55 protein-coding genes (1 of these 55 running past the window's edge) are annotated in these 56,462 nt (G+C 61.6%); 22 read left to right on the forward strand and 33 right to left on the reverse strand.

All coding sequences use genetic code 11. The annotated features are described in order from the left end of the window. Window positions 1-243 precede the first annotated feature (243 nt). The 8 genes from EJD88_RS12460 to EJD88_RS12495 all read right to left on the reverse strand — a co-directional run bounded on the left by EJD88_RS12460 (window position 244) and on the right by EJD88_RS12495 (window position 7,890). Window positions 244-1,419: a PotD/PotF family extracellular solute-binding protein gene (locus EJD88_RS12460; protein WP_112193637.1), complete on the reverse strand. Its 1,176-nt coding sequence runs from the start codon at window positions 1,417-1,419 to the stop codon at window positions 244-246. After that, window positions 1,416-2,390 carry a GTP-binding protein gene (locus EJD88_RS12465; protein WP_158878093.1) on the reverse strand — a complete coding sequence of 325 codons (975 nt, stop codon included), beginning with the start codon at window positions 2,388-2,390 and terminating at the stop codon, window positions 1,416-1,418. The genes EJD88_RS12460 and EJD88_RS12465 overlap by 4 nt, the downstream gene beginning before the upstream one ends. Further along, on the reverse strand, window positions 2,387-2,686 hold the full coding sequence (locus tag EJD88_RS12470) for a hypothetical protein (protein ID WP_099585019.1): 300 nt from the start codon (window positions 2,684-2,686) through the stop codon (window positions 2,387-2,389). Before EJD88_RS12470 ends, EJD88_RS12465 begins: the two co-directional genes overlap by 4 nt. 13 nt (window positions 2,687-2,699) lie before the next feature. Beyond that, window positions 2,700-3,449: an SDR family NAD(P)-dependent oxidoreductase gene (locus tag EJD88_RS12475; RefSeq protein WP_158878094.1), complete on the reverse strand. Its 750-nt coding sequence runs from the start codon at window positions 3,447-3,449 to the stop codon at window positions 2,700-2,702. A gap of 77 nt (window positions 3,450-3,526) precedes the next feature. Beyond that, window positions 3,527-4,288 (reverse strand): SDR family NAD(P)-dependent oxidoreductase, encoded by a 762-nt coding sequence (locus EJD88_RS12480; RefSeq protein ID WP_099585017.1) that lies wholly within the window; start codon window positions 4,286-4,288, stop codon window positions 3,527-3,529. Between the two features lie 10 nt (window positions 4,289-4,298). Beyond that, window positions 4,299-5,639 (reverse strand): MFS transporter, encoded by a 1,341-nt coding sequence (locus EJD88_RS12485; RefSeq protein ID WP_099585016.1) that lies wholly within the window; start codon window positions 5,637-5,639, stop codon window positions 4,299-4,301. A gap of 38 nt (window positions 5,640-5,677) precedes the next feature. Further along, the gene (locus tag EJD88_RS12490) at window positions 5,678-6,556 is read right to left on the reverse strand and encodes a polysaccharide deacetylase (protein ID WP_003234086.1); all 879 of its coding nucleotides are present in this window, start codon (window positions 6,554-6,556) and stop codon (window positions 5,678-5,680) included. Window positions 6,557-6,567: 11 nt separating this feature from the next. Continuing rightward, a complete protein-coding gene (locus tag EJD88_RS12495; protein WP_158878095.1) occupies window positions 6,568-7,890 on the reverse strand; it encodes an amidase in 1,323 nt (440 codons plus the stop codon). A gap of 336 nt (window positions 7,891-8,226) precedes the next feature. Between EJD88_RS12495 and EJD88_RS12500 the strand changes: the two genes are divergently transcribed. From EJD88_RS12500 to cmoB, 6 genes are all read left to right on the forward strand, one after another. Then, entirely contained in the window at window positions 8,227-9,216 is a 990-nt protein-coding gene (locus tag EJD88_RS12500; protein WP_158878096.1) for a GntR family transcriptional regulator, read from the forward strand. A 124-nt stretch (window positions 9,217-9,340) separates the two neighbouring features. Then, window positions 9,341-11,761, forward strand: a complete 2,421-nt coding sequence (gene lon / locus EJD88_RS12505; protein WP_099585013.1) for an endopeptidase La — start codon at window positions 9,341-9,343, stop codon at window positions 11,759-11,761. Window positions 11,762-12,017: 256 nt separating this feature from the next. After that, window positions 12,018-12,407 carry a protease inhibitor I42 family protein gene (locus EJD88_RS12510; RefSeq protein WP_099585012.1) on the forward strand — a complete coding sequence of 130 codons (390 nt, stop codon included), beginning with the start codon at window positions 12,018-12,020 and terminating at the stop codon, window positions 12,405-12,407. 1 nt (window position 12,408) lies between these two features. Beyond that, window positions 12,409-13,065, forward strand: a complete 657-nt coding sequence (locus EJD88_RS12515) for a lysoplasmalogenase (RefSeq protein ID WP_099585011.1) — start codon at window positions 12,409-12,411, stop codon at window positions 13,063-13,065. 36 nt (window positions 13,066-13,101) lie between these two features. Further along, window positions 13,102-13,845 (forward strand): carboxy-S-adenosyl-L-methionine synthase CmoA, encoded by a 744-nt coding sequence (cmoA, locus tag EJD88_RS12520; protein ID WP_099585010.1) that lies wholly within the window; start codon window positions 13,102-13,104, stop codon window positions 13,843-13,845. Further along, window positions 13,842-14,798, forward strand: coding sequence for a tRNA 5-methoxyuridine(34)/uridine 5-oxyacetic acid(34) synthase CmoB (gene cmoB / locus EJD88_RS12525; protein ID WP_158878097.1), 957 nt, complete (start codon window positions 13,842-13,844; stop codon window positions 14,796-14,798). The genes cmoA and cmoB overlap by 4 nt, the downstream gene beginning before the upstream one ends. A 79-nt stretch (window positions 14,799-14,877) precedes the next feature. On the opposite strand, the gene tadA is transcribed toward cmoB, so the two are convergent. The 10 genes from tadA to lptF form a co-directional block, all read right to left on the reverse strand. Further along, the gene (gene tadA / locus EJD88_RS12530; protein WP_158878098.1) at window positions 14,878-15,375 is read right to left on the reverse strand and encodes a tRNA adenosine(34) deaminase TadA; all 498 of its coding nucleotides are present in this window, start codon (window positions 15,373-15,375) and stop codon (window positions 14,878-14,880) included. Then, window positions 15,375-16,757 carry a multicopper oxidase family protein gene (locus tag EJD88_RS12535; RefSeq protein WP_158878099.1) on the reverse strand — a complete coding sequence of 461 codons (1,383 nt, stop codon included), beginning with the start codon at window positions 16,755-16,757 and terminating at the stop codon, window positions 15,375-15,377. The genes tadA and EJD88_RS12535 overlap by 1 nt, the downstream gene beginning before the upstream one ends. Window positions 16,758-17,008: 251 nt before the next feature. Continuing rightward, the gene (gene pdxJ, locus EJD88_RS12540; protein ID WP_099585007.1) at window positions 17,009-17,752 is read right to left on the reverse strand and encodes a pyridoxine 5'-phosphate synthase; all 744 of its coding nucleotides are present in this window, start codon (window positions 17,750-17,752) and stop codon (window positions 17,009-17,011) included. Window positions 17,753-17,803: 51 nt separating this feature from the next. Further along, window positions 17,804-18,493, reverse strand: coding sequence for a DNA repair protein RecO (gene recO, locus EJD88_RS12545; protein WP_158878100.1), 690 nt, complete (start codon window positions 18,491-18,493; stop codon window positions 17,804-17,806). Window positions 18,494-18,635: 142 nt separating this feature from the next. Next, a complete protein-coding gene (gene era, locus EJD88_RS12550; RefSeq protein ID WP_043204836.1) occupies window positions 18,636-19,538 on the reverse strand; it encodes a GTPase Era in 903 nt (300 codons plus the stop codon). Further along, the gene (gene rnc, locus EJD88_RS12555; protein WP_032886446.1) at window positions 19,531-20,220 is read right to left on the reverse strand and encodes a ribonuclease III; all 690 of its coding nucleotides are present in this window, start codon (window positions 20,218-20,220) and stop codon (window positions 19,531-19,533) included. The genes era and rnc overlap by 8 nt, the downstream gene beginning before the upstream one ends. Window positions 20,221-20,381: 161 nt before the next feature. Then, a complete protein-coding gene (gene lepB / locus EJD88_RS12560) occupies window positions 20,382-21,236 on the reverse strand; it encodes a signal peptidase I (protein WP_099585005.1) in 855 nt (284 codons plus the stop codon). Window positions 21,237-21,241: 5 nt separating this feature from the next. Further along, complete coding sequence (lepA, locus tag EJD88_RS12565; protein ID WP_032859966.1) at window positions 21,242-23,041, reverse strand: translation elongation factor 4; 1,800 nt, start codon at window positions 23,039-23,041, stop codon at window positions 21,242-21,244. Window positions 23,042-23,192: 151 nt separating this feature from the next. Beyond that, window positions 23,193-24,272 carry an LPS export ABC transporter permease LptG gene (gene lptG, locus EJD88_RS12570; protein ID WP_099585004.1) on the reverse strand — a complete coding sequence of 360 codons (1,080 nt, stop codon included), beginning with the start codon at window positions 24,270-24,272 and terminating at the stop codon, window positions 23,193-23,195. Continuing rightward, window positions 24,265-25,383 carry an LPS export ABC transporter permease LptF gene (lptF, locus tag EJD88_RS12575; RefSeq protein ID WP_099585003.1) on the reverse strand — a complete coding sequence of 373 codons (1,119 nt, stop codon included), beginning with the start codon at window positions 25,381-25,383 and terminating at the stop codon, window positions 24,265-24,267. The genes lptG and lptF overlap by 8 nt, the downstream gene beginning before the upstream one ends. Before the next feature lie 282 nt (window positions 25,384-25,665). Here lptF and EJD88_RS12580 point away from each other — a divergent pair, with 282 nt between their 5' ends. The 5 genes from EJD88_RS12580 (at window position 25,666) to rlmF (ending at window position 32,290) form a co-directional block, all read left to right on the forward strand. Beyond that, entirely contained in the window at window positions 25,666-27,156 is a 1,491-nt protein-coding gene (locus EJD88_RS12580; RefSeq protein WP_112193625.1) for a leucyl aminopeptidase, read from the forward strand. Window positions 27,157-27,207: 51 nt separating this feature from the next. Next, window positions 27,208-27,636: a DNA polymerase III subunit chi gene (locus tag EJD88_RS12585; RefSeq protein WP_099585001.1), complete on the forward strand. Its 429-nt coding sequence runs from the start codon at window positions 27,208-27,210 to the stop codon at window positions 27,634-27,636. 7 nt (window positions 27,637-27,643) lie between these two features. Continuing rightward, window positions 27,644-28,033, forward strand: coding sequence for a DNA polymerase III subunit chi (locus tag EJD88_RS12590; protein ID WP_099585000.1), 390 nt, complete (start codon window positions 27,644-27,646; stop codon window positions 28,031-28,033). Window positions 28,034-28,185: 152 nt separating this feature from the next. After that, window positions 28,186-31,032, forward strand: coding sequence for a valine--tRNA ligase (locus EJD88_RS12595; protein ID WP_099584999.1), 2,847 nt, complete (start codon window positions 28,186-28,188; stop codon window positions 31,030-31,032). A gap of 238 nt (window positions 31,033-31,270) precedes the next feature. Then, on the forward strand, window positions 31,271-32,290 hold the full coding sequence (gene rlmF / locus EJD88_RS12600; protein ID WP_112193619.1) for a 23S rRNA (adenine(1618)-N(6))-methyltransferase RlmF: 1,020 nt from the start codon (window positions 31,271-31,273) through the stop codon (window positions 32,288-32,290). Between the two features lie 61 nt (window positions 32,291-32,351). On the opposite strand, the gene EJD88_RS12605 is transcribed toward rlmF, so the two are convergent. After that, window positions 32,352-32,633 (reverse strand): HU family DNA-binding protein, encoded by a 282-nt coding sequence (locus EJD88_RS12605; protein ID WP_099584997.1) that lies wholly within the window; start codon window positions 32,631-32,633, stop codon window positions 32,352-32,354. A 397-nt stretch (window positions 32,634-33,030) separates the two neighbouring features. On the opposite strand from EJD88_RS12605, the gene yejK reads away from it, so the two are divergent. After that, a complete protein-coding gene (yejK, locus tag EJD88_RS12610) occupies window positions 33,031-34,035 on the forward strand; it encodes a nucleoid-associated protein YejK (RefSeq protein WP_032886429.1) in 1,005 nt (334 codons plus the stop codon). Further along, a complete protein-coding gene (locus tag EJD88_RS12615) occupies window positions 34,035-34,385 on the forward strand; it encodes a glutaredoxin family protein (protein ID WP_158878101.1) in 351 nt (116 codons plus the stop codon). Before yejK ends, EJD88_RS12615 begins: the two co-directional genes overlap by 1 nt. On the opposite strand, the gene EJD88_RS12620 is transcribed toward EJD88_RS12615, so the two are convergent. From EJD88_RS12620 to EJD88_RS12640, 5 genes are read right to left on the reverse strand one after another with little or no spacing between them, the layout of a single operon-like run. Next, the gene (locus EJD88_RS12620) at window positions 34,386-35,363 is read right to left on the reverse strand and encodes a FecR family protein (RefSeq protein WP_158878102.1); all 978 of its coding nucleotides are present in this window, start codon (window positions 35,361-35,363) and stop codon (window positions 34,386-34,388) included. It lies immediately after the preceding gene. Then, entirely contained in the window at window positions 35,360-35,938 is a 579-nt protein-coding gene (locus tag EJD88_RS12625; RefSeq protein ID WP_112193613.1) for an RNA polymerase sigma factor, read from the reverse strand. Before EJD88_RS12625 ends, EJD88_RS12620 begins: the two co-directional genes overlap by 4 nt. A 9-nt stretch (window positions 35,939-35,947) precedes the next feature. Next, window positions 35,948-36,274, reverse strand: a complete 327-nt coding sequence (locus EJD88_RS12630) for a DUF3325 domain-containing protein (RefSeq protein WP_099584993.1) — start codon at window positions 36,272-36,274, stop codon at window positions 35,948-35,950. Beyond that, the gene (locus EJD88_RS12635) at window positions 36,275-37,849 is read right to left on the reverse strand and encodes a PepSY domain-containing protein (protein WP_158878103.1); all 1,575 of its coding nucleotides are present in this window, start codon (window positions 37,847-37,849) and stop codon (window positions 36,275-36,277) included. It abuts the gene before it with no gap. Next, the gene (locus EJD88_RS12640) at window positions 37,846-38,148 is read right to left on the reverse strand and encodes a DUF3649 domain-containing protein (protein ID WP_158878104.1); all 303 of its coding nucleotides are present in this window, start codon (window positions 38,146-38,148) and stop codon (window positions 37,846-37,848) included. Before EJD88_RS12640 ends, EJD88_RS12635 begins: the two co-directional genes overlap by 4 nt. Window positions 38,149-38,318: 170 nt before the next feature. On the opposite strand from EJD88_RS12640, the gene EJD88_RS12645 reads away from it, so the two are divergent. The 3 genes from EJD88_RS12645 (at window position 38,319) to fecA (ending at window position 42,176) form a co-directional block, all read left to right on the forward strand. Continuing rightward, window positions 38,319-38,807 carry a sigma-70 family RNA polymerase sigma factor gene (locus tag EJD88_RS12645; protein WP_158878105.1) on the forward strand — a complete coding sequence of 163 codons (489 nt, stop codon included), beginning with the start codon at window positions 38,319-38,321 and terminating at the stop codon, window positions 38,805-38,807. Then, the gene (locus EJD88_RS12650) at window positions 38,804-39,745 is read left to right on the forward strand and encodes a FecR domain-containing protein (RefSeq protein ID WP_158878106.1); all 942 of its coding nucleotides are present in this window, start codon (window positions 38,804-38,806) and stop codon (window positions 39,743-39,745) included. The genes EJD88_RS12645 and EJD88_RS12650 overlap by 4 nt, the downstream gene beginning before the upstream one ends. A 91-nt stretch (window positions 39,746-39,836) precedes the next feature. Further along, window positions 39,837-42,176 carry a TonB-dependent Fe(3+) dicitrate receptor FecA gene (gene fecA / locus EJD88_RS12655; protein WP_158878107.1) on the forward strand — a complete coding sequence of 780 codons (2,340 nt, stop codon included), beginning with the start codon at window positions 39,837-39,839 and terminating at the stop codon, window positions 42,174-42,176. Here the strand turns inward: fecA and EJD88_RS12660 are convergent, their stop codons facing one another. After that, the gene (locus EJD88_RS12660; protein ID WP_158878108.1) at window positions 42,177-43,049 is read right to left on the reverse strand and encodes a LysR family transcriptional regulator; all 873 of its coding nucleotides are present in this window, start codon (window positions 43,047-43,049) and stop codon (window positions 42,177-42,179) included. It lies immediately after the preceding gene. 105 nt (window positions 43,050-43,154) lie between these two features. Here EJD88_RS12660 and EJD88_RS12665 point away from each other — a divergent pair, with 105 nt between their 5' ends. Then, window positions 43,155-44,651: an MFS transporter gene (locus EJD88_RS12665; protein ID WP_158878109.1), complete on the forward strand. Its 1,497-nt coding sequence runs from the start codon at window positions 43,155-43,157 to the stop codon at window positions 44,649-44,651. Between the two features lie 51 nt (window positions 44,652-44,702). On the opposite strand, the gene EJD88_RS12670 is transcribed toward EJD88_RS12665, so the two are convergent. Both EJD88_RS12670 and EJD88_RS12675 read right to left on the reverse strand, forming a co-directional pair. Then, window positions 44,703-45,113, reverse strand: coding sequence for an HPF/RaiA family ribosome-associated protein (locus tag EJD88_RS12670; RefSeq protein WP_158878110.1), 411 nt, complete (start codon window positions 45,111-45,113; stop codon window positions 44,703-44,705). 212 nt (window positions 45,114-45,325) lie between these two features. Beyond that, window positions 45,326-46,273, reverse strand: a complete 948-nt coding sequence (locus EJD88_RS12675; protein ID WP_112193601.1) for a LysR substrate-binding domain-containing protein — start codon at window positions 46,271-46,273, stop codon at window positions 45,326-45,328. A gap of 137 nt (window positions 46,274-46,410) precedes the next feature. Between EJD88_RS12675 and EJD88_RS12680 the strand changes: the two genes are divergently transcribed. From EJD88_RS12680 to EJD88_RS12690, 3 genes are all read left to right on the forward strand, one after another. After that, the gene (locus EJD88_RS12680) at window positions 46,411-47,787 is read left to right on the forward strand and encodes an L-serine ammonia-lyase (protein ID WP_099584983.1); all 1,377 of its coding nucleotides are present in this window, start codon (window positions 46,411-46,413) and stop codon (window positions 47,785-47,787) included. Window positions 47,788-47,847: 60 nt separating this feature from the next. Beyond that, entirely contained in the window at window positions 47,848-49,137 is a 1,290-nt protein-coding gene (locus EJD88_RS12685; protein ID WP_099584982.1) for a serine/threonine transporter, read from the forward strand. A 254-nt stretch (window positions 49,138-49,391) separates the two neighbouring features. Next, window positions 49,392-49,706: a DUF3509 domain-containing protein gene (locus EJD88_RS12690; RefSeq protein ID WP_158878111.1), complete on the forward strand. Its 315-nt coding sequence runs from the start codon at window positions 49,392-49,394 to the stop codon at window positions 49,704-49,706. On the opposite strand, the gene EJD88_RS12695 is transcribed toward EJD88_RS12690, so the two are convergent. Further along, window positions 49,703-50,191: a phosphate-starvation-inducible protein PsiE gene (locus tag EJD88_RS12695; RefSeq protein ID WP_099584980.1), complete on the reverse strand. Its 489-nt coding sequence runs from the start codon at window positions 50,189-50,191 to the stop codon at window positions 49,703-49,705. The genes EJD88_RS12690 and EJD88_RS12695 overlap by 4 nt on opposite strands. Before the next feature lie 247 nt (window positions 50,192-50,438). Between EJD88_RS12695 and EJD88_RS12700 the strand changes: the two genes are divergently transcribed. Further along, window positions 50,439-50,699 carry a YebG family protein gene (locus tag EJD88_RS12700; RefSeq protein ID WP_003171979.1) on the forward strand — a complete coding sequence of 87 codons (261 nt, stop codon included), beginning with the start codon at window positions 50,439-50,441 and terminating at the stop codon, window positions 50,697-50,699. A 54-nt stretch (window positions 50,700-50,753) separates the two neighbouring features. On the opposite strand, the gene EJD88_RS12705 is transcribed toward EJD88_RS12700, so the two are convergent. After that, the gene (locus tag EJD88_RS12705) at window positions 50,754-51,773 is read right to left on the reverse strand and encodes a Glu/Leu/Phe/Val dehydrogenase dimerization domain-containing protein (protein WP_099584979.1); all 1,020 of its coding nucleotides are present in this window, start codon (window positions 51,771-51,773) and stop codon (window positions 50,754-50,756) included. A 185-nt stretch (window positions 51,774-51,958) separates the two neighbouring features. On the opposite strand from EJD88_RS12705, the gene EJD88_RS12710 reads away from it, so the two are divergent. Then, a complete protein-coding gene (locus EJD88_RS12710) occupies window positions 51,959-52,762 on the forward strand; it encodes a SirB1 family protein (protein ID WP_099584978.1) in 804 nt (267 codons plus the stop codon). Here EJD88_RS12710 and EJD88_RS12715 read toward each other — a convergent pair. The 4 genes from EJD88_RS12715 to hmgA all read right to left on the reverse strand — a co-directional run. Next, the gene (locus tag EJD88_RS12715) at window positions 52,759-54,126 is read right to left on the reverse strand and encodes an aromatic acid/H+ symport family MFS transporter (RefSeq protein ID WP_158878112.1); all 1,368 of its coding nucleotides are present in this window, start codon (window positions 54,124-54,126) and stop codon (window positions 52,759-52,761) included. The two genes, EJD88_RS12710 and EJD88_RS12715, sit on opposite strands and share 4 nt — an antisense overlap. A gap of 74 nt (window positions 54,127-54,200) precedes the next feature. Next, on the reverse strand, window positions 54,201-54,836 hold the full coding sequence (maiA, locus tag EJD88_RS12720) for a maleylacetoacetate isomerase (protein ID WP_158878113.1): 636 nt from the start codon (window positions 54,834-54,836) through the stop codon (window positions 54,201-54,203). A gap of 12 nt (window positions 54,837-54,848) precedes the next feature. Then, entirely contained in the window at window positions 54,849-56,135 is a 1,287-nt protein-coding gene (gene fahA / locus EJD88_RS12725; protein WP_158878114.1) for a fumarylacetoacetase, read from the reverse strand. Window positions 56,136-56,138: 3 nt separating this feature from the next. Continuing rightward, window positions 56,139-56,462 carry the 3' portion of a homogentisate 1,2-dioxygenase gene (hmgA, locus tag EJD88_RS12730; protein WP_158878115.1) on the reverse strand. 960 nt of this gene lie beyond the right edge of the window, so 324 of the gene's 1,284 nt are visible here — the last part of the coding sequence; the start codon falls outside the window, past its right edge; it ends in the stop codon at window positions 56,139-56,141.

Consider the following 56,462-nt stretch of genomic DNA (forward strand, 5'->3'; position numbering starts at 1 on the left):
AGCGAGTGTCACTGCCTGAGCTTTGAAGTCGTCGGTGTAACTGCGGCGGGTTTGCTGTGACATAGGTGCCTCCAAGGTTGCGATTAAAATATCGCTTCTTGGCGTCCGCTGCGAGGGAACAAGTCCATGGTTACTTTTGGGCCTTTCCAAAAGTGACCCGCCGTAAGGGCGGAACCATAGGCAGCCGTTACCCAAATAACGGATATGTACCCCGACAAACCCGGTAGCACCCAACCAACTCAATCAAACACACCGCGCCCGCATGAAATCCCCCCACCGGCGCACCAGGTAGTTGTGCTCATCCATCACCGAATTCCACACCGCGATATGCCCCATCCGCTGCTCATACGACCCCCCGTCCCGCACCTCACCCACATCAATCAACGGCAACCCATCACTCCCCAACAACTCTTCCCGAGCAGCCTTCCCGGCATACCAATAATCCCACTCAGCGCTGCTCAGGTGGTCGCGACTGCGCGCAGGGTTGCCGATGTAATAACCCTGGCGGGCCATGACCGCGCCGGGCCAGCCGGACAGCCACCAGTTGAGGTAGGCATAGGCCGCATCCAGCACCGGGCCTTGGGCATGGCGCGACAGCGACAAACCGCCAAACCAGGCGCGATAGCCTTCGCGGGGCACGGCCAGACGGTATTTCACCCCGGCGCGATGCAAGCGCATCAAGGTCGGCGACCACAGGCTCTGGATATCAACGTTCGGGCTGAGCATCAATTGCGCCGCCTCTTCATCGTCAGACCAGAACGCCGCGAAGTGCCCCTCCTTCTGCTTGCGCACCAGAATGTCAGCCAACACGTCGATCTCTTCGATGCTCATGTTGCCGATGTCGTTAAAACGGGCCAGCCCTGCGCCCTGCACCGCCAGCGCGGCATCCAGGGCGCCGATGGCGGCGTCACTTTGCAGCGCCGTGCGCGCGCGCCAGGCCGGGTCCAGCAGCCAGCCCCAGCTCTCGTTGCCGTGGCAAAAGCCTTCGGGCAGACGCTCGGGACGGTAGGCGAAACTGTCGGCATTGTGGGTCAGGGGCAGCATGCTGATGCGTTCGGTGACGGTGCTGCCGAGGCTGCCGTCGTGCTGCACGAATAAGCGCTCGCTGGGCACGCTGCCACTGCCCAGGCGGTCGCTGGAGGACAGGCGCCCGCGCTTGGGCAGGTCGTTGATCTCATGCCACAGCGCGATGCGTCGTGTATCGATGGGCTGGATCGCACGGGCCGGCCACACAAAGTCGACGTTGTGAAACCACTGGTCGTACAGGTCGTAGCTGTCGGGCTGCATCACCGCAATGCGCTGGGCCTGTTCGACGTCGTGCACCTGGTAGATCAGCCGAATGCCCAGTTCCTGTTCAGCCCGAACGCGCAAGGTTTCGAGCAAGGTCACGGAGGTGCCGAGGACACGTAGGGTGATCATCCGGCGAACCGCCGCGAGAACGCCTCAAAGGATCGCCGGAGCAGCGCCGGGTCCAGGCCGCGCAGGATAAACACCAGGCGCGATTGCCGATCCGTGCCCGGCCACGCAGGCAGATGGACCGGGGCATGCAGGCAGTGCTGCACGCCATGAATGACGATGGGGGCGTTGCTGGCGTTCACGTTGAGCAGTCCTTTGACGCGAAGGATTCGTTCGCCGTGGCATCTTAACAGCATCGACAACCACACCCCGAAACCCACCCAATCCAGCGGCTGGTCGAAGGTCAGGCTGCACACTTGCGCCGCGCCGTGGGTGGCGCTGGTGGTTTGATGCAGTTGCCAGCGGCTGACTTCCACCGTCGGCTCGGCGCTGCGCAGGCCCTCGCCGAGCAGCAGTTGTTCGCCGCTGTGGATGTCATGGGTGTTGAGGATCGGCGTGCCGGCGTTGAGTGCCCGCAGGTGCGCCCGCAGTGGCTCGCAGTCGCCCGCCAGGTCCGTCTTGCTCAGCAGCAAACGGTCCGCGGCCGCCACTTGGGCCAGCCACTCCGGGTGCAGGCGTTCTTGCAGGGCGGCGTGGCTGGCGTCGACTAGGGTGATCACCAGGCCAATGTGAAAACGCCCACGCAATTGCACATCGTTGTTCAGGGTGGCGAGGATCGGCGCCGGGTCGGCGAGGCCGGTGGTTTCCAGGATCACCCGTTTGAACGCAGGTATTTCGCCACGCTCACGGCGTTGCAACAGGCCGAGCAGCGCGTCCTTGAGTTCTCCACGGATCGAGCAGCACACGCAGCCGCTGGGCAGCAGAACAGTGTCGGGCGCGACTTCTTCGACCAACAGATGGTCGATGCCGACGTCGCCGAATTCATTGATCAGCAGTGCGGTATCGCCAAGGCTTTCGCCCTGCAGCAGGCGCTTGAGCAAAGTGGTCTTGCCGCTGCCGAGGAAGCCGGTGATGACATTCAGGGCGATGCTCATGGGGCGGACTCCAGGTGATCCAACAGCCGGGCATCGAGGGGGTCCAGCGGGCGGCCGAGCATGGTTTCGGCCGCCTGCCAGAGTTGATCCAGGCCGCTCGCCAATGCCTGTTTACCGGTGGCGCCCAACAGCAGATAGGAAGCGCCCTGGAAGTCTTCGACCTTGAGCCGGAACACCGCCAGCACCTGGTTGATCGCCGCAATACGGCGCAGGCGCTCGCGGCGTCGGGGCAATTCGTCGCCCAGGGGGTCGCTCCAGTGCAGGTCTTCGCCGAGCAATCCGCAGAGTCCGCACATGGCTACACCTCACTCATGGCATGACGTCGCCGGAGTTCGGGCCCAGGGTCTGGCCGACGAACAGATTGCCGCCCGGCTCGCTGGCGAGCAGCACGGCGGTGGGCGCGACTTCATCCGCCAAACCGAAGCGGCCCAGGGGCAGTTCGGCAGCCTTGGCGCGTTTCCAGTCGTCGCTGATACCGCCGACCAAAGGCGTTTCAATCGGGCCAGGGGCGATGGCGTTGACCAGCACATTGTCCTTGGCCACTTCCAGCGCCAGGGACTTGGTAAAGCCGATCACGCCCGCCTTGGCGGCTGCGTAGTGAGTCAGTTCGGCGCCGCCCTTGATGCCCAGTTGCGAGGCCACATTGATGATCCGCCCCCAACGCTGCGCGACCATGTGGGGCAAGGCGCGCTGGCTGGCGACGAACACACTGGTGAGGTCGACGCGCAGCATGTCGTTCCACATCTCGATGGACAGATCGACGCAACGCGCCTGGGTCAGCATGCCGGCGTTGTTGACCAGAATGTCGATGCCGCCGAAGTGTTCGACGCAACGGTCGACACTGGCTTGGGCGCCTTCGACGGTGCCCACATCAGCCAGGCATTCAAAGACCTCGGCGCCGAGGTTGCGGCAGGTGATCGCGGTTTCGGCGAGGCTGGCCGCGTTGCGGTCGGCCAATAACAGACGCGCGCCTTCAACGGCGTAGGCGCGGGCGATGGCAGCGCCGATGCCGCTGCCGGCGCCGGTGATCACGGCCCGGCGGTTAGTCAGTTGGTTCATGCAAAAACTCCTGAAAAAATCCACTTCCAATGTGGGAGGGGGCAAGCCCCCTCCCACATTTTGATCGAGTACACCTGTTAGTCAGGCCAGCGCACAGTGAGGCCGCCGTCGATGACGATGCTCTGCCCGGTCAGATAACTCGACGCCTCACTGGTCAGAAACTGCACCAGCGACGCCACCTCATCAGCCCGCCCTACCCGCCCCAACGGAATCGCCCGCGCTGCTTTCGCCAAGCCCTCCGGCCCCAGCGAGTTTTTCGCGTCCAGGGACTGCGGCGTCTCGATCAACCCCGGGATCACCGCATTGCAACGAATGCCCAAGCCCGCCAATTCCACCGCCAGCGACCGGCACAAGCCCGGCACACCGGCCTTGGCGGCGGCATAGTGCGAGTGTTCCTGCCAGCCGTACACGCCACCGGCAATCGAGGAAATCGCCACCAGTGCGCCGCCTTCCTTCATGTGCCGCGTCGCCGCACGGAAGGTGCGCATCACCCCCGTCAGGTCGACGTTGAGCATCTCGTCCCACAGCGCATCGGTCATCTCCAGCAGCGGCGCGCGACGCAGCAAGCCGGCGTTGGCGACCGCGTAATCCAACCGGCCGAAGTGCTGCACGGCCTGTGCGGCCAGGGCGTCCACCGAAGCGGTATCGCCCACGTCCAGCGGCAACATCAGGCATTCGCCACCGGCCTGTTCCACCAGGTCGACAGTGGCTTGCGGGTCGTGCGGGTCGGCCGGGTAATACCCGCCCACCACTGCCACGCCGCTGCGCGCATAGGCCACGGCGAGGGCTTGGCCGATGCCGCTGGCGGCACCGGTAATCAAGGCAACTTTACGACTCATCAATGGCTCCTTATTGAACGGTTTCCGGACGCACATGGCGGGCGGCAAACATCAACATGCCGGACAGGAAGCACGGTAACGCGCCGAACCACAGCGCAGCGGTCTGCCAGTCGCTGCCGGCGGACAACACTTGGGTCGCACCGAAGCCTGCGACCACTGCACCAATCGGCCCCATGGCATGGATGATTGCGCCACCGGTGGCACGGATGCTGGTGGGGAAACTTTCGCTGATAAAGAACAGTGCAGCCGAGTACGGCCCGATCAGGAAGAACAGACCCAGGCTGTACAGCCCGACCACCATGGCCATGTTGCTTGGGCCGAACAGCATGCCGGCGAACGACAGCCCGCCGAGCATCCAGCCCAGGCCGATCACGTTGCGGCGGCCGATCTTGTCGCCCATCCAGCCATGGCTGAGGTAGCCGCAGTAACCCACCAGGTTCGACAGCACGAGGATGATCAACGAGTTCTCGAACGAGATGTGGTGCACGCTGACGATCACCGACGTGCCAAGCACGCTGAACACCTGGATCGCTGCCCAGTTGAGCAGCAGCGCCGCGCCGATCACCAGCGTGGCGCGACGGGCCGGGCCACGGAACGCCGCTTTGAGGCCAGCCTTGCTGTGTTCGTCGTAATCCACGCCGTAGGTCACGGCGACGTTCTGCGCTTCTTTCACCGCGCCGCTTTTACGCAGTTCGCTGATGCGCTGGTGGATCTGGAACTGCGGGCTCTCCTTGAGCTTGCGCGCCATGATCGCGATCACTACCGCAGGGATCGCGGCGAAAATGAAGCAGCCCTGCCAGCCGATGATCGGCAGCAGCAACGCGGTCAAACCGGCGGCGATCAACGCACCGACCGGCCAGCCGCCCTGCACCAGGCTGTAGATGAAACCGCGGCGTTTGGTCAGGCGCGGGTCTTCCGAGGCGCCATACAGTTCGGTCAGATAGGTGGCGTTGACGGTTTCCTCGGCATACCCCAGGCCACCCAGCGAACGGATCAGAATCAGCGGCGACTTGCCCCACGCGCCGCCAATGGCCGTCAGCGCCGAGCACAGCGCAGAGCCGGCCACGGTGAAAATAATCCCTTTACGGCGGCCCAATTTATCCACGATTGGGCCGATGGCCAGGGCAACCACGGCAGTACCCACCGCCACCCAGGTCGCGATTTCAGCTTGCTCCACTTCACCCCAGCCAAAGTGTCGGCCGATCTCCGGCAACAACGTGCCAAAAAGGATGAAGTCATACACCGCAAACACCCAGGCAAAAAACGCGATCCAGGTGGCGAAGCGCACTTCCTGGGACGTCAGTTGCCGGGGTTTCCAGCCAGTCAGGTCAAGCTTGTTGTAGATGGACATAATCGCGCCTCGGGAGGTGGGGGCTGCTTGGGTTGGGATCAGGTACGCGGCTGGCGGCGGATAAAGTCGTCGGCGATTTCGTCGAAGGTGACGAAGCGCACGCCGGCATGGCTCTGGATGTGTTCGATCAGGCGCTCAAGCATCAACAGCACTTGCGGGCGGCCGGACACGTCGGGGTGAATGGTCATGGTGAACACCGCGTGTTCGTGTTCGCGGTAGACCCAGTCGAACTGGTCGCGCCACATTTCTTCCAGGTGACGCGGGTTGACGAAGCCGTGGCTGTTGGGGGCTTTCTTGATGAACATCATCGGCGGCAGGTCGTCCAGGTACCAGTTGGCCGGGATCTCTACCAGGTCGGTTTCTTCGCCGCGTACCAAGGGTTTCATCCAGGTGTCGGGGTGCTGGCTGTAGTCGATCTTGGTCCAGCTGTCGCCCTTGCGCACGTAGTAGGGATGGAAGTCGTTGTGCATCAGGCTGTGGTCGTACTTGATGCCTTTTTTCAGCAGCAGTTCGTTGGTGACCTTGCTGAATTCCCACCACGGCGCGACGTAGCCGGTCGGGCGCTTGCCGGTAACCTGGGTGATCAGCTCGATGGACTTATCCAGCACGATCTCTTCTTGCTCGGCCGTCATCGCGATGGGGTTTTCATGGCTATAGCCATGCACACCGATTTCGTGACCGGCATCGGCCACCGCCTTCATCTGCTCGGGGAAGGTTTCCATCGAATGGCCGGGAATAAACCAGGTGGTGCGCAGGCCGTAGCGTTCGAACAATTTGAGCAGGCGCGGCGCGCCGATTTCACCGGCGAACAGGCCACGGGAGATGTCGTCCGGCGAGTCTTCGCCGCCGTAGGAACCGAGCCAGCCGGCGACGGCATCCACGTCGACGCCGAATGCACAGAGAATGTCTTTAGCCATGATGTGTCTCCTTAAATGTTGAGTACGGATTCGACAGACAAGGCCGCGCGCAACAGCCGCGCGTCCTCCCCCGTCGGGGCGCTGAGCAGCAGCCCGGTGGGCAGGCCCTGGGCGTCGCGGCCGCTGGGCACACTGACGCCTGGCATGTCGAGCAAACTGCCGGGCATGGTCAGGCGCAGGGTGGCGAGGTTGGTGCTGATGAACAGGTCATCGTCGGCTTCCAGCGGTGCCAGTGGCGGCGCGACATGGGCCACGGTGGGGGTGATCAGGATCGCGCCGTCGAGGTCGTCGAGCAGTTGCTGTTGCAGGCGGCGGCGCGCATCGGTCAGGTGGATAAGTTGGCTGGCCGGCAACGTGCGCGCAGCTTCAAGGCGGCGGCGCACACGGGGGTCGAGTTGCTCGGCATCGGCGCTGTCGAGCAGGCTCTGGTGCAGGGCGAAGGCTTCGAAGGATCCGAGCCAGCCGTGGTGTTTGATCAGGTCCAGGGTGGCCTGGAAGGTCGGGCATTCACGTTCTTCGATCAGCGCGCCTTGGGCCTGGAGTTGCGCCACGGCGCGCAGCAGGTTGTTGCGCACCGCAGGCTCGACGTCCTGCTGCGCCAACACAAAGCGCTGGCCCTTGAGGCTGCGGGCGTTGTGGGTCTGGGCGCGGCCATGGAGCAGGTCGTCGATGGCCAGCGCATCACGCACGCTGCGGGTCAGCGGGCCGAGGCTGTCGAGGGTGTGGGCCAGGGGAAACACGCCGTCACGGCTGTAGCGCCGACTGCTGCTGCGATAGCCGACCAGGCCGTTGAGGGCGGCCGGGATGCGAATGGAGCCAGCGGTGTCGGTGCCCATGGCAATCGGCACAATCCCGGCGGCCACGACCACGGCCGAACCCGAGGACGAGCCGCCGGGAATACGCGCTTGGTCCGCCCCATGAGGGTTGTGCGGCGTGCCGAAATGCGGGTTCAGGCCCAGGCCGGAATACGCCAGTTCGCTGAGGTTGGTCTTGCCGACGCTGACCATCCCGGCGCGGCACAGCAGGCCCACGCTCGGCGCATCGAGCAAGGCGGCAGGCGCGTTGCGCCGGTAAGCCGCGCCGGCGGTGGTGACGCTGCCAGCCACGTCGAACAGATCTTTCCAGGCCATGGGCACACCGTCGAACCTGCTCAAGGGTTGGCCGGCGCGCCACCGGGCAGCGGACGCTTCGGCTTCACGGCGGGCGCGCTCGGCGGTCAGGGAAATGAAAACGCTGGCCGAGCCGCTCGCTTGATCGAGTGCCTGTTCGAGGGCTTGCACCGGGTCGCTGCGACCGCTGGCGAAATCCTCGGCCATTGACGTGGCGTCTGACATCAGGAAAACCTCATAAAACGTACATATTCATAAAATGTACATTTTACAAAGGCAGCTTTCGTGCCAGTCTCTATTTTGCCTCGTGTAGCTGATTGCGGTTTTCCGTCCATAACTGCGGGATAGATGGTTTGGATAAGGGCAAAAAAGTCTTGCGTTGCGTTCGTGAGTCGCCCTCAATGAAATAATGTATCTTTTATTAATAAGTACATTTTGGTGCAGAAAAGTAACAGCCGTCACTTTCAGGCCCCAAAAAAGTGCCAGCGACGTAGCACAGAGTGACAGGTGCAACTTATGAGAGAATCCCCGGCCACCGTCCTACAAGCCCCAGGGAACGTAATGAAAGCAGTGTCCGCCTCGGCCTCCCGTTACGCGATGATTCACCAAGTGTTGCGCGACGCGATCGTCAACGGCATCGCTCGGCATGGCCTGGTTTTACTGGAAGCGCCGTTGGCCGAATTGTTCGGCACCAGCCGCGTGCCGGTGCGCAAGGCCCTGGACCTGCTGCATGCCGAAGGCTTGATCTGCCGTTTCGCCGGCCGAGGTTATCTGATCAACCCCGAGGGGCTGGCCATGGAGCCGCTGCGGCTGCCGCTGAGCCATGCGCATCTGGGCCTGAACGGCGAGGCTGAACTGGTGGACACCCGGCCCTTGGGTGAGCGCATCGTCGAGGGGATCGGCGCGGCGCTGTCCACTTGCATTGCGTTCGGCCATTACCGCCTGGATGAACAAGCCGCCGCCGACCACTATGGGGTCAGCCGCGCAGTGGTACGTGAAGCGCTGATGCGCCTGCGCGACCGGGGCCTGGTGGAAAAAGAGCCTTATTCCCAATGGCTGGCCGGGCCCTTGACCGCACGGGAAGTCACCGAAGATTACGAACTGCGCGCCTGCCTGGAGCCCGAGGCCCTGCGCCAGAGCGCACCGGACCTCGACCGCGAGATGCTTGAAGCGATGTTGCGGCGGGTACTGGATGCCCAGGACAGCGCCGAGTGCAGCCTGGAAGCCATCGAACAGATCGAGGAAGACTTGCACCAGCGCTGCCTGGCCGGGATGCAGAACCGCAAGATCGCCGCACTGATTCGCCAGGGCCAGAGCCCGATGATCATCAGCCGGATTTTCTACCGTTTGCTGGGGATCGGCGCTGATCCGGCGATGTTGGCTGAACATCGCTTGATTCTGGAGCTGTTGCTGCATGGCGCGTTTGATGCGGCGGCGTTGAACCTGCGCGAACATTTGCAACGGGCACGCCAGCGGATGTTGCAGCGGTTGAAGGTGTTATCGGTATTGCCGGAGCAACCCCTACCCGCCTACCTGCACAAAATCAGCTGAATGCTCCCACATCGACCGCATGGCAGCAGATAATTTATGCAATATGTTGCTATCTCACTCCCACCATTGAAACCACTGCTGGCCCGCCCCATCTAACCTGCATACTTCCTTATGCAGGTGCCCCATGAGCGACCAGCAAGAATTCCCTGATTACGACCTCAACGATTACGCCGACCCAGAAAACGCTGAAACCCCTTCGTCCAATACCGGCCTGGCCCTGCCTGGGCAAAACCTGCCGGACAAGGTCTATATCATCCCGATCCACAACCGGCCCTTCTTCCCGGCGCAAGTGCTGCCGGTGATCGTCAACGAAGAGCCGTGGGCCGAGACGCTGGAACTGGTGAGCAAATCCGACCACCACTCCCTCGCCCTGTTCTTCATGGACACGCCGCCGGAAGACCCACGTCACTTCGACACCTCCGCGCTGCCGCTGTACGGCACCCTGGTGAAGGTGCACCACGCCAGCCGCGAGAACGGCAAGCTGCAATTCGTTGCCCAGGGCCTGACCCGCGTGCGCATCAAGACCTGGCTCAAGCACCACCGCCCACCGTACCTGGTGGAGGTCGAATACCCGCACCAGCCCACCGAGCCGACCGACGAGGTCAAGGCCTACGGCATGGCGCTGATCAATGCGATCAAGGAACTGCTGCCGCTCAACCCGCTGTACAGCGAAGAGCTGAAGAACTACCTCAACCGTTTCAGCCCCAACGACCCGTCGCCCCTCACCGACTTCGCCGCCGCCCTCACCTCGGCGACAGGTAATGAGCTGCAGGAAGTGCTGGACTGCGTGCCGATGCTCAAGCGCATGGAAAAAGTCTTGCCGATGCTGCGCAAGGAAGTCGAAGTGGCGCGCCTGCAAAAAGAACTCTCCGCCGAGGTGAACCGCAAGATCGGCGAACACCAGCGCGAGTTCTTCCTCAAGGAACAGCTCAAGGTTATCCAGCAAGAGCTGGGCCTCACCAAGGACGACCGCAGCGCCGACGTGGAGCAGTTCGAGCAGCGCCTGGAAGGCAAGGTGTTGCCGGCCCAGGCGAAAAAACGCATCGATGAAGAACTGAACAAACTGTCGATCCTGGAAACCGGCTCGCCGGAATACGCCGTGACGCGCAACTATCTGGACTGGGCCACCTCGGTGCCATGGGGCGTGTATGGCGAGGACAAACTTGACCTGAAACACGCGCGCAAGGTGCTGGACAAGCACCATGCCGGCCTGGATGACATCAAGAGCCGCATTCTCGAATTCCTCGCGGTGGGCGCCTATAAAGGTGAAGTCGCCGGTTCCATCGTGCTGCTGGTCGGCCCGCCGGGCGTGGGCAAGACCAGCGTGGGTAAATCCATCGCCGAGTCCCTGGGCCGGCCGTTCTATCGTTTCAGCGTCGGCGGCATGCGCGACGAGGCCGAGATCAAGGGCCATCGCCGCACCTACATCGGCGCCCTGCCGGGCAAGCTGGTGCAGGCGCTCAAGGATGTGGAAGTGATGAACCCGGTGATCATGCTCGACGAGATCGACAAGATGGGCCAGAGCTTCCAGGGCGACCCGGCTTCGGCACTGCTGGAAACCCTCGACCCGGAGCAGAACGTCGAATTCCTCGATCACTACCTGGACCTGCGCCTGGACCTGTCCAAAGTGCTGTTCGTGTGCACCGCCAACACCCTGGACTCGATTCCCGGCCCTTTGCTGGACCGTATGGAAGTGATTCGCCTGTCGGGTTACATCACCGAAGAAAAAGTCGCCATCGCCAAACGCCACCTGTGGCCAAAACAGCTGGAAAAAGCCGGGGTCTCGAAAAACAGCCTGAGCATCAGCGACGGCGCCCTGCGCGCATTGATTGACGGTTACGCCCGTGAAGCCGGGGTGCGCCAGTTGGAGAAACAACTGGGCAAGCTGGTGCGCAAGGCGGTGGTCAAGTTGCTGGATGAGCCGAAGTCGGTGATCAAGATCGGCAACAAAGACCTGGAAAGCTCCCTCGGCATGCCGGTATTCCGCAACGAACAAGTGCTGTCCGGCACCGGTGTGATCACCGGCCTGGCCTGGACCAGCATGGGCGGCGCGACGTTGCCAATCGAGGCGACACGCATCCACACGCTCAATCGCGGCTTCAAGCTCACCGGGCAGTTGGGTGAGGTGATGAAAGAGTCCGCCGAAATCGCCTACAGCTACATCAGCTCCAACCTGAAGTCGTTTGGCGGTGACCCGAAGTTCTTCGACGAAGCCTTCGTGCACTTGCACGTACCGGAAGGCGCTACGCCGAAGGACGGCCCGAGTGCCGGGGTGACCATGGCCAGTGCGCTGTTATCCCTGGCGCGCAATCAAGCGCCGAAAAAAGGCGTGGCCATGACGGGCGAACTGACGTTGACCGGGCATGTGCTGCCGATCGGCGGGGTGCGCGAGAAGGTGATCGCGGCGCGGCGCCAGAAGATTCACGAGCTGATTCTGCCGGAGCCGAATCGCGGTAGTTTTGAAGAGTTACCGGACTATCTGAAGGAAGGCATGACGGTGCACTTTGCCAAGCGCTTTGCGGATGTGGCGAAGGTGCTGTTCTGACAAACTTCTAGCGTCTGTGAAGGCCTCTGTGGTGAGCGGGCTTGCCCCGCGCTGGGTGGCGAAGCCGCCCCTGAAAAACGCTGCGCGCTGTCAGACAAAACGTGGCGTTCGGTTTTGGGCCCGCTGCGCAGCCCAGCGCGGCAAGCCCGCTCACCACAACAAGCAAGCCCACACTCACTTCTGTCATTTCCCTCCTGTCACACCTTGTCTCATCTTCGGTTATGCTCCCCCTTCGTCGTGTATTAACGGAGCCTTCATGACCGCTGCCCGCCTGTTTCTCCCCTTGAGCCTTGCCCTGCTGGCCGGATGCGCCAGTGCCCCCAAGCAAAACGTCAGCGTGGACAACCAGAGCGCCTGCCCGCTCCAGCTTAAAACCGGGCAAAACCTGATCCTCACCCTGCCCAGCAACCCCACCACCGGCTACCGCTGGGCCATCCAGGATTCCGCCGGCGGTGTGCTGCGAGCGCTGAGCCCGGAGGTATACAGCAGCTCAGAGTCCGGTGTGATCGGCGGTGGCGGCCAATCCACCTGGCGCTTCCAGGCGTTTACTGCCGGCCAGGGCCGTTTGCGCCTGACCTCCCAACAACCTTGGGAGCCGGAAGCCGAGCCGGCCGAGACTTTCGACTGCGCCATTACGGTGAACTGATATGCCCTGGCTGATTCTTGCGTTGATGGGCGCGGCCACGTTTATCTACGGCTTGAGCACCCACGCGATGTTGCTGTGTCTGCTGGTCAAGCCGCTGCCGGTATTGGCGTTGTTGGGTTGGCTGCATGACGCACCGCCCACCGACTATCGACGCTGGATCAGCCTGGGGCTGATTTTTTCCCTGGTCGGCGATGTGTTGCTGGCCTGGCCGGGCGACCTGTTTATCTTTGGTCTCGGCGCGTTTCTGTTTGCTCACCTCGCGTACCTCAAAGCCTACTTCAGCGATTGCCGTCGTTTGGCGTTGTTGCCATTGGCTCTCGCACTGGGCGTGGGCGCGATTCTGCTGAGCATCCTGATTTCCCATGGGCTCGGCGACTTGCTGATACCCGTGGTGGTTTACGCCTTGGTGATCAGCGCCATGCTCTGGCGTGCGCTGGCACGATTGGGCAGCGACGTGCCAAAACGCTCGGCAGTGTTGGCGGCGGCGGGCGCGGTGTCGTTTGTGTTTTCCGACGCACTGATCGGTATCAATCGCTTCGTGGTGGCATTCGAGGCGGCGCCGTATTTGTTGATCGCTACTTATTGGCTTGGCCAGTGGGGGATCACCGCATCAGCATTCCATCAGACAACCCGCGCACACGAGGGCCAACTTGGCTAAAATGCCGGCCTTTCCCCCATCGTCGCCGGAACAGCCGTGAGCAAAGAACCCGATCGCCTATTCGCCCAGCCCCTGCCCCAGGTGCCGGACTTCGCCTTTAACGAGGATGTGGTGCGGGTGTTCCCGGACATGATCAAGCGCTCGGTGCCGGGTTACCCCACTATCGTCGAAAACCTCGGCGTGCTGGCCGCGCAATTTGCCCAACCGGGTAGCGTGCTGTATGACCTGGGCTCTTCCCTGGGTGCCGTGACCCAAGCCCTGCGTCGCCATGTGCGCACCGAGGGTTGCCGGGTGATCGCTGTGGATAACTCGGCCGCGATGGTCGAGCGCTGCCGCGAATACCTCAATGGCCAGGACTCGATGTTCCAGGAGCTGCTGCCGGTCGAGGTGATCGACGGCGACATCCTCGCGTTGCAGTTCCAACCGGCCTCGGTGGTGGCGCTGAATTTCACCCTGCAATTTATCGCCCCCGACGAGCGCCTGGCTTTGTTGTCGCGTATTCGTCAGTCGCTGCTGCCCGGCGGTGCATTGATCCTCTCGGAAAAGCTGCGCTTCAATGACCTTGAAGAACATGCGCTGCTCACCGATCTGCATGTCGCGTTCAAACGCGCCAACGGCTACAGCGAACTGGAAATCGCCCAGAAGCGCAGCGCCATCGAAAACGTCATGAAGCCCGACAGCCTCGAAGAACACCGCGAGCGCCTGCTGGCGGCCGGGTTCTCGAAAGTCGTGCCGTGGTTCCAGTGTCTTAACTTTGCCTCGTTGATTGCCCTGCCATGATTGATCTGTCCCCCCTCGCCCGCCATTTGGTCGGTACTCCCCTGGCCGTATGGGCCCAAGGCCTGCAAGCGCAGCTCGACAGCAAAATGGAAAAAGGCCATGGCGACCTGGAGCGCTGGCAGAGTGCGTTGGATGCGCTGCCGAAGATCATGCCCAGCAACGTCGACTTGCTGAACGACCTGGTGCTGGACACCGACTGCGACGACGAAACCCGTGCGCAAATGCGCACCGCATTGTTAGGCCTGTGCCCGTGGCGCAAGGGGCCATTTCACCTGTTCGGCGTGCATGTGGACACCGAGTGGCGTTCGGACTGGAAGTGGTCGCGGGTCGCGCCGCACCTGGACCTCAAGGGCAAACGCGTCCTCGATGTGGGCTGCGGCAATGGTTACTACATGTGGCGCATGCTCGGTGCCGGTGCCGACAGCGTAATTGGCGTGGACCCGAACTGGTTGTTCTTCTGCCAGTTCCAGGCGGTACAGCGCTACCTGTCCGAACCCAAGGCCTGGCACCTGCCATTCCCGTTTGAGGATTTGCCGGCGAACCTGGAAGGCTTCGACACGGTGTTTTCCATGGGCGTGTTCTACCACCGCCGCTCGCCCATCGAGCATTTGCTGGCGTTGAAGGACACACTGGTCAAGGGCGGCGAGCTGGTACTGGAAACGCTGGTAGTGGAAGGCGATCAACAGCAAGTGCTGGTGCCGGAAGATCGCTACGCGCAGATGCGCAACGTGTGGTTCCTGCCGTCGGTGCCAGCACTGATGTTGTGGCTGCGCCGCGCCGGTTTCAGCGATGTGCGTTGTGTGGATGTGAGCGTGACTACAGTCGAAGAACAGCGGGGGACGGAGTGGATGAAGTATCAGTCGCTGAGTGACTTCCTCGATCCGGAGGATCACAGCAAGACGATTGAAGGACTGCCGGCGCCGATGCGGGCGGTGATCATCGCCAGGAAATAATCCCCAATCTCTCTGAAAAAGTGGAGATCAAAATGTGGGAGGGGGCTTGCCCCCTCCCACATTTGCTCATCCGTGTTCTTTAGGTTGGCGGCTTGGCTCGGCGGGCCTTGAAGAATTCGCTCAAGACTGTGCCGCACTCCTCGGCCAGCACACCACCTTCAAACAACACCCGATGATTCAAAAAGCCCTGGGTAAAAAACTGCCCCTGGCTCTGCACAATCCCCGCCTTGGGCTCCAGCGCGCCATACACCACCCGCGCAATACGCGAATGCACGATCAACCCCGCGCACATGCTGCACGGTTCCAACGTCACATACAGCGTGCTGCCCACCAGCCGATAGTTGCTGATGGCCTGGGCGGCGGCGCGGATGGCGACCATTTCGGCATGAGCGCTAGGGTCGTTGCCGCTGATGGGGCAGTTGAAACCACGGCCGATGATTTCGCCGTCCTGCACCAGCACCGCGCCCACCGGCACTTCGCCCAGTGCCGCGCCTTGGGCGGCGAGGGCCAGGGCTTCGCGCATAAAGTCCTGGTCGCGGCTGCGGTCGATGATCGCCGTGGGGCGAATCTGGCGCATCACGCCACCTCGATGGCGGCCATCAGGCCGGTTTCCATGTGGTCGATCACGTGGCAGTGGAACATCCACACCCCCGGGTTATCCGCCACCAATGCCACGCGGGCGCGCTCGTTCTTGCCCAGCAGGTAGGTGTCGGTGAAATACGGGATCACCTTGTGGCGGTTCGAGGCGATCACCTTGAAGCTCATGCCGTGCAGATGGATCGGGTGCTGGTACTGGGTCATGTTCTTCAATTCGAAAATGTAGCTTTTGCCCTTCTCCAGCTTGGCTATCGGGCGGTCGGCGCAGGTCTTGTCGGTGATGTCCCAGGCTTGGCCGTTGATCTGCCACAGGCTGGGCGGCTTGCCGTTTTCGACGTTGACCGACACCGAGCCGACCCACTCGAAATTGAAGTTGAGTTTTTCCGCATTGGCCAGGTCCGGCTCGGCGACCGGGTTCGCCGGCAGCGCGGGCGGCCATTCGGTGGGCGCATCGGTGTTGGCTACCGAGCGGAAGGTGCCCAGGCGCACCGGTCCATTGCGGATCGACAATTCTTCACCCGCAGGCGGTGCCTTGATCGCCAGGCAGATGCGCATGCCCGGGCCCAGCCAGTATTCCTTGCCCAGCGGGCGCGGTTCGATGGGGTTGCCGTCCAGCGCGTAGATCTTCGCTTCGACGTCGGGAATGTTGATGCGGTAAGTCAGGGTGTTGTCGAGATTGAGCAGGCGCACGCGAGTGATCTGCCCGGCGGGCAAATCGATCACTGCCTGGGACACACCGTTGATGGTCGACAGCCGCCCAGCCGTACCGCCACGTGCCGCTTCACGGGGGATGCTGAAGGCGACAAAGGCGCCCTCTTCATCGACGTGCCAGCTTTTCAGGCTGAGGGTGCGTTCGTGCTTGAAACCGGTGGGTTCGCGTTCTTCGATGATCAACGGGCCGACCAGGCCACGGCCGAGTTCTTCGCTGCTGTTCACATGGGGGTGATACCAGTAGCTGCCGGCGTCGGGCACGCGGAATTTGTAGTCGAAGTACTCGCCGGGCAGTACCGGCAATTGCGAGACGTAGGGCACGCCGTCCATTTCCAGCGGCAGGCGGATGCCATGCCAGTGAATGGTGGTGGCGACCGGCAGGTGGTTGATAAAGCGCACCCGCAGCCATTCGCCTTGGCGCACACGCAACTCGGTACCCGGTGCCGAGGGGCCGAACGCCCAGGCTTGGGTCTTGTGGCCTGGCACCAGTTCCACGTTCAACGGTGCGGCAATCAGCTCGTAATCGTGACCCGCTTCGGATTCGGCGACTTTCCCCAGCCAGTAGCGGTAGGCGCCACCGGCACCGACGCCCACTACGGCCAGGCCTGCAAGACCACCCAGGATTTGTCGACGGGAAAAGGATCGGGACACAACAACCTCACGTATCTGCCGCAGGCGCACGGCCTGCAAAGGGCAGATACGATACACCTGCATCGGCTAAACAGTAAGGCTTCGCATTGCCGCACAGCTGAATTGTGGACTGCAATGAAGATCAAAAATGTGGGAGGGGGCTTGCCCCCGATTACGGTGCATCAGATAAGAGTAGGCTGACTGACACACTGCTATCGGGGGCAAGCCCCCTCCCACATGTTGATCTCCATTGAATCTTATAGTGTGCTCGCTCAGGTCCTGGAAGCGGCCAGGATCAGGGCCTTCATCTCGGCCACTGCGCCTTTGAAACCGACGAACAGCGCATGAGCCACCAGCGCATGACCGATGTTCAGCTCGTTGATGCCCTTGATCGCGGCAACAGCTTCCACGTTGTGGTAATGCAGGCCATGACCGGCGTTGACGATCAGGCCTTCATTGAGGCCGCAGTTCACACCGTCGATGATGCGCTGCAGTTCATCCGCCACTTCAGTCGGCGTGGTGGCATCGGCGTAACGGCCGGTGTGCAGTTCGATGGCCGGCGCGCCGACGCGACGCGACGCTTCGATCTGGCGCTCGTCGGCGTCGATGAACAGCGACACTTCACTGCCGATCTTCGACAGGCGCTCCACAGCGGCCTTGATCCGCGCTTCCTGGCCGGCCACGTCGAGGCCGCCTTCGGTGGTCAGCTCCTGGCGGGTTTCCGGGACCAGGCAGATGTGCGCCGGGCGGATGCGCTCGGCAAACAGCATCATTTCTTCGGTGACGCCCATTTCGAAGTTCATGCGGGTTTGCAGCACGTCCTTGAGCAGCAGCACATCGCGTTCCTGGATGTGGCGGCGATCTTCGCGCAGGTGCACGGTGATGCCGTCGGCGCCTGCTTCTTCGGCATCCAGCGCGGCCTTGACCGGATCAGGGTAACGGGTGCCCCGGGCCTGGCGCAGGGTGGCGACGTGGTCGATGTTGACGCCAAGAAGAATGCGATTGCTGGTGGTCACGGAAGCGCTCCTGAATAGGGAAAGAAACGGTGCACAGCATACACGGGGATGTCAGGGCTTTCGAAACAACTCGCGGCTGACCAGCGGCCGTCCGCCCAGGTGCACGGCCAGGGCCTGGCGCATCAGGCGCTTGGCGGCGGACAAGGCGCCCGGCGCCGTCCAATCCGCTTCGCTCATGGCCAACAGCTCAGTGCCCTGGAACAGGCCCGGTTGCAGCAGGTAGACACGCTCAAGGCCAGCGTCGACTTGCAGGCGGTACATGCCATCGGCGGCGATGGGCGCGCCGTGCAGGTCGTTGTGAAGGTCGAAACCGTAGCCGAGGTCATCCAGCAGGCGCCATTCGAACGCACGCAACAGGGGTTCCAGAGGACGGCCTTCGGCCAGGGCCAACAGCGTGGCGGCGTAGTGATCGAAGACCGCCGGATGCGGGTCTTCGGCGGGCAAAAGACGGATCAGCAGTTCATTGAGGTACAGACCGCTGAACAGTGCATCGCCGTTGAGCCAGGCAGAGGTGCCGACACTTTCCAGCCGACCGACGTTTTTCAGCTCACCCTTGCCGCGAAACTCCACATCCAACGCAACGAACGGCCGCGCCAACGTACCCGCCTTGCCCCTCGCACTGCGCAAGACTGCACGCAGGCGGCCTTGGGGCGTGAGGAAATCTACCAGCGCGCTGGTCTCGCGATAGGCGCGGCTGTGCAGGACATAGGCGAGTTGGCTGGGGGGTTGGGATTGGGACATGGGTTCTCTATCTTGAAAACAATACAAACCTAATGTGGGAGGGGGCTTGCCCCCGATGGCGGTGGCTCAGTCACTTATCTATTAACTGACCCACCGCTATCGGGGGCAAGCCCCCTCCCACATTTTTTGCCCTGCCGTGTCCTTACAGGTCGCCGTAGCCCAGGGAGCGCAGTGCACGCTCGTCATCGGACCAGCCGCCTTTCACCTTCACCCACAGGTTGAGCATGATCTTGGAATCGAACAGCAACTCCATATCCTTGCGCGCTTCGGTGCCGATGCGCTTGATGCGCTCGCCCTTGTCACCAATGATGATTTTCTTCTGGCCGTCACGTTCGACGAGGATCAGCGCATGGATATGCAAGGTCTTGCCCTGCTGCTTGAACTCTTCGATTTCGACGGTGATCTGGTACGGCAGTTCGGCGCCCATCTGGCGCATGATTTTCTCGCGCACCAGTTCGGCGGCGAGGAAGCGGCTGCTGCGGTCGGTGATCTGGTCTTCCGGAAAGAAGTGCTCGTTCTCCGGCAGGTAGCCGGCGATCACGCGCTCCAAGGCTTCGAGGTTGTGACCGTGCTGGGCCGAGATCGGCATGATCTGGGCGTTCGGCAATTGTTCCTGCAACCAGGTCAGGTGTGGCATCAACTCGGCTTTGTCTTCGATGCGGTCGGTCTTGTTCAGCGCGACGATCAATGGCCCGGTGACGTACTGCACGCGCTCAAGGACCATCTGGTCTTCGTCAGTCCACTTGGTGCGGTCGACCACGAAGATAACCACGTCGACGTCTTTCAACGCCGCCGAAGCGGTCTTGTTCATGTAGCGGTTCAGGGCTTTCTCGCCGCCTTTGTGCATACCAGGGGTGTCGACGTAGACCGCTTGCACGGTGCCTTCGGTCTTGATGCCCAGCATGTTGTGGCGAGTGGTCTGCGGCTTGCGCGAGGTGATCGCGAGCTTCTGGCCGAGGATGTGGTTGAGCAGCGTGGACTTGCCCACGTTCGGGCGGCCAACGATGGCAACATAGCCACAGCGTGTTGCGGTTGAATCAGTCATGGCCATTCTCCACGCCCAGGGCAATCAGTGCTGCAGCGGCCGCTACCTGTTCGGCAATACGACGGCTCACACCCTGACCTCGGCTTTTTTCATTCAGTAAGGTGATTTCACATTCCACGAAGAATACGCGGCAATGGGGCTCACCCTGGATATCCACCACTTCGTAGCGTGGCAGTTCGCAACCACGGGACTGCAGGTATTCCTGCAGGCGGGTCTTGGGATCTTTGTTAGTGTCGACCAGCGTGAGGCTTTCAATCTCCGAAGCCAGCCAGGCGACCACGCGCTCCTTGGCCGTTTCCATCCCTGCATCGAGGTAGATCGCACCGATCAACGCTTCGAGGGCATCGGCCAGGATCGACTCGCGACGGAAGCCGCCGCTTTTCAATTCGCCGGACCCCAGGCGCAGGTACTCACCCAGGCCGAAACCACGGGCCAGTACGGCAAGGGTCTCACCTTTTACCAGGCGCGCACGCAAGCGCGACAGCTGGCCTTCGCGCGCTTGGGGGAAGCGTTCGAACAGCGCCTCACCGGCGGCGAAATTGAGAATGGCATCACCGAGGAATTCCAGGCGCTCGTTATTACGCCCTGCAAAGCTGCGGTGTGTGAGGGCAAGGATCATCAATTCCTGATCCTTGAAGGTGTAGCCGAGCTGGCGCTCTAAACGACTTAGCGAAACGGTCACGGTTTATCCATACCTAGTTGCTGCATATCTAGTGGGTGGCACCGGCGGCCATCGACGATTGACGCAGTGTTCAAATTCACATCCTGATGGTTACAGCCTGGAGCCGGAATTGTCCAAGCCCCAGAAAAGCAGTCGGCGCTGTGTTCACAGCGCCGCTTGTATTACTTGATCAGCCCGACCCGCGAGAAATTCGGCAGGTGGCTGAGCTTGGGTTCCGGCCAGCTCATCCAGACCGCGAAGGCCTTGCCGACGATATTCTGGTCGGGAACCATGCCCAGCAGCTCCTTGGGAATGCTCGGGTCATCCCAGTAGCGACTGTCATTGGAGTTGTCACGGTTGTCGCCCATCATGAAATAGTGCCCGGCCGGCACTTTCCACTCGCCGTCAGGCATGGCGCGGTAGCGGCTCATTTCCTTGCGGATTTCGTGCTCTACCGCACCGAGTTTTTCCTGGTACAGCTCGGCGCTGCCCAGGCTGTTCGGTTCGGAACCGAGCAGTTTCTCGGACACCGACTCGCCATTGATCAACAGACGCTTGTCGCTGGTATAGCGAATCACGTCGCCCGGCAGGCCCACCACACGCTTGATGTAGTTGACGTTCGGGTCGCTCGGATAGCGGAACACCATCACATCGCCGCGCTGCGGATCACCGACTTCAATGACCTTCTTGTCGATCACCGGCAGGCGAATCCCGTAGGAAAACTTGTTCACCAAGATGAAGTCGCCCACGTCCAGGGTAGGTTTCATCGACCCCGAAGGGATCTGAAACGGCTCCACCAGGAACGAACGCAGCACCAGCACGATGAACAACACCGGGAAGAACGACTTGCCGTATTCAACCAGCAAAGGCTCTTTGTTCAGTTTCTCGATCACCACGCCATCGGGCTGGCTGACGCTGCCCTGATAGGACGCGATGGCCGCCCGCCGACGCGGGGCGAAGAACACCAGATCGAGCAACGCCAGGAGACCGCAAACGGCAACGGCGATGACCAGCAACAGCGGGAAATTTAGCGACATAGGACCTAACTATCCAACCTGAGCACCGCAAGGAAGGCTTCTTGTGGAATTTCCACGTTGCCCACTTGCTTCATGCGTTTTTTACCGGCCTTTTGCTTCTCAAGCAGCTTGCGCTTACGGCTTACGTCGCCGCCGTAGCATTTGGCCAGTACGTTCTTTCTGAGAGCCTTGACAGAGGTCCGTGCAATGATCTGTCCGCCAATGGCGGCCTGGATCGCGACGTCGAACATCTGGCGCGGAATCAGTTCTTTCATCTTCTCGGTCAGTTGGCGACCTTTGTAGTGCGCGTTGTCCTTGTGCACGATGAGTGCCAGGGCATCGACCTTGTCGCCGTTGATCAACACATCCAGTTTCACCAGATTCGCCGATTGGTACCGGTCGAAATGGTAATCCAGGGAAGCATAGCCGCGACTGGTGGATTTGAGACGGTCGAAGAAGTCCAGGACCACTTCGTTCATCGGCAAATCGTAGGTCACTTGCACCTGGGTACCGAGGAACAACATGTCGTGCTGCACGCCACGCTTTTCGATACACAGGGTAATGACGTTGCCCAGGTGTTCCTGCGGCACCAGGATATTGGCGCGCACGATCGGCTCGCGCATGTCTTCGATGGAAGACAGGTCTGGGAGCTTGGACGGGTTGTCGACGTAAATCGTTTCACCGGTTTTCAACAACAGTTCAAAAATAACCGTTGGCGCGGTGGTGATCAGGTCCAGGTCGTATTCGCGCTCAAGGCGCTCCTGGATGATTTCCATGTGCAGCATGCCGAGGAAGCCGCAACGGAAGCCGAAGCCCAGGGCGTCGGAGCTTTCTGGGGTGTACTGCAACGACGAGTCGTTGAGGGTCAGCTTCTGCAGGGCTTCGCGGAAGTCTTCGAAGTCATCGGAGCTGACCGGGAACAGACCGGCGTAAACCTGCGGCTGGATGCGTTTGAAGCCCGGCAGCACGTCAACGTCAGGGGTAGAGCTCAAGGTCAGGGTGTCACCGACCGGTGCACCGTGAATGTCCTTGATACCGGCGATGATGAAGCCTACTTCACCGGCTTTCAGATCAGTGGTGGCGGTGTGTTTCGGGTTGAATACACCGACGCTGTCCACCAGGTGGATCTTGCCGGTGGACTTGACCAGGATCTTGTCGCCCTTCTTCACACGGCCGTGGCGCACACGTACCAGGGAGACAACCCCCAGGTAGTTGTCGAACCAGGAGTCGATGATCAACGCTTGCAGCGGATCTTCGTAGTTGCCGGTGGGGGCGGGGATGGTCTTGACCAGGCGTTCGAGCACTTCGTCGACGCCCAGGCCGGTCTTGGCGCTGCACTCGACGGCGTCGGTGGCGTCAATGCCGATGATTTTTTCGATTTCTTCTTTTACCCGGTCCGGATCGGCCTGCGGCAGGTCGATCTTGTTCAGCACCGGCATGACTTCCAGGCCTTGCTCGATGGCGGTGTAGCAGTTGGCCACGGACTGGGCTTCAACGCCCTGGCCCGCGTCCACCACCAGCAGCGCACCTTCGCAGGCCGCCAGGGAGCGGCTGACTTCGTAGGTAAAGTCAACGTGGCCCGGGGTGTCGATGAAGTTCAGTTGGTACTTGATACCGTCTTTGGCGGTGTAGTACAGGGTAACGCTGTGGGCCTTGATGGTGATCCCGCGCTCGCGTTCGAGGTCCATGGAGTCCAGTACCTGGGCTTCCATTTCACGCTCGGCAAGGCCGCCGCACATCTGGATGAATCGATCGGCCAGCGTCGACTTACCATGGTCAATGTGGGCGATGATGGAGAAATTGCGGATATGACTCAAATCACTCACGGATCAACACTCAAAAAGGCTGCAGGCAGATTGCCCGCTGAAAAATAGCCGGGAATTGTACCTGAAGCTTCAGCCAGACGTCATCTTTGCTGACCAGAACAAAAATGCCCCACTCATTCGAGCGGGGCATTTTTTGTGCATAAGCGCGGTATCAACCGGCTCGGCGCAGCAGCCAGAACCCGGCCAGGGCGCAGATGGCGGTCGGCACCAGCACCGCAAACAGCGGCGAGAAACCGAACACCAGGCTCGACGGACCGAGCAGATCCTGGGCAATCCGGAAGGTAAAGCCCACCAGCACACCGGTAAATACACGCTGACCCAGGGTCACGGAGCGCAATGGACCGAAGATGAACGAGATCGCCATCAACACCAGCGCGGCAGTCACCACCGGCTGCAACACCTTGACCCAAAACGCCAGCCAGTAGCGGCCGTTGTTCAGCCCTTGCTCCTTCAGGTAGTGGATGTAACTCCACAATCCGGAGATCGGCAGGCTTTCGGGGATCATCACCACGGTATTGAGCAATTGCGGTTTAAGTGCAATGTCCCACTCTTCACTTGGCACATTGATCACTTCGGTGCTGGCCTTGGTGCCTTGGCCGACATTGCGAAAGTGCGTAGTGGTGATATCCGTCAGTTGCCATTTTTCGCCGCTGTACTGTGCACGTTTGGCGAAGCTGGACGACAGCATGTGGCGTTCTTTATCGAAGGTGTAGCGCGTCACACCGATCAACAGGCCGCCCGGCTGCACGGCGTTGATGTGGATGAACTCATCACCCTGGCGGTGCCACAGGCCATGCTTGGCGCTTTGTGCATCGCCCGAACCCTGGGCCAGGGCGCGATTGGCCTGGGCAGTGGTTTCAGCCGGCGGTGCGACGTATTCACCGATCAGTACGCTGCACAGCATCAGCAGCAGCATGGGCTTCATCACCGCCCAGACGATACGACCGATGGACACCCCGGCGGCACGCATGATCGTCAGTTCGCTGTTGCTGGCCAGGCTGCCCAGGCCGATCAGGCAGCCGATCAGCGCGGCCATCGGCATCATGTCGTAGAGACGACGCGGCGCGGTAAGTGCCACGTAACTCAGCACATCCCACACGGTGTAGGTGTCGCTGACGTTGCCCACTTCATCGATGAAGGCGAACAACGAGGCCAGCCCGAGGATGATGCCCAGTACCGCCAGGATGGCGATCAGGACGCTGCTACCTATATAGCGATCGAGCTTAGCCACGAGCCAACTCCTTCTGGCCACGACGGCTCAACATTTTCAAACGGATAGGCTCCCAGTACAGCAGGCCCAGGCCGATCACCAGGAAGATCCCATGCACCCACCACAACCCCAGGGTCGGCGACAGCTTGCCTTTCTCCAGGGAGCCGCGGGCGGAAATCAGGATGGTGAGGTAAGCCATGTACAGCAGGATCGCCGGCAACAGCTTGAGGAAGCGGCCCTGGCGCGGGTTGACGCGAGACAGCGGCACGGCCATCAGGGTCACGATAAACACCAGCAAAGGCAGGGAAATACGCCATTGCAGCTCGGCGATGGAGCGCAGCTCCTGGCTACCGAGCAGCTCCGTCGTAGGAATGGCGTCGCGGTCGGTCACCTCGTCGCTGACATCCGGACGGGCGAGCAACACGCCGTAGGTGTCGTACTTGATAGCCCGGTAATCGGCCTGGCCAGGGCTGCCGTCATAGCGATAGCCGTTTTCCAGGATCAGGTAGCGGCTGCCGTCCGGCCGTATATCCTGGCGGCCTGACTCGGCGACCAGCACCGAGATACCCCGGTCTTTCTTGTCCTGGCCCAGGCGTTTCTCGGAGATGAATACCCCGCCCAGGTTGGCGCGGTCTTCGGTCATGGTTTCGGTGTAGGTGACCCGCGTGCCGTCATTGAGTGCCTGGAAGCGGCCCGGTTCGAGGGTGTCGAACTCGGTCATCGCGTCCTGCTTGTTCAGCACCAGCTGGAACTGCATGGCGCCCTGGGGGGCCAGGCTCAGGCTCAGCCAGGCGACGATCAACGCGACGCCCGCGGCCGGGATCATGGTCATGCCGAGCAGGCGCTGCTGGCTCATGCCGGTGGCCGAGAGCACGGTCATTTCGCTTTCGAGGTACAGGCGGCCGTAGGCCAGCAGGATCCCGAGGAACAGGCCCAGTGGCAGGATCAGTTGCAGGAATCCTGGCAGGCGAAAGCCCATGATCAGGAACAACGAACCTGGATCCAGGGCGCCGGAAGCAGCCTGGGCCAGGTATTTGACGAAACGACCACTCATGATGATGACCAGCAGGACCGCACTCACGGCACTCAGGGTCAACAGGACTTCGCGGGACAGATAACGGAAGACAATCAAACCAGACACTCCAGGGTTGTCAGGCTAAGGCGGCCAAACAAGCAGCATACCGAGTCAGCCCCTTACACAGGGCCGGCTAAAAAGATGGCGCATTATCCTGTGATTGACCGCGCCTGTCACTGCGCAACCTCACGCACACCTACAAAGCGTGCGCCAAGGGTTGTCAGGCTCCGTCGGCGAGGTTCAAACTGCGGCCTTTGTCGCTGGCGGTTTACGTAACTGCCACGCTTTAAAGCCTGGAGACAGAACCCAGGCTCTCAGACCTTTATAAGGGACCCGAAAATGGAATTGGTTGTAAAAAGCGTTAGCCCCGAAACGTTGAAAACCGCCACCCTCGTGGTCGCCATTGGCGAAGGCCGCAAGCTCGGCGTGGCCGCCAAGCAACTCGACGAACTCAGCGGCGGCGCCATCAGCGCAGTGCTCAAGCGCGGCGACCTGGCCGGCAAAGTCGGCCAGAGCCTGCTGCTGCAGAGCCTGCCTAACCTCAAGGCCGACCGCGTATTGCTGGTCGGCGTGGGCAAGGATGCCGAATTGGGCGACCGCCCTTTCCGCAAGATCATCAGCAGCATCCTCGGCACCCTCAAGGGTCTGGGGGGTGGCGACGCCACACTGGCCCTCGACGAAATCGTGGTCAAAGGCCGCGACAGCTACGGCAAGACCCGCCTGCTGGCCGAAACCCTGGTGGACGGCGGCTATATCTTCGACCAGTTCAAGAGTCAGAAAGCCGAACCCCGCGCCCTGAAGAAAATCACCCTGCTGACCATCAAGGCCGCGCAGGCTGAAGTCCAGCGCGCCGTGACCCACGCCACTGCAATTGCCAACGGTATGTCGTTTACCCGCGACCTGGGCAACCTGCCGCCGAATATCTGCCACCCAACCTTCCTGGGCGAGCAGGCCAAGGCATTGGGCAAAGAGTTCAAGGGCCTGAAAGTCGAAGTGTTGGACGAGAAAAAGATCAAGGAACTGGGCATGGGCTCCTTCTATGCCGTGGGCCAGGGCAGCGACCAGCCACCCCGCCTGATCGTGATGCAGTACAACGGCGGCAAGAAGTCCGAGAAGCCTTACGCCCTGGTCGGCAAAGGCATCACGTTCGACACCGGCGGCATCAGCCTCAAGCCGGGCGCCGGCATGGATGAGATGAAGTACGACATGGGCGGCGCCGCGAGCGTGTTCGGCACCCTGCGTGCCGTGCTGGAACTCAAGCTGCCGATCAACCTGGTGTGCATCCTGGCCTGCGCCGAGAACATGCCGAGCGGCGGCGCTGCACGCCCAGGTGACATCGTCACCACCATGAGCGGCCAGACCGTCGAGATCCTCAACACCGACGCCGAAGGCCGCCTGGTGCTGTGTGACGCCCTGACCTACGCCGAGCGCTTCAAGCCGCAAGCCGTGATCGACATCGCCACCCTGACCGGTGCGTGCATTGTTGCCCTGGGCTCCCACACATCGGGCCTGCTGGGCAACAGCGACGAATTGATCGAGCAACTGCTCAGCGCCGGCAAGGCTGCCGACGACCGCGCCTGGCAACTGCCGCTGTTCGATGAGTACCAGGAACAGCTGGACAGCCCGTTCGCCGACATCGCCAACATCGGCGGCCCGAAAGCCGGCACGATCACGGCGGCCTGCTTCCTGTCGCGCTTTGCCAAGAACTTCAACTGGGCGCACCTGGACATCGCCGGCACCGCGTGGACCAGCGGCGGCAAGGACAAGGGCGCCACTGGCCGCCCGGTACCACTGCTGACCCAATACCTGCTGGATCGCGCCAAGGCCTGAAACTGAAGATGCCGGGGCGGCCCTCACACCGCCCCGGCCTCAGGAACCGCAATGACCCAAGTCGACTTCTATATATTGCCCAGCGCCGACCCGCTCGCGCGCCTGGACTTTGCCTGCAAACTCACCGAAAAAGCCTGGCGCATGGGCCACCGCATCTACCTGCATTGCAGCGATAGCGCCCAACGCGACGAACTCGACGCCCGCCTGTGGCGCTTCAAGGGTGAAAGCTTCGTACCCCATGGCCCTGCCGAATCCGAACCCGAAGGCCTGGTAGTACTGGGTTTGGGCGACAGCTGCGGCGATCACCATGACCTGCTGGTCAACCTGGACCTTAAAGTACCGCCCTTCGCCAAGGCGTTCGCCCGTGTGGCGGAAGTGGTGGTGGAAGATCCGGCTATTCGTCAGGCCGCGCGGGAGAGTTTCCGTTTCTACCGCGAACAGGGCTATCCTTTGCAAGATCACCGGCTACAACGACTTTGAGCACACGATGGACACTTCCAACCCTGTAAAAAAAGATGACCACCTGCTGGATGACCTTGAGTCGATCCGTCAGTTGCTGGGTGATGATGGCTTGCAACCGCCGCTGCTGACCGAATCGGTCGACGGCGAGGTACAGATTCCGTTGCTATTTGACATGGTGGGCGGCAAACCCACCCCGGCCCCGGTCGAACCGCCCGTCGTAGCCGCTGCACCCGTTGCGGCCGCCGCCGAGAAAACGCCTGACGCCCTGCTGCTGCACCTGGACAACGAACTGCGCGCCGCCGCGCAATTGATCATGCAAGACGTGATCGACGACTTTGCCCCGCACATCGAAACCGAGATCAAGCGCCGGATGGATGCGCGCATGGAGCGGTTGCTCAGCCAATACCAGTCCTAAGCCACACATAGATCCAATGTGGGAGGGGCAAGCCCCCTCCCACATTTGCCCCCATACACCCCAAGCCCGTCTTCGCCTCCTCGCCCTGCGCCCTATCCCCCGTTATACTTGCCGGCTTTCCTGAATAAATGCCAACTAGGGTCCCGCCGCGCATGGATAAGACCTACCAGCCGCACGCTATTGAAACTTCCTGGTACAACACCTGGGAGTCCGAGAACTATTTCGCTCCGCAAGGTGCGGGCGAGTCCTACACCATCATGATTCCGCCACCGAACGTCACTGGCAGCCTGCACATGGGCCATGGCTTCAACAATGCGATCATGGATGCGTTGATCCGTTTCCGCCGCATGCAGGGCCGCAATACCCTGTGGCAACCAGGCACCGACCACGCGGGTATCGCCACCCAGATGCTGGTCGAGCGTCAACTCGAAGCCACCGGCCAGAGCCGCCACGACCTGGGTCGTGAGAAATTCCTGGAAAAGATCTGGGAATGGAAAGACCAGTCCGGTGGCAATATCAGCCGTCAGATCCGTCGCCTGGGTTCGTCCGTCGACTGGAGCCGCGAGCGCTTCACCATGGACGACGGCCTGTCCGAGTCCGTGAAAGAAGCCTTTGTGCGCCTGCATGAAGACGGCCTGATCTACCGCGGCAAGCGCCTGGTCAACTGGGACACCAAGTTGCACACGGCGATTTCCGACCTCGAAGTGGAAAACCACGACGAAAAAGGCTTCCTGTGGAACCTCAAGTACCCGCTGGCCGACGGCGCCAAGACCGCTGAAGGCAACGACTACCTGATCGTCGCCACCACCCGTCCGGAAACCATGCTTGGCGACGCCGCTGTCGCGGTTAACCCGAACGACGAACGCTACCAGGCACTGATCGGCAAGTTCGTTGACCTGCCATTGGTTGGCCGTCGCATCCCGATCATCGCGGACGACTACTGCGACCCTGAATTCGGCACCGGCTGCGTGAAAATCACCCCGGCCCACGATTTCAACGACTACGAAGTCGGCAAGCGCCACAACCTGCCGCTGCTGAACATCTTCGACAAGAATGCCGCCGTACTGCCGGCCTGCCAGGTGTTCAACCTGGATGGCACGCTGAACGACAGCATCGACGGCAAGATCCCGGCTGAATACGCCGGCCTCGACCGTTTTGAAGCACGCAAGCAGATCGTGGCCGCGTTCGACACGGCCGGCCTACTGGTGAGCGTTGACGACCACGGCCTGAAAGTGCCGAAAGGCGACCGTTCCGGCACCGTGATCGAGCCGTGGCTGACCGACCAGTGGTACGTGTCCACCAAGCCGCTGGCTGAACCTGCCATCGCCGCCGTGGAAGATGGCCGTATCCAGTTCGTGCCCAAACAGTACGAAAACATGTACTTCTCGTGGATGCGTGACATCCAGGATTGGTGCATCAGCCGTCAACTGTGGTGGGGCCACCGCATTCCGGCCTGGTACGACGAGTCGGGCAAGGTCTATGTAGGCCGCGACGAAGCCGAAGTGCGTGCCAAGCACAACCTCGGCCCGGACGTAGCGCTGCAACAGGACAACGATGTTCTGGACACCTGGTTCAGCTCGGGCCTGTGGACGTTCTCCACCCTGGGCTGGCCGCAGCAGACCGAATTCCTCAAGAAATTCCACTCCACCGACGTCTTGGTCACCGGTTTCGACATCATTTTCTTCTGGGTTGCCCGGATGATCATGCTGACCATGCATTTGGTGAAGAACGAGGACGGCACGCCGCAGGTTCCGTTCAAGACCGTCTACGTGCATGGCCTGGTACGTGATGGCCAGGGCCAGAAGATGTCCAAGTCCAAGGGCAACGTCCTGGACCCACTGGACATCATCGACGGCATCGACCTGGAAACCCTGGTGCAAAAGCGCACCTCGGGGCTGATGCAGCCGAAACTGGCGAAGAAGATCGAGAAGCAGACCCGCGACGAGTTCGCCGACGGTATCGCCAGCTACGGCACCGACGCCCTGCGTTTCACCTTCTGCTCGCTGGCGTCCACCGGCCGCGACATCAAGTTCGACATGGGCCGCGTCGAAGGCTATCGCAACTTCTGCAACAAGATCTGGAACGCCGCGCGCTACGTGCTGGATAAAGGCGAAGACTGCGGCCAGAACGGTGAAGCCTACGAGCTGAGCCTGGCTGACCGCTGGATCATCTCGCAGCTGCAACGCACCGAAGCCGAAGTAACCCGCCAGCTCGACCAGTTCCGTTTCGACCTGGCGGCCCAGGCCTTGTACGAGTTCATCTGGAACCAGTATTGCGACTGGTACCTGGAACTGTCCAAGCCCGTGCTGTGGGACGAAAACGCGCCGGTCGAACGCCAGCGCGGCACCCGTCGCACCCTGGTGCGTGTGCTGGAAGTGGCCCTGCGCCTGGCGCATCCGTTCATGCCGTTCATCACCGAAGAAATCTGGCAGCGCCTCGCGCCGCTGGCCGGTATCGAAGGCAAGACCATCATGCTGCAGCCTTGGCCGGTGGCCAACGAAGCACGCATCGATGAAGCCGCCGAAAGCGATATCGAATGGCTCAAGACACTGATGCTTGGCACGCGCAACATCCGCGCCGAGATGAACATCGGGCCGGGCAAGCCATTGGCCGTGTTCGTGAAGAACGCCAGTGCCGAAGATCAGCGTCGCCTCAGCGAGAACGACGCGCTGCTCAAGAAGCTGGCGAAGCTGGAGTCGATCACCGTATTGGCTGACGGCGCCGAAGCACCGCTGTCCGCCACCGCACTGGTCGGCGAGATGGAAGTGCTGGTGCCAATGGCCGGCTTGATCGACAAGGGCGCCGAACTGGCCCGCCTCGACAAGGAAATTGCGCGCCTGCAAGGCGAAGTGCAGCGAGTGGGCGGCAAGCTGTCCAACGCGGCGTTCGTCGACAAGGCGCCGGCTGAAGTGATCGACAAAGAACGCGCCAAACTGGCTGAAGCGGAACAGGCTTTGGGCAAGCTGGCGGAGCAACATGCGCGGATTTCCAGCCTGTAAGGCTTGAGCCGTGTGAAAAAAGAGACCTTCGGGTCTCTTTTTTTTGCCCGAAATTCCCCGGTGCCAGGCTGGCAATACACCCCATGTGGGAGGGGCTTGCCCCCGATAGCAGTGTGTCAGCAACCTACAAATTGGCGGGTACACCGCCATCGGGGGCAAGCCCCCTCCCACATTTGACCGAGTTATCCTCGGGAATGTGTGACAATGGCCGCCACTTTGAGCCAACACCAGAATCATCATGACCACCCCCAGCACGCCCAAGCCTCCACGCAAGAAGCCTAAAACCGCCGCCACGGCCAAACCCGTCGCGCCGCGCAAGGAGGCCACCCTGCACCCGCGCAACCGCCACACAGGCCGTTACGACTTCCCGGCGCTGATCAAGACCACGCCGGAACTGGCGAAATTCGTGATCCTCAACCCTTACGGCAAGGAAAGCATCGACTTCGCCAGCCCGGATGCGGTGCGGGTGTTCAACCGGGCGCTGCTCAAGTCGTTCTATGGCATCCAGCATTGGGATATCCCGCAGGACTACCTGTGCCCGCCGGTGCCGGGGCGTGCCGACTACGTGCACTTCCTCGCCGACCTGCTGGCCAGCGTCAACGACGGCAAGATTCCCCGTGGTTCCATCGTCAAGGTGCTGGACATCGGCATGGGCGCGAACTGCGTCTACCCGCTGATTGGCTACATGGAATACCGCTGGAACTTCCTCGGCTCCGAGGTTGACCCTATCGCCGTCGCGGCGGCCAAGGCCATCGTGCAGTCCAACGACCTGAGCAAGGTCATCCAGTTGCGCCAGCAAGCAAATCCCAAGCACATCCTGCTAGGCCTGCTGGAGCCGGGCGAGCGTTTTGACCTGACCATGTGCAACCCGCCGTTCCATGCGTCCATGGACGAAGCCACCAAAGGCAGCGAACGCAAGTGGCGCGCCCTGGGCAAGGCGGATCCCAAGCGCAAATTGCCGGTGCTGAACTTCGGTGGCCAGTCGGCCGAGTTGTGGTGTGAAGGTGGTGAAGCGCGTTTTGTGACGCAGTTGATCGCCGAAAGCGCGAATTTTGCTCATAAAGTGCTGTGGTTCAGCACCTTGGTGTCAAAAGCGTCGAACTTGCCCGCGATTGAAACAGCCCTGAAAAAAGCCGGCGTGCTGGAAAGCCAGGTAGTGGAAATGTCCCAGGGCCAGAAGCAAAGCCGCTTCGTGGCCTGGACCTTCCAGACCAAGAACGAGCAGCAGATCTGGCGCCAGCGCTGGGTCCGCGACTAAATCGCAGGCAACAAAAAACCGCGCCCGGATCACTCCGGAGCGCGGTTTTTTTTGCTGCGTCTTACTTGTTAACAGCGTCGGTCAGGCCTTTGGCCACAACCAGCTTGATAACTTTCTTGGCAGCGATTTCGATGGCAGCGCCAGTCGAAGGGTTACGGCCAGTACGGGCTGGACGCTCAGTCACTTTCAGTTTGCCAACGCCTGGCAGAGTGATTTCGCCGCCGTTTTCCAGCTGATCAGCAACAACTTGGCTCAGTTGGTCCAGCAGAGCGCGCACGGTAGTTTTCGGTGCGTCTACCGATTCAGCCAGGTCAGCGATCAGTTGGTCTTTAGTAATAGCCATTGTGGTGTTCCTTCCCTATCAAATTCATATGGATTGCAGAGTGCAGTGTCAGCCGTCGAGCCCGACCGTCTAGGCCTGGCACCCCAGGCTTATAACCTCGGAGAACGGGGTTATAGATGCTTGAAACGGGGATTGGTTCGACCTGACAGATGCTGAATGCACGCTTAACGCCGAGACTTGGCGTAAGACGGGGCAAAACTAGCACAGAGACGGGGAAATATCCGCCTCTACCTACCCATTTGGTCAGCTTTATCGCTCTAAACCGTGAAAAAAAGGCATATGCAATGTCAGACGGCGGTCAAAACCGCCTTCGAGGCGTGTCTTGACCAATGGGTGCGGTACACTGGGCGACTTTTCGGGGAGGCCAACCGCTCCCCTTCAACCAGCCGAGAAGCCCATGCCGATCCGTCATTGCATCGTCCACCTGATCGACAAAAAACCCGACGGCACGCCCGCAGTTCTCCACGCCCGCGACTCGGAGCTGTCCGAATCCGCTGCCATCGAGAACATGCTTGCCGACCTCAACGAGAGCTACAACGCCAAACAGGGCAAGGCCTGGGGTTTCTTCCATGCCGAGTCCGGCGCGCACCCGTTCAGCGGCTGGTTGAAGGAATATTTCGAGGGTGGCCAGGATTTCACCACCTTCAGCCGCACCGCCGTCGAGCACCTGCAAAAGCTGATGGAAGAGTCCAACCTCTCCACCGGCGGCCACGTGCTGTTCGCCCACTACCAGCAAGGCATGACCGATTACCTCGCCATCGCCCTGCTGCACCACAGCGAAGGCGTGGCGGTGACCGACGAACTGGACGTGACCCCGTCGCGTCACCTGGACCTGGGCCAACTGCACCTGGCGGCGCGCATCAACGTCTCCGAGTGGCAGAACAACAAGCAGTCCAAGCAGTACATCTCGTTTATCAAAGGCAAGAATGGCAAAAAGGTCTCGGAGTACTTCCGCGATTTTATTGGCTGCCAGGAAGGCGTCGACGGCCCAGGCGAAACCCGCACGCTGCTCAAGGCCTTCAGTGACTTCGTCGAAAGCGAAGACCTGCCGGACGAGTCCGCCCGCGAAAAAACCAAGACCCTGGTGGACTACGCCAGCAGCCAGGCCAAGCTCGGCGAGCCCATGGGCCTGGAAGAATTGTCGGGCCTGATCGATGAAGATCGGCCAAAAGCGTTCTACGACCATATCCGCAACAAGGACTACGGCCTGTCGCCGGAAATCCCGGCCGATAAGCGCACCCTCAACCAGTTCCGCCGTTTCACCGGGCGCGCCGAGGGTTTGTCCATCAGCTTTGAAGCGCACCTGCTGGGCGACAAGATCGAATACGACGAGGCCGCCGGCACCTTGATCATCAAGGGTCTGCCCACCCAACTGACCGACCAGCTCAAGCGCCGTAACTGATGCTCGGCGGGGTCCTTAAAAAAGTCCTGCTGGTGTTGCTGGTGGTTGTAGTGATCCAGAACTGGGGCAAGATCGAGCGCATCTTCAACCCTTCGCAGGTGGTTTCAGAACAGCTCCGCACCTCGGCGCGGGTGGTGCTCTATGCCACCGAGTGGTGTGGTTACTGCAAGCAGATCCGCCGCTTTCTGGATCAGAAAGGCATTCCGTACCAGGCGTTCGACATCGAGAAGGACGCCCAGGCGCGCAAGGCGTATGAGGCGTTGGGTGGCGGTGGGATTCCGTTTGTGCAGGTGAATGGGACGTTGATCCGGGATTTCAATCCCGACGCGATCATGGCTGCGCTTAAATAATCAGCGCACCACGATCACCCGCCCCAACAGGCTGTGCTGCTCAAACCCCAGCACCGCCTGCAACGCATTCAGTACTGCCTGCGGGTCTTTGCTCGGGAAGCTGCCGCTGACGCGTTTGGCGCCCAGCTCTTCGTTGAGCAACAGGATGCGGCCGGGGTAGTAACGCCCCAGATCCTTCACTACATCGGCCAGCGGCGCCTTGTAGTAATTGAGCCAGCCGTCGCGCCAGGCCAGGCGGGATTCGCTGTCCACACCATGCATCGGCTCGGCAATGCCATCGGCGTAGGCCACTTGCTGGCCGGCCGTCAAAATCTGCTGCGGGCCCTGTTTCGACGGGGTCACACCGACGCGCCCCGACAACACCGTCACTTGCGCCCCCGCCGGTTGCAGGCGCACTTCGAATTGCGTGCCAAGCACCCGCGCTTCACCGCTGCCCGCCTCCACCACAAAGGATTCGCCGGTGTGGGTCACGCTGAAAAAACCGGCACCACGCCGCAACTGGATATGCCGCTCGCCCTGGCTGAAATCCACGGCAATCGCGCTGTCGGCGTCGAGGGTGACTTTGGATTGATCGACCAGGGTGATGGTCTTCACCTCCCCCGGCGCAGTCACGTAATCAGCGCCAATGTCGTCGACCCAACGAGACGGCTGCCAACCGGCGCCCATGGACACCATCAACAGCAGGCAAGCAGCCATGGCCAGGGCGCCGGACCAGCGCACTACACGCGAACGTTTGGAGGTGTTCATCGCGTTGAGATAGCCCTGCAACGCCAGGGCGTCTTCGTCGGCGAGTTTGCGTGCGGGCACTTCGCTCAACTCCCACAGCACCTGGGCCTGGGCGTAGGCCTCGACGTGTGCCGGGTCGGCGCGCAGCCAGTGGCTGAACGTCGTCTGGTCGCCGCTGCTCGGCTGATCGTGCAACAGGCTCAGCCAGGCCAGCGCGGCGTGTTGCTGGTCGGGCGTGGGGGTGACGTTCACGGTGCTTTCCCTGGCGTGCGTGGAGGCAATGGGTCGCGAAGGCTGGCCTTGCAGGCTTCGAGGGCACGCATCATATGTTTTTCCACGGCACTTTGGGACAACCCCATGGCCTTTGCGATTTCCGCGTATTTGCGGCCATGGATGCGGTTGAGCAGGAAAATCTGCCGCGTGCGTTCGGGCAGGCTGCGCAAGGCCGCTTCGACATGGCGCAGATCGTTGCCCGCCTCCAGCGCGGCCTGGGGTTCGCAGCCCTGGTTATCCTGCTGCTCGGGCAACCAGCCTTCGCTGCTGCGCACCCGTGCGCCTTCGCTGCGCAGATGGTCGATGGCGATATTGCCGGCGCAGCGCAGCAGGTAGGTGCTGAGCTCTTCGACCTGCACCAGCGGCCGGCGCCAGAAGCGCAGGAACAGGTCCTGCACCAGGTCAGCCGCCGTGGCGCGGCAGCCGACGCGGCGGCTCACCAAGGCTTCCATCTGCGAACGCTGGGACAGAAACACCTGCAGAAAATGCGCACGCCCACCCGTCGCATCAGTGTGCGGGCTGTCCTGGGATTCGGGTGGGGTACTGATCATCATGGCAAGGGCTCAGAGGGTGGCGAAGGCCGCAACGGGGCTGGCCAGCAGGCCGACGCCCGCCAGAATCAAGGCCAGCCTTGGCCGATACGGCAACAACAGCACCAGCAACAGGGCGCTGAGCATCAATACGGCGCACCACTGCACCAATCCCTCACCCCAACCAGCCACACTCACGGCGGGCCAGAGCGCGACGGCAAGCAGCGACCATCCGGCCACACGCAACCCCAGGCGTCGACGGGGCGAGGGCTTGCTGTGCAGCAGTTCGCCGTGATGCCGGTCGGTGGCCAGGCACAGCGCGGTAAACCCGGCGTAGCACATCAGCAGCGCGAGGAGCATTCAGTTGGCCTCTTGCTTGAGGTTGAGCGCACGCGCCCGTCCAGCCTTGGGTTGCGCTGCCGTGCGGTGCTGCATCTTCCAGGCGGCCCAGGCGAGGAACACGCCGCTGCCCAGGCAAGTCAGGTCGAAGCCGGCCATCGCCCAGTCGCCACTGGCCAGGGACACGCCCAAATGGTGATCGGTGGTGATTGCGTTGAGCAGTGGCACGGCGACAAACATCAGCGCACCGACGCTCAATTGCTCGATCCACCCCTGGCGGCCGCGACGCACAATGGCGTGCATCAGGCTCAGGCCCCAGGCGATGAAGAACGCCTGCACTTCCCAATCGGAGCGATCGGCGAAGCTCACCGGCAGCAGACGGTTGGCCCAGAAGAACGCCGCAATGGCGATCAGCAGCCCGGACATGCTGGCGATATTGAGCACTTCCACCAGTCGCAGCTCAAAGGGCATCACACCGCTCCTGGCATGTTTGAGTTGGCGCTTGCCGAGCCAGATCACCAGCCCGGTGCCGATCATCGCCGTGCCCGCCAGGCCGCAGATAAAGTACAACCAACGCAGCACCGGCCCGGCAAAATGGCCCATGTGCAGGCCGTAGAAACTGCCGCCGACAATCGCGACCAACGATGGCCCGTCGCTGGCGCGCAACAGTTCGCCGGCGTGTCCGTTGAAGGACACGATGCTGTCGAATTCATGCACCACGCTGTCGGAACCTGCGCGGAACACATTGACCGACGCGTTGACATCACTGGGGTTGTTCACCCCGATGCGCCCCACGTGGCCGCCGTCCCAGTGCGCCCGCGCTTGCTCGTACATCGGCAGCAACGGCGCCAGTTCGCCCGGCTGGCCCGACGCCGGCGCATTGTTGGTCGCGGGGAATATTTCGTTGAAGAACGCACGGGTGTCGTTGCCATAGGAGGCCATGATCGGCGCCGGCATCACCATGCTCATAAAGATCACCAGGCTGCTGTAGGTGATCATCAGGTGAAACGGCAGCACCAGCACACCCACCGCGTTATGCCCGTCGAGCCAGGAGCGCTGGCCTTTGCGGGGGCGGAAGGTGAAGAAGTCCTTGAAGATTTTCTTGTGGGTGATGATGCCCGTGATCAGCGCCACGAACATCACCATCGCAGCGATGGTGGACAGCCAGCGGCCCCAGGGATGAGGCATTTGCAGCTGGAAGTGGAAACGGTAGAAGAAATCCCCGCCCATGCTTTCGCGGGCCTCTACGGCTTGGCCGCTGACGGGATCAAGGGTTTTGCGCATGAAATTGCCGCGCCGGCCAGGGTCGACCTTGTCTTGCCACATGACCGACAGGCCAGGGTCGCGACTGTCCGGCAGGGCGATAAACCAGCGCGCCGCTGTCGGTGCCACTTGCTGCAGGTAGTGTTGCGCGACGCTCAGGCTGCGCGCATTGTCCAGCGGATGGGCCTGCACCTCGGGTTGCATCCAGTGGGTGATCTCATCCTTGAAGTACGACAGGGTGCCCGTGAGGAAAATGGCAAACAGCAGCCAGCCGAAGATCAAGCCCGCCCAGGTGTGCAACCAGGCCATGGCCTGGCGGAATCCCTCTTTCATGTGCGCGCCATCCACAAGCCTAAGCCCGCCAGCGCGGCAAATGCCGCGCTCGGCAACATCACGCCAAACCAGGCGCGCCACGCCGTACGGCAGGCGAAGCACCAGAGCACCGCCAGCAGATAGAACACAAATGAACTCATCATCCCGGTGATCACGGCATCGGCGCGGGACGTCGGCATCCACAATGCCAGGCAGATGGCGGCGAGCGAGGCCATGAGGTAGCCGCCGACCACGGCGGCCAGCACGCGGGACGTGACAGCCAGGCGGTACAGCGCGGGAAGTGAAGTTTTGCTTTTCATGCGGGAGGCGCCAGGTTCATCAGCGCGCAATATTAATGATAAATATTCTCATAAGCAAAACAGAACGGATGAATCACCTGCCCTGACGGATTGCCGAACGGTGTCACGAGCCATACAATGCGAACAATTCTTGTTCTCTAAAGCATGCCGATGCTTGTGGAGTGTTTGCGTTGAGCCCGTCCAACACCGTCGAAGTTCTGTACAACGACCATCACCACTGGCTCACCGGCTGGTTGCGACGCAAGCTCGGCTGCCCGGAAAGTGCTGCCGACCTGGCGCAAGATACGTTCATCCGTGTACTCACCGCACGGGAAACGCCCCCGCTGGTCGAGCCGCGCGCGTTTCTCACCACTATCGCCAAGCGCGTGCTGTTCAACTTCTACCGCCGTCAGGACCTGGAGCGCGCCTACCTCGACGCCCTGGCGCAGATGCCCGAACACGTGGCACCGTCGGAAGAAGAACGCGCAATCATCCTGCAAACCCTGATCGAACTGGACCAATTGCTCGACGGCCTGCCCACCCAAGTCAAACGCGCCTTCCTGCTGGCCCAACTCGATGGCCTGACCTACGCGCAGATTGGCGCTGAACTGGGCATCTCCATCGCTACCGTCAAACGCCACCTGAATAAAGCGGCCCTGCGCTGCTACTTTGCCCTATGAATTTTTCCACTCAAGTTGCCGAACAGGCCGTGCACTGGCTGATGGAAATGCAGCAAGGCGCACTCAATCCTCGCCAGCAAGCCGCCTGGCAGCGCTGGCTGAATGCCCACAGTGAGCACCAGCGCGCCTGGGACCATATTCAGCGCGTCAACCAGCGCCTGCGCGGCATGCCCTCGCCCCTGGCCCATGCCGCATTGAACGCGCCGACCTCCACCAGCCGGCGCCAGGCGCTCAAGCTGCTGCTGATCCTCGGCGCGGGCTCGGCCGCCGCCTGGAGCCTGCGCCAGCAACATATTCTGCCGCCCCTGACCGCCGACTACCGCAGCCCCGTGGGCCAGCGACGCAAGGTGCAATTGGCCGACGGCAGCCAGTTGCAGCTCAACACCGGCAGCGCGGTGGATGTGCATTTCGATGGCCAGCAGCGACTGATCCGCCTGCTCGAAGGCGAGATCATGCTGAGCGGCAGCGCCGGCAACGCCCCTTTGCGCGTCCTTACCGGCCAGGGCCTGCTCAGCAGCCAGACGGCGCAACTGAACGTGCGCCAGTTCAATGACCACACCCAGTTGGCGGTGCTCGACGGCCAGGTCGAGGTGATGCCCAACACTTACAGCGGCCTGCCGTTGAGCGTCGAGGCCGCGCATCAAGTCAACTTCACCCGCAAAGGCTGGGATACCCCGCGCCCCACCGACGCCAACAGCGGCGCGTGGGCCGACGGTATGTTGGTGGCCGCCCATATGCGCCTGGAGGACTTCCTCGACGAACTGGGCCGCTATCGTCGCGGCCAGGTCAATTGCGACCCGCAGGTGGCCAACCTGCTGATCTCCGGCAGCTACCCGCTGGACGACAGCGAACGCATTCTTGACCTTCTGGAAGTCAGCCTGCCGGTCAAAGTGCGGCGCTTTACCCGCTACTGGGTGACGGTCCAGGCGCGCGCCTGAAATTATTTTGCAAACCTGTGAGCCGTTTTCCACCCCTCGCGTGACAGAGAAGGAAAGCCACCTTGATCCTTCCTTCTCAGGACCGCTCTTCATGCCCCAGCAGCCGACCCTAATCGCCCGCACCCTGCGCCATTTGTTACTGGGCGCCAGCCTCAGTTTCGCGGTATTGCCTTCTGTGATGGCGGCCGACGCGAAGCCTTATCACATTGCCCCGACGTCGCTGGAAGCGGCCCTGAACCAGTTTGGTCGCGAAGCCGGCGTGTTGATTTCCTTCGGCTCCGAAGTCACTGCAGGCATGCAGAGTCGTGGGCTTTCTGGCAATTACAGCACCGCCGAAGGCCTGCAAAAACTGCTGGAAGGCACCGGCCTGCAAGCCCGCCCTGAAGGTGACAACGCTTTCAGCCTGCAACCGGAAAAAGCTCCGGCTACGGTAGAGCTGGCGACGTCCAGCGTGGTCGGCGACTGGCTCGGCGACGCGGCACAGACCAATGTGTTCGAACATCCCGGCGCCCGTGATGTGATCCGCCGCGAAGCATTCGAACGCCAGGGCGCCACCCAGGCCAAGGACGTGCTCAACCGCATCCCCGGCGTCAACGCCCCGGACAACAACGGCACCGGCAGCCACGACATGGCGCTGAACTTCGGCATTCGTGGCCTCAACCCGCGCCTGGCGTCGCGCTCGACCGTGCTGATGGACGGCATCCCGGTGCCCTTCGCGCCGTATGGCCAGCCGCAACTGTCCTTCGCGCCGATCAGCATGGGCAACATGGACGCGGTGGACGTGGTGCGCGGCGGCGGCGCGGTGCGTTACGGCCCGCAGAACGTCGGCGGCGTGGTCAACTTCGTGACCCGCGCGATCCCGGATGCGCCTACGGTCAAAGGCGGCTTGCAGACGGAAACCAGCCCGTCCTCCAGCCACGACGGCTTCAAGACCACCGGCAACCTGCTGGCCGGCGGCACCGCCGAGAATGGCCTGGGCGGCGCGATCCTGTACTCCGGCACACGGGGCGGCGACTGGCGCGAAAACAGCGACACGCGCATCGACGACCTGATCCTCAAGGGCAAATACCAGCTCGACGACGCCAACAGCTTCAACGCCATGGCGCAGTACTACGAAGGCCAGGCCGACATGCCCGGCGGCTTGAACGTGGCGGACTACAAAGCCGACCCGTACCAGTCCACCCGCCCCTACGACAAGTTCTGGGGCCGCCGTACGATGTTCAACGTCGGTTACCGCTACGAGCAGGATCGCCGCGAATTCACCGTGAATACTTTCTTCACCAAGACCCTGCGCAGCGGCTACCTGGACCAGGGCACGTTCCTTTCGCTGTCGCCACGCGAATATTGGGTACGCGGCCTGGAAACCCGCTTCGCCCAGGGTTTTGACCTGGGCCCGACCAGCCATGAAGTCGGCGTCGGCTACCGCTATATCAACGAAGCCGGGCATGAACTGCGCTACCGCACGCCGATTTCGGCCAACAACCAGCAAATCCCCAGCACCGACAGCCGCAACGACCGCGACACCCGTGGTGGCACCGAGGCCAATGCTTTTTTCGTCGATGACCGGATTGATATCGGCAAGTGGACGATCACCCCGGGCATTCGCTACGAGATGATCGAGTCCCAGCAGAGCAACAACCTGACCAACGTCCAATACAAGGGTGACTACAACACCGCGCTGCCGGCGTTGAACGTGCTCTATCACCTCACCGACAGCTGGAACCTATACGCCAATACCGAAGGTTCGTTCGGCAGTGTGCAATACAGCCAGATGCCCAACCGCGTCACCAGCGGTGAAGTCAAACCGGAAAAAGCCCGCACCTGGGAACTCGGCACCCGCTACGACGACGGCACCTTGCGCGCAGAGATCGGCGCGTTCCTGATCAACTTCGACAACCAGTATGAAAGTAACCAGACCAACGACTCGGTAATCGCCCGTGGTGAAACCCGCCACCAGGGCATCGAGACCAGCGTCAACTATGCCCTCGACGGCTTGAGCCCGGCGCTGGCCGGCTTCGATGTGTACGCCACCTACGCCTACGTCGACGCCACCATCCGCGAAGACGGCCCGAACAAAGGCAACCGCGTGCCCTTCTCGTCCAAGCACAAAGGCACCCTCGGCGTGGGCTACACCGAAGGCCGCTGGAAGCTCAACCTGGACAGCAGCTACCAGAGCAGCCAGTTCGCCGACAACGCCAACACCCAGGCCGAAAGCGCCAACGGCGCCAACGGCCGCATCCCCGGCTACATGCTGTTCAGCAGCCGCGCGGGCTACGACTTCGGCCCGCAACTGTCGGATCTGAATGTGGCGGTGGGCGTGAAAAACATCTTCAACACCCAGTACTTCACCCGCTCGTTCGACGACAATAACAAGGGCAAATACGTGGGTGAGCCGCGTACGGTGTATGTGCAGACGTCTATCGCGTTCTGATCAACTGCCCGCCAGGCACGACGGTGTGCCGGCCACCAAGGCGTCGATGGCACAGCGCGTCTTGGCCGGCATATGGGTTGCCGTGGGCCAGATAACATGGATCGGTGAAGGCTGCTCGCGGTAGGCGGGCAATACGGCTTCCAGTTGTCCGCGCAGCACATAGTGCGCAACCAGCCAACTCGGCAACCAGGCCAGGCCCACGCACGCGATAGCGGCGTCGGCCACGGCCTGGAGGTCGTCCATCAGCAGCGGGGAGACCACGCGGGAACGGTGTGGGGTATTGCTGCGGTAGGCGATGCCTCGGTGGCCGGCGAGGTCGTCGATGGACGCAATCGGCCCCACACGCTGCAAATACGCCGGTGCAGCCGCCAGGCACACGGACTGTTCACCCAGGCGTCGCGCGCTCAGGCGATCGGTGTCGGGCAGCGGGCCGATTCGCACGGCCACGTCGAAGCCTTCCTGGGCCAGATCCACCAGCCGGTCCGCGAAGCAGATCTCGATCTCCAGTTCGGGATAACGCGCCATCAAGCCCCACAGAGCGGGCGCCGCGTAGTGATGCCCGAACGCCAGCGGCAAGCTCACCCTCAAGCGTCCGCGTGGTTGTTGGCGGCCACTTTCCAACACCGATTCGGCCGCCTCCAGTTCTGCCAGTGCGCGCAGGCAATGTTCGTAGTAGGCCTGACCGTCTTCGGTGAGCCGTTGGCGACGGGTCGAACGCTGCAACAGGCATGTGCCAAGCCGCGCTTCCAGCCGCGCCAACCCTTTGCCCACCGCCGAGCGCGTGAGATTGAGCCGTTCGGCGGCCTCGGTCAGGTTGCCGCTTTCGACGATCTGCAAAAAGAGTTCAACGCCATCAAATCGTGGTGTGGCCATGCTGTAATTGTCGCCTTTGAGTCCCTTATCCAAAGAAAACTTATCACGAATAAAGAAATGGATTCCCCTGAGAATAAGTCCGTCGTTTATCCACAGGAGAATCCCATGCCACCCGCCGCCACGTTATCGGCCGCCAGCACGCCCAGTCATGCCAGAAACAACCTGGCCCTCACCGCCGTGTGCCTGGTGGCACTGATGTTCGGCCTGGAAATTTCCAGCGTGCCGATCATCTTGCCTACGCTCGAACAGCAACTGGGCACCGGTTTCCAGGACGCCCAATGGATCATGAACGCCTACACCCTGGCGTGCACCAGCGTGCTGATGGCGGCCGGCACCTTGGCCGACCGTTTTGGCCGTCGACGCATGCTGGTGCTGTGCCTGTGGGTATTCGCCCTGGCCTCGCTGGCGTGCGGGTTGGCCGACAGCGCCGCCACGCTGATTGTGGCGCGGTTTGTCCAGGGCATTGGCGGTGGGGCGATGATGATTTGCCAGTTCGCCATCCTGTCGCACCTGTTCCGCGAACCGGCGGCTCGGGCGCGGGCGTTTGCCATATGGGGTGTGATTGCCGGCGTGGGCCTGGGCTTCGGGCCGATGATCGGCGCGTTGATCCTGGCCGTGGCGGATTGGCGCTGGGTGTTCCTGGTGCATGTGCCACTCACGCTGTTCACCTGGGTACTGCTGCGCGTCAGCGTGGAAGAATCCCGCGACCCGGCTGCCCATCGCCTCGATATCGCCGGCATGCTGACGCTGACGCTGTCGGTGTTTGCACTGGTCTACTTCATCACCCAGGGCAGCGAAAATGGCTTTGTGCCGGGTTGGGCGGGCTTGTCGCTGGCTGCGTTGCTGTTGTTTGTCGTGATCGAGCGGCGCAGCGCGCACCCGATGTTCGACTTCGCGGTGTTTCGCATCCGGCGCTTCAATGGCGCATTGATGGGCTCGATTGGCATGAACTTCAGCTTCTGGCCGTTCATGATCTACCTGCCGTTGTACTTCCAGGCCGGCCTGGGTTACGACACGTTGACCACCGGCGCAGCCCTGCTCGCCTACACCTTGCCGACCCTGCTGGTGCCGCCGCTGGCCGAGCGCCTGGCCCTGCGCTACGGCGCCGAACGCATCATCCCTTTGGGCCTGGGCCTGATGGGCCATGGGTTTCTGGCCATGGCCGCCGCCAATATCGCCGAACACCCGAGTATCGGGCTGATACTGGCCAGTTGCGTGATGGCGGGCGTGGGCCTGGCGCTGACCAACTCGCCCACCACCAATACCACCACAGACTCAGTATCGGCCGACCGCGCAGGCATGGCGTCGGGTATCGACCTCAGCGCAAGGCTGATTACCCTGGCAATCAATATCGCGTTGATGGGCTTGGTGGTGTTGCTGGGTATCAGCCATCAACTGGCAGAGGTGATGCCGGCGAGCACTGTATTGGAATGGCCAACCATCAGTCAGGGCATTGCGGCGGGCAAGTTGGAATTGCCAGGGCTGACAGCTAACGATGCCCAGGCGGCACTGCGCAATGGCGCCGGTTGGGCGATGCTGTTCGCGGGGTTGGGGGCTGGCGGACTGGCATTGCTGAGCCGGTATTTTTTCCGACGCAGCTAAACAAAAACGGGCCTGCAAAAGCAGGCCCGTTTGTAGGGGATGAAAAATCGGTCAGCCGTTGATCACAGCGTTTTCGTTTTCCAGGAATTCCTGTTCCAGTGCGTCTTCATTCACTTTGTTGATTGGCTGGTTTTTCCCGGCAGCGCGTGGCTTGCCTTGCAGTCGGCCAAACAGATGTTCCAACGCGTGGTCCAGTTTGGTGGCCGCATTGTCGATCGCCTGTTCCAGGGTATCGCCCTTGGCGGACACCGACAGTGGCTGGTGACCTTTAGGCCGCGCTTCCAAGCGGCAATTCAAATCGTGGGGGCCGGGCTTGTCGCCGTTCTCATCCCGCAGGTAGACCTCAACACGAGTCAGGTCTTCTTCATAACGTTCGAGCGTGCTCTCAATGGTAGTACGTACCCACTCCTCCAGTCGGATGCTGCTTTCAATATGGTTATCGCTATTGACTTGGATTTGCATAGTTCTTCCCTTATTTCAGCTAGCTCGCGAGAGGTCACAACTGCGACACCGGGGTGGTGAAACCATGACCTCTTGATTACACAATTGAGCAGCCAGAGAAACAATTCAACCCCTTTGCAAAGATAAATCCTACATTACAAATTAAGCCTGACGACGAGCAAAAACGCTGTTAGGGTGGGGAGTTAGTTACATCTTCTTACGCTCTGTAAACGTCACAATTGCCCGTCTCCCAACGGGTGCAATCCGCGAAAAATCCCCGCTTCCTCTACCAGCCAGTCATGCACCGCCCGCACGCCCGGATGGCTCAGCGCGCCCGGCGCGTAGAGCAATACGTAACGTTTGTGATTGGGCACGGCCAGGCCGAACGGCACGATCAAGGTGCCGCGCTCCAGCTCATCGTTAAGCAAGGTACGCCGTGCAATGGCCACACCCATGCCGGCGATCGCGGCTTCGATGGTCAGGTGGTTGCGGTTGAAGGTATGGCCGCGGCGAACATCAGCCTGGTGGTAGCCGATAGCGTTCAGGTAAAACTCCCACTCGGCGTACTCATAACTCCCACGCCAGGCGGTGATGTCGTGCAGCAAAGGGAAATGCACCAGGTCGGCCGGGCCGTGCAGCGGCGGGCGGCCGCGCAACAGGCTCGGCGCGCACACCGGAAATATCTGCTCATCCAGCAGGGCTGTGGATAACAGGCCGGGGTAGCTGCCATCGTTCAGGTCGATGGCCAGGTCGAAGTCGCCCTCATGCAGGGCGATGCTGCTGTCCTCGGCGACCATGCGCAACTGGATGTCCGGAAAGCGTTGCTGCAAGCGCGGCAGGCGCGGGGTCAGCCACTTGCCCAGGAACGACGGAATCGAGCGCAGACGCAAGGTGCCGCTGATCATCCCCGCATCCAGCCGCTGCAACTCCGCATCAATGCTGCCGTAAGCCTCCCCCACGGTCGCCGCCAAGCGCTGGCCCTCGGCACTCAGCTCCACTCCCCGAGCCCGTCGATGGAACAGCCGAAAGCCCAAACGCTCCTCCAATTGACGGATTTGCTGGCTCACCGCCCCCGGCGTGATGTGCAGTTCTTCGGCACAACGGGTGAACGACAGATGCCGTGCAGCACAGGAAAACACGTGCAGCCAGACGTAAGTCTGACCATGAAGCGGGCGGGCCATAGGGTTTAGTCCTGCTAAAGGGTGTCTTAGGATAATTCGTTGGTCAGTGCCGATCCAGAGGCTCAGTATCGCGCCAATTGCGCTCGTCCTACAAAACATGGCAGCGATTCCTACTCCATTGCTTGTAAGGGTTTAGCATGGCTATCAGTGTTTTTGATCTATTCAAGGTCGGTATCGGCCCTTCCAGCTCCCATACCGTCGGCCCCATGCGGGCAGCGGCGACCTTCGCCCAAGCCCTCAGCGACCAGCAAGTGCTCACCGAAACCCGACGGGTAGAAGTGCGTCTGTACGGCTCGCTGTCCGCCACTGGCGTTGGCCATGCCACCGACCGCGCCTGCGTGATGGGGCTGATGGGCGAATGGCCGGACCGTGTCGATCCCACCTCGATCAACACACGTATCCAGCAATTGCGCGAGTCCGGCCGCTTATTGCTGGCCGGCACCCAGGACATTGCCTTCAACTGGCGTACCGATCTCCTGCTACTCGACGAAAGCCTGCCCTACCACCCCAACGCCATGTCCCTGCACGCCTATGGCGACAGCGGCCTGCTCAGCGAGCAAACGTACTACTCGGTGGGTGGCGGTTTCATCATCGAAGCGGCTGAGGCGGCGTCAGGCATCGCGCCGACCAGCGATGTGCAGTTGCCCTACGACTTTTCCAGCGCCGTCGAACTGCTGGCCTTGTGCAACAAGCACGGCCTGCGCGTCTCCGAACTGATGATGGCCAATGAACGCGCGTGGCGCAGCGACGAAGAAATCCGCAGCGGCCTGCTGCATATCTGGTCGGTGATGCGCGAATGCGTGGAGCAAGGCCTGCGCGATGAAGGCATTTTGCCTGGTGGCCTGGATGTGCCACGCCGTGCTGCGAAACTGCACCGCAGCCTGTTGGAAATCGGCAAACCCAACGTCATCACCTCGACCTTGTCGGCCATGGAATGGGTCAACCTGTTCGCCCTCGCCGTCAACGAAGAGAATGCCGCCGGCGGACGCATGGTCACGGCCCCCACCAACGGCGCGGCGGGGATCATCCCGGCGGTGCTGCATTACTACATGAAGTTCAACGCCGACGCGTCCGACGACGATGTGGTCAATTTCTTCCTGGCTGCCGCCGCCGTCGGCATCCTGTGTAAGAAAAACGCCTCAATCTCCGGCGCCGAAGTCGGCTGCCAGGGCGAAGTCGGCTCGGCCTGCGCCATGGCCGCCGCTGGCCTCGCCGACATCCTCGGCGCCACACCCGAGCAACTGGAAAATGCCGCCGAAATCGGCCTGGAACACAACCTCGGCCTGACCTGCGACCCGGTCGGCGGCCTGGTGCAAGTGCCGTGCATCGAGCGCAACGCCATCGCGGCGGTCAAGGCCATCAACGCCACGCAAATGGCCCTGCGCGGCGATGGCAAACACTTCATCTCCCTCGACCGCGTGATCCGCACCATGCGCGATACCGGCGCCGACATGCATGACAAATACAAAGAAACTTCACGGGGCGGCCTGGCCGTGAGCTGGGTGGAGTGCTGAGGAGCACCCCCTGACCGCCCCAACGTGAGCCCGCGCAAAAATAATAACGAGGCAATAACGATGACCGATGTACGTACACCTGCTGCCGAAAATCCTGTTGAAGTAGAAAATACCGTAACCACCGGCTGGACCAAACACGACACCACCTGGATGCTTGGCCTCTACGGCACCGCCATCGGCGCGGGCACCCTGTTCCTGCCGATCAACGCCGGCGTCGGCGGTTTTTGGCCGCTGATCGTGCTGGCGCTGCTGGCCTTCCCGATGACCTTCTTCGCCCACCGTGGGCTGACGCGCTTTGTGCTGTCAGGCAAATCCGGCGACATCACCGAAGTGGTCGAAGAACACTTCGGCGTCGGCGCAGGCAAGCTGATCACCTTGCTGTATTTCTTCGCGATCTTCCCGATTTTGCTGGTGTACAGCGTGGCGCTGACCAATACCCTGGGCAGTTTCATGGAGCACCAGTTGCACATGACGCCGCCGCCACGGGCAATTCTGTCGCTGGTGCTGATCCTCGGTCTGATGGCCATCGTGCGCTGCGGCCAGGGCGTGATCGTCAAGGCCATGAGCGTGCTGGTGTACCCGTTCGTCGCCGCCCTGCTGTTACTGGCATTGAGCCTGATCCCCAACTGGAACGGCGCATTTTTCGCCTCCGCCAGCGAAGGCATGCCGCTGCCCATCTTCTTCAAAACCCTGTGGCTGGCGATCCCGGTGATGGTGTTCTCGTTCAACCACTCGCCGATCATCTCCGCGTTCGCCGTCGACCAGAAACGCGTGTACGGCCCGCAGGCCGAGCGCAAAAGCAGCGGCATCCTCGCCACCGCCCACGGCATGATGGTGCTGACGGTGATGTTCTTCTGCTTCAGTTGCGTACTGGCACTGTCGCCGGCGGACCTGGCGGCGGCCAAGGCCCAGAACATTTCCATCCTGTCGTACCTGGCCAACCACTTTCAGACGCCCGTGATTGCCTACGCCGCGCCACTGATTGCACTGGTGGCCATCACCAAATCCTTCCTCGGCCACTACATCGGCGCCAGCGAAGGCTTCCAGGGCTTGATCGTCAAATCCCTGCGCGGGCGTAACCGCTCCATGTCGGCCAAGTGGCTGGAACGCAGCACCGCACTGTTCATGGTGCTGACCTGCTGGGCCGTGGCCACCTTTAACCCAAGCATCCTGGGCATGATCGAAACCCTGGGCGGGCCGATCATCGCGTGCCTGCTGTTCCTGATGCCGATGTACGCGATCCGCCGCGTGCCAGCTTTGCGCCAGTATTCGGGCCAAGTGTCGAATGTGTTTGTGGTGGTGATCGGGTTGATTGCGCTGTCTGCGATCGTTTTCTCCGTACTGCCCTGAAATAGCCCACGGACTCAGCACAACCCAAATCAAATGTGGGAAGGGGCTTGCCCCCGATAGCAGTCTTTCAGCCAAGCATCTATTGGCTGACACACCGCTATCGGGAGCAAGCCCCTTCCTACATTGCGTGTACGGCACGCCCCTTGCTGTACAGCTTTTGAGGGAAACGGACTTTGGCCGGTGGTCAGGAGACGCGAACTAATCCCGATACCGGTCGTCAATGACTGCATGTTCTTATCAGGCGGTAACGCACCATGGACAATCCTTTTCAGATCATCACCGACACCTTTACCCCAACCTACCGGGTCAACCTGAGTATCCAACGGCTGGACGGCAGCATCATGCTCACCCTCTCGAATGAGGATGGCGTGGTCGCCAAACGCATGATCAGCGCCGAACAACGCAACGACCCGCAACGACTCAAACGCCTGGTGCAGAGCATCCAGTTCGGCATCGCCATCGAGCAGGGCCACAGCGCCATGGAGATCCTGGCGGTGATGACGGATGGCGATCACCAATTGTTGCAACGACCGCCCACCCGCACCCTGCCCTTCAGCGTCGGGCTTTAAAGCTCGCCCTTCTCGGTTTCCAGGCTCGTCTGGCCCTTGCGGCGCGGGCCTTCGACCTTCACCGACGGGAACGCCGACGAAGCGTAGCGCACCACCAGAATCGCGAACGCCAACAGCAAAATCCCACCGCACAGGTAGATGATGCCTACGTCCGGCGGGTTGTGATGGGATACGTTGGAGATCAACAGACGGGTCAGCGCAGTGATCGCCACGTAGATCAGGAAGCGTACGGGCATGTGGTTGGTCTTGAAGTAAATCCCGACCATGGCGCCCAATTCCAGGTAGATGAACAGCAGCAAGATGTCATCGATCTTGATGTGTCCGTTCTCCAGCATCCCCAGAAACTCCATCACCGCCGCCCAGGCGGTTACTGCACCAATGGCGAACAGCGCCAGGTAGTGGAACGACTCCACGAACAGATTGCCCAGCGACTCAGCCAGCCCATGGACTTGCAGACGCAGCTTTTCGGCCCAGTTGATTTTCACGAGGGTACTTCCTTAGGTCGACTCGACCGGATAATGCGGGTTGGACGTGACGGTTGTTCTGCATGCAGAAAAAAGGCCAGCACTGGCATGAGATGATGGCGGGGTGACATGAGGCACGCCAAACCTGTATTTACGGGCTACATTAAAAAACTGCTACCCAAACCCCACGGTTTGGCTTACCCTTTTCGCTGTATATAAATACAGTAGTCGCAAAAGACAACTATCGTGAAGGCATGTGAGGTGGTGAATGGCCGTCGAAGTGGTATACCGCAGCAGCCGAGATCTGGAGCGTTTGTTCATGGATAAAGCCGAAGCTGACCGTCATGACAAAATGCTTGAACTCGCTGAGTTGCTGGCAGAAGTGTTGCAAAAAGCCGTGCCGTCCCTGAGCGAGCAGCAGGTGGAAGAAGCCGGGATCTACATGGCGAAGAATCGCGATGTGTTTGCCAAGGCCTTCAAGAGCCAGCCGGACGCGTTGTCCGAGTTGCTCAACGCAGCGGCGGAATAAAGCCCGAATTGAACAGGCCCTGAATCATTGGTTCAGGGCCTTTTTAATGCGTGCTCATCCATAGAGCAGGCGTTCGGCCAGTTCATCCGCCACCCGTGCCGGGGAGCGTTTTTCGGCTTGGGCGTGGGCGTAGATTTCGGTCAGGCGCTTGCCGATGTTGGACAGGTGCGCGGTGATGGTCGGCAGTTCGGCACCGCTGTGCTTGAGGGCGACGTAGATCAGGCCGCCGGAGTTGATCACGTAGTCGGGGGCGTAGAGGATGCCGCGCCCTTCCAGTTGGTCGGCCACTTGCAGGTTGGTCAGTTGCGCACTGGCGGACCCGGCCACGGCGGCACAGCGCAGTTGGCCCACGCTCGTGCGGTTGAACACCGCGCCCAGGCCGCAGGGCGCAAGGATGTCACAGGGGGTGCTGAGCAACGCGTCATTGGCGATGGGGTGCGCGCCCAGTTGTTCCATGGCCAGTTGCACCTTGCCGTGATCGATGTCGCTGACCAGCAATTCGGCACCGGCGGCGTGCAGTTGTTCGGCCAGTGCATAACCGACGTTGCCCAGGCCCTGGACTGCCACGCGCAGCCCTTCGAGGTTGTCGCTGCCCAGGCGGGCCATGGCGGTGGTGCGAATGCCGGCGAACACGCCCATGGCCGCATGGGGCGAAGGGTCTCCAGCGGCGGTGGTGCTGGTGACGAAACAGGTGTGTTGGGCGATGCAATCCATGTCGGCCACCGAGGTGCCGCTGTCGATAGCAGTGATGTAGCGCCCATTGAGTTGCTCGACACAACGTCCAAACGCTTCAAACAACGCAGCCCGGTTTTCCACATGGGCGGGACGCAGGATTACCGCCGTGCCACCGCCTACCGGCAGCCCGGCCAAGGCCGCCTTGTAGCTCATGCCTTGGGCCAAGCGCGCGGCATCGGCCACGGCGCTTTCGTCGTCGGGGTAGGCGATATAACGACAGCCGCCCAAGGCAGGCCCCAGGCGGCTGTTGTGAATGGCGATGACCGCCTTGAGCCCCGTCACCGGGTCGACGCTCAGGTGCAGCGATTCAAGGCGGGTGCTGTGCATGAGAGCAAACATCGTCAAGCTCCCGAATCACTTCTGGTGTCGCCAAGTATAGGCTGGCGGCAGAAAACTGCCGAAGTGCACTGGAATAAGCCGCCCGATTTTGCAGGGCTTGCGACATAAGAACGTGGGATATTTCTTAAGCCACTAGACGAACATTCTCAGCAAGGCTAAAACGGGGGCATCCGCCGGAGAACGCAATGAAGCCCCGCCAAGCCTTTTTCGCCTGCCTGCAACGTTCGCCGCCGGCGCTGTTCGAAGCAGCGCTGTGGATCGCCGCCGAGCACGACCCGGCGGTGCAGCCGCTGGAGATCCTGCAGAACCTGGCCTTACTGCAACAACAGGTCAGCCTGAGCATGCCCATGCTGCCGGCAGATGAACTGGGTCAACCACTGCTGCGGCGCATGAATGACCTGGGGTTTGCCCAGGATGACTTCACCCCGCTGCGCCCTGCCGCCGCACTGCTGGACAAGGTGCTACAGCGCAAACGCGGGCAACCCCTGGCCATGGGGTTAATTGCCATGGAGCTTGCGCGACGCCTGGAGATACCGATGGTTGGCGTGAACTTCCCCGGGCACTTCCTGCTGCGGGTGCCCGGTGCCGATCACTTGCTGGACCCGTGCGGCGGGCGGCGCCTGTACCCCAACGATTGCCGTGAACTGCTGCAACGCCAGTACGGGCCCAACCTCAAGTTGCAGGCCGACCACCTGCACACCGCCGACGCGCGTTCTATCCTGCAACGACTGTCGCGCAACCTGCGCCAGTTGCACCTCGCCAACGACAACCCGCTGGCAGCCCTGGTGGACGCCGAGCGCGTATTGGAACTGGGCAGCGCCAATGCCGCCGACTACTTGGCACGGGCCAGCCTGTATCAACGCCTGGACTGCCCGAACGCCGAGCGTTTTGACCTGGAACACGCGCTGATGCTCAGTGAAGATCCGATCCAACGCCTGCGCCTGACCGAGCGGCTAGGGCACTTGCCGCCCAATTCAGTGGTGCACTAGCCCTCAGGCGCCTTGAGAATATCGCCAGGCAGCGCGCTCTTCGGCACATCCCCCCCTGGTGATCGGACCTGAATAATCAACAATGCCGCCATCACCGCCGGTATCGCGCAGAAGAAAAAAATCTGCTGCACCGGAATATGCATCGCTAGCAGCATGCTGCCAAACAACGGCCCCAGGATCGAACCAAAGCGCCCGACACCGAGTGCCCAACCGGTACCGGTGGCACGCACATGCGCCGGGTAAAAGTTGCTGGCGAAAGCATTGAGGGTCAATTGTCCCCCGATGATGCAGAACCCGGCCGCAAACACACAGGCCACCAGATAGTGCGAATTGTCGTGGTTCAGCCCCAGCAAAACGGTGCACACCGCAGCCGCCGCCAACACACCAGACAGCAGGCGTACCTTGCTTTTGAGCCGGTCGGCAAACCAGGCCATGCCGATCGCGCCCAAGGTGCCGGCAAACAGGAACATCGACGTCACCAAATTGGCCTGATTCAGCGCCAGGCCACTTTCCAGCAACAGCGACGGCAGCCAACTGATCATGAAATACAGCAAGATCAGACTGACAAAGAAGGTCGCCCAGATCAGCAGCGTCGGACGTGCATAGCCATGGCGGAACAGCTCGACCACCGTCAGCTTGCTGCCCTGCGCTTGAAGGTGTTCTGCCTCGTTCGCCGGCGGCGGTTGCCAGTCGGGCAGCATGCGCGAGGTCACGTTGCGCAATCGCCGATAAGGCGGTGCATCGCGCAACAGGCGCGGCAACGATTCAGGCAGCAGCCACACCAGGAACGGAAACAACAGCAACGGTGTGACGCCACCGGCCAGGAACACCGCTTGCCAGCCGAAGCTGTCGATAAACCCCGCCGCCACAAACCCACCCGCCGCACCGCCGAACGAGAACCCGCACGCCGCCAAGGTCACCATCAGAGTGCGCAGGCGCGGCGGCGAATATTCCGACATCAACGCCATGGCGCTGGGCATCGCGCCGCCCATGCCGATGCCGCAGATAAATCGTGCAGCCATCAGGGAGGTCAGTGAGTGGGCGAACACCATCAGCAGAGTCAGGCAGGCATAGATCAACACGCAGCCCAGCAAGATGCGCCGTACGCCAAATCGGTCAGCCAAAGGCGTCACCAGCAGCGAGCCTAATGTGAGCCCCAGCAGGTTGGCGCTGAACACCGGGCCGAACGCAGCTTTTTCCAATCCCCAATCCGACGCCAAAGCCGGCACTACATAGCCCAGCACCTGAGCATCGTAGCCATCGGTCACCAGCAGCAACGCCAGCAACAGGAGGATCAACCACTGATAGCGCGACACCGGACGGGCGTCGAGTGCCGCGCGAAAGCTGGCAATCTGATTGTGCATCGCAAGGTACCTGTTTATTTTTATTGGTAGGTGACGCATATCCACGGCGGGAGGGGCGGTGCAAGCCTTGAGCGTTATGGGGTGTCAGGTTGGTTGGCGGGGTGGGCCTGAATGAACGCCGGATGCTGCGCCGCCAATGCCGCCACCCGGCCAATGCGCGGATACGCAGCCAACGGCACTTTGAAGCGCTCCGCCGCGTACAGCTGGGGAATCAGAAACGTATCCGCCAGCCCAGGCTGTTCGCCAAAACAAAACCCCGCATCGCCAATCAACTGCTCCACCGCGCCCAGCCCCTGGCTGATCCAGTGACCGATCCATTCCAGCAATTGCGCCTCATCGTGCCCCCACTGCCGCAACAGGTTCTGGGTGCTGGAGTTGTGCAGCGGGTGGATATCACAGCCGATGATCGACGCCACGGCACGCTCATGGGCGCGGGTGGCCAGGTCTTTGGAAAGCAGCGGCGCCTGTGGATAACGTTCGTCCAGGTACTCGATGATCGCCGGCGACTGAATCAACAGTTCGCCGTCATCGGTGCGCAAGGCCGGCACGCGGCCTTGAGGGTTGATTGCCAGGTACTCCGGCTGGCGATTGGCGCCGCCCGCCGGTACCAGCAGGTTCACCGGCACCGCCGTGAAGTCCAGGCCCTTGAGGGCCAAGGCGATACGCACCCGGTACGACGACGTGGAGCGGTAGTAGGTATAGAGTTCCATCACCCTGCCCTCTTAACGCGCTGCGACCACAGTGCCACGGCATTCGCCGAAGCCGATGGAGGCGAAACCTTCCCGGTTGCAGCGGGCGCGCAGGATGATTTCATCACCGTCTTCCAGGAACCTGCGCACTTCGCCGGATGGCAATTCGATGACCTTCTTGCCGCCTTCGGTCATCTCCAGCAGGCTGCCGAACTGCCCTTCCTGCGGCCCGGACAGGGTCCCCGAACCGAACAGATCACCGGCCTGCAACTGGCAGCCGTTGATGCTGTGGTGTGCCACCAGTTGCGCCACAGTCCAGTACATATGCAGGCTGTTGCTCAGGGCCAGGCGCTGGGCCGGCAGGTTCTGTTCGCGCATGGCCGCGGTGGTCAGCAGCACTTCCAGTTCAATGTCCAGAGCACCGGCGGCCTGGTCACGTTTATCCAGCAAGTACGGCAGTGGTTGCGGATCGCCCTCGGGACGGGCCGGTTGCGCCTTGCGGAACGGTTCCAGTGCTTCGGCCGTGACGACCCAAGGCGAAATCGTGGTGATGAAGCTTTTCGACAGGAACGGCCCCAGCGGCTGGTATTCCCAGGCCTGGATGTCCCGCGCAGACCAGTCGTTGAGCAGACAGAAACCGGCAATGTGCTCGGCGGCGTCGCCGATGGCAATCGAGTCGCCCATGGCATTGCCCTGGCCAATCCAGATGCCCAGTTCCAGCTCGTAATCCAACCGCGCGCAAGGGCCGAAGGTCGGTTCGGTCTGGCCGGCGGGCAGGGTCTGGCCCTTGGGGCGACGCACATCGGCACCGGAGGCGCGAATGGTCGAGGCGCGGCCGTGATAACCGATTGGCACGTACTTGTAGTTGGGCAGCAGAGGGTTGTCGGGGCGGAACAGCTTGCCGACGTTCTGCGCGTGCTCGATACCGACGTAGAAGTCGGTGTAGTCATTGATCCGGGCCGGTACATGCATCTGGCAATCGGCGGCACGGTGCAGGACCTGCGCCTCACGCGCTTGCAGCGGGCTGCCCTCGGCAAGCAGTTCCAACAGGCGCTCACGCAGCGCAACACGCGGGCCACGGCCCAGTTCAAAAAACGCATTCAACTGGCCGCCCACGGTCGCTTCAACCGCTCGGCGTGCTTCACCCTCAAATGCTTCCAGAGCGGCATGCAGGTCGAAGATGCAGTCCCCAATCGCCACGCCACTGCGCGGGGCCGAACCGTTGATGCTGAACACGCCCAACGGCAGGTTCTGCAAAGGAAAGTCGCGGTGGCCATTGGCGCAGGCCACCCAGCTTTGGGTAGTAGTGGGCTGAGTCATGGGTTATCTCCGGTTCGGGTTGAAGGTGTTGGGCAGCGAGGCCCAGCACGCGTCATAAGCAGGTTGAAGTTGCGGGCAGTCCAGGGCGAACTGGGTGGGACGCAGCACTTGGCTGGTCTCGAACATGAAGGCCATGGTGTTGTCGATCTTGTGCGGCGCCAACTCGGCGTTGATCGCCTTGGTGCAGGTCTCGCCGTCCGGGCCGTGGGCGCTCATGCAACTGTGCAGCGACGCGCCGCCGGGCAGGAAGCCCTCGGCCTTGGCGTCGTAGGCGCCCTGGATCAGGCCCATGTATTCGTTCATCAGGTTGCGGTGGAACCACGGCGG

It is taken from the genome of Pseudomonas sp. PB105 (assembly GCF_009764655.1).
GTDB classification, from domain to species: Bacteria; Pseudomonadota; Gammaproteobacteria; order Pseudomonadales; family Pseudomonadaceae; genus Aquipseudomonas; species Aquipseudomonas cyclaminis.

Bases quoted from the DNA above. Each gene is read 5' to 3' on its own strand.
- rlmF (WP_112193619.1), top strand. From the start codon at position 31,271: ATGACCACCCCCAGCACGCCCAAGCCTCCACGCAAGAAGCCTAAAACC.
- EJD88_RS12710 (WP_099584978.1), top strand. From the start codon at position 51,959: ATGAAGCCCCGCCAAGCCTTTTTCGCCTGCCTGCAACGTTCGCCGCCG.
- tadA (WP_158878098.1), bottom strand. From the start codon at position 15,375: ATGCGCCAGATTCGCCCCACGGCGATCATCGACCGCAGCCGCGACCAG.
- maiA (WP_158878113.1), bottom strand. From the start codon at position 54,836: ATGGAACTCTATACCTACTACCGCTCCACGTCGTCGTACCGGGTGCGT.
- EJD88_RS12680 (WP_099584983.1), top strand. From the start codon at position 46,411: ATGGCTATCAGTGTTTTTGATCTATTCAAGGTCGGTATCGGCCCTTCC.
- EJD88_RS12485 (WP_099585016.1), bottom strand. From the start codon at position 5,639: ATGTCCATCTACAACAAGCTTGACCTGACTGGCTGGAAACCCCGGCAA.
- EJD88_RS12515 (WP_099585011.1), top strand. From the start codon at position 12,409: ATGCCCTGGCTGATTCTTGCGTTGATGGGCGCGGCCACGTTTATCTAC.
- fahA (WP_158878114.1), bottom strand. From the start codon at position 56,135: ATGACTCAGCCCACTACTACCCAAAGCTGGGTGGCCTGCGCCAATGGC.
- EJD88_RS12690 (WP_158878111.1), top strand. From the start codon at position 49,392: ATGGACAATCCTTTTCAGATCATCACCGACACCTTTACCCCAACCTAC.
- EJD88_RS12705 (WP_099584979.1), bottom strand. From the start codon at position 51,773: ATGTTTGCTCTCATGCACAGCACCCGCCTTGAATCGCTGCACCTGAGC.
- EJD88_RS12510 (WP_099585012.1), top strand. From the start codon at position 12,018: ATGACCGCTGCCCGCCTGTTTCTCCCCTTGAGCCTTGCCCTGCTGGCC.
- EJD88_RS12715 (WP_158878112.1), bottom strand. From the start codon at position 54,126: ATGCACAATCAGATTGCCAGCTTTCGCGCGGCACTCGACGCCCGTCCG.
- EJD88_RS12625 (WP_112193613.1), bottom strand. From the start codon at position 35,938: ATGATGATCAGTACCCCACCCGAATCCCAGGACAGCCCGCACACTGAT.
- yejK (WP_032886429.1), top strand. From the start codon at position 33,031: ATGCCGATCCGTCATTGCATCGTCCACCTGATCGACAAAAAACCCGAC.
- EJD88_RS12480 (WP_099585017.1), bottom strand. From the start codon at position 4,288: ATGAGTCGTAAAGTTGCCTTGATTACCGGTGCCGCCAGCGGCATCGGC.
- fecA (WP_158878107.1), top strand. From the start codon at position 39,837: ATGCCCCAGCAGCCGACCCTAATCGCCCGCACCCTGCGCCATTTGTTA.
- EJD88_RS12650 (WP_158878106.1), top strand. From the start codon at position 38,804: ATGAATTTTTCCACTCAAGTTGCCGAACAGGCCGTGCACTGGCTGATG.
- EJD88_RS12670 (WP_158878110.1), bottom strand. From the start codon at position 45,113: ATGCAAATCCAAGTCAATAGCGATAACCATATTGAAAGCAGCATCCGA.
- EJD88_RS12615 (WP_158878101.1), top strand. From the start codon at position 34,035: ATGCTCGGCGGGGTCCTTAAAAAAGTCCTGCTGGTGTTGCTGGTGGTT.
- EJD88_RS12490 (WP_003234086.1), bottom strand. From the start codon at position 6,556: ATGGCTAAAGACATTCTCTGTGCATTCGGCGTCGACGTGGATGCCGTC.
- EJD88_RS12665 (WP_158878109.1), top strand. From the start codon at position 43,155: ATGCCACCCGCCGCCACGTTATCGGCCGCCAGCACGCCCAGTCATGCC.
- lon (WP_099585013.1), top strand. From the start codon at position 9,341: ATGAGCGACCAGCAAGAATTCCCTGATTACGACCTCAACGATTACGCC.
- lepB (WP_099585005.1), bottom strand. From the start codon at position 21,236: ATGTCGCTAAATTTCCCGCTGTTGCTGGTCATCGCCGTTGCCGTTTGC.
- EJD88_RS12595 (WP_099584999.1), top strand. From the start codon at position 28,186: ATGGATAAGACCTACCAGCCGCACGCTATTGAAACTTCCTGGTACAAC.
- EJD88_RS12675 (WP_112193601.1), bottom strand. From the start codon at position 46,273: ATGGCCCGCCCGCTTCATGGTCAGACTTACGTCTGGCTGCACGTGTTT.
- EJD88_RS12660 (WP_158878108.1), bottom strand. From the start codon at position 43,049: ATGGCCACACCACGATTTGATGGCGTTGAACTCTTTTTGCAGATCGTC.
- EJD88_RS12605 (WP_099584997.1), bottom strand. From the start codon at position 32,633: ATGGCTATTACTAAAGACCAACTGATCGCTGACCTGGCTGAATCGGTA.
- EJD88_RS12640 (WP_158878104.1), bottom strand. From the start codon at position 38,148: ATGAAAAGCAAAACTTCACTTCCCGCGCTGTACCGCCTGGCTGTCACG.
- EJD88_RS12590 (WP_099585000.1), top strand. From the start codon at position 27,644: ATGGACACTTCCAACCCTGTAAAAAAAGATGACCACCTGCTGGATGAC.
- recO (WP_158878100.1), bottom strand. From the start codon at position 18,493: ATGTCCCAATCCCAACCCCCCAGCCAACTCGCCTATGTCCTGCACAGC.
- EJD88_RS12685 (WP_099584982.1), top strand. From the start codon at position 47,848: ATGACCGATGTACGTACACCTGCTGCCGAAAATCCTGTTGAAGTAGAA.
- EJD88_RS12475 (WP_158878094.1), bottom strand. From the start codon at position 3,449: ATGAACCAACTGACTAACCGCCGGGCCGTGATCACCGGCGCCGGCAGC.
- EJD88_RS12460 (WP_112193637.1), bottom strand. From the start codon at position 1,419: ATGATCACCCTACGTGTCCTCGGCACCTCCGTGACCTTGCTCGAAACC.
- EJD88_RS12585 (WP_099585001.1), top strand. From the start codon at position 27,208: ATGACCCAAGTCGACTTCTATATATTGCCCAGCGCCGACCCGCTCGCG.
- EJD88_RS12465 (WP_158878093.1), bottom strand. From the start codon at position 2,390: ATGAGCATCGCCCTGAATGTCATCACCGGCTTCCTCGGCAGCGGCAAG.
- era (WP_043204836.1), bottom strand. From the start codon at position 19,538: ATGACTGATTCAACCGCAACACGCTGTGGCTATGTTGCCATCGTTGGC.
- EJD88_RS12630 (WP_099584993.1), bottom strand. From the start codon at position 36,274: ATGCTCCTCGCGCTGCTGATGTGCTACGCCGGGTTTACCGCGCTGTGC.
- EJD88_RS12700 (WP_003171979.1), top strand. From the start codon at position 50,439: ATGGCCGTCGAAGTGGTATACCGCAGCAGCCGAGATCTGGAGCGTTTG.
- EJD88_RS12500 (WP_158878096.1), top strand. From the start codon at position 8,227: ATGAAAGCAGTGTCCGCCTCGGCCTCCCGTTACGCGATGATTCACCAA.
- EJD88_RS12495 (WP_158878095.1), bottom strand. From the start codon at position 7,890: ATGTCAGACGCCACGTCAATGGCCGAGGATTTCGCCAGCGGTCGCAGC.
- EJD88_RS12635 (WP_158878103.1), bottom strand. From the start codon at position 37,849: ATGAAAGAGGGATTCCGCCAGGCCATGGCCTGGTTGCACACCTGGGCG.
- cmoB (WP_158878097.1), top strand. From the start codon at position 13,842: ATGATTGATCTGTCCCCCCTCGCCCGCCATTTGGTCGGTACTCCCCTG.
- EJD88_RS12470 (WP_099585019.1), bottom strand. From the start codon at position 2,686: ATGTGCGGACTCTGCGGATTGCTCGGCGAAGACCTGCACTGGAGCGAC.
- EJD88_RS12580 (WP_112193625.1), top strand. From the start codon at position 25,666: ATGGAATTGGTTGTAAAAAGCGTTAGCCCCGAAACGTTGAAAACCGCC.